This is a genomic window from Mesorhizobium sp. CNPSo 4688, assembly GCF_057784295.1.
On the sequence record NZ_JBWLUY010000002.1, the window covers coordinates 225,778 to 282,660 of the forward strand.

A 56,883-nucleotide genomic window follows, 5' to 3' on the forward strand; every position below is an offset into this window, starting at 1 on the left:
ACGTTCACTTCAAGGTCGTTGTCACGGCTATGGATGCCGATGATCATGCCCTGATAGACCTTGACGCCGGGATCGATGACCATCGGGCCGCGGTCTTCCAGGTTCCACATGGCATAAGCGACGGACTCGCCCTGCTCGTTGGAGATCAGCACGCCATTGGTGCGGCCGGGCAGCTCGCCCTTGTAGGCTTCGTAAGCGTGGAACAGCCGGTTCATCACGGCAGTGCCGCGCGTGTCGGTCAACAATTCCGACTGGTAGCCGATCAGGCCGCGTGTCGGCGCGTGGAAGACGATGCGCTGGCGGTTGCCGCCGGAGGGGCGCAGTTCGACCATCTCGGCCTTGCGCTCCGACATTTTCTGCACGACGACGCCGGCATGCTCCTCGTCGACGTCGATGACGACTTCCTCGACCGGCTCCAGCAATTCGCCGTCCTCGCCCTTCTGCATGACGACGCGGGGACGCGACACGGCGATTTCAAAACCCTCGCGGCGCATCGTCTCAATCAGCACGGCCAGCTGCAATTCGCCGCGGCCGGAGACGAAGAACGAATCTTTGTCGGGCGACTCCTCGATCTTCAGCGCCACATTGCCTTCGGCTTCGCGCAGCAGGCGGTCGCGGATGACGCGGCTGGTCACCTTGTCGCCTTCGGTGCCAGCGAGCGGGCTGTCATTGACGAGGAAGGACATGGTCACGGTCGGCGGATCGATCGGCTGCGCATGCAGCGGCTCGCTCACGCTCGGGTCGCAGAACGTGTCGGCGACGGTGCCTTTCGACAGGCCGGCAATGGCGACGATGTCACCCGCCTGCGCCTCTTCGATTGGCTGGCGCTCGAGGCCGCGGAAGGCGAGGATCTTGGAAATACGTCCGGTTTCGATCTGGGTGCCGTCATGGTGCAGCACCTTGACGGCCATGTTGGACTTTAGCGTGCCGCTCTCGATGCGGCCGGTGATGATGCGGCCGAGGAAGGGATTGGCTTCCAGAATGGTGCCAATCATGCGGAACGGGCCGGGATGAACCGTCGGCTCCGGCACATGCTTGATGACGAGGTCGAACAGCGGCGCAAGCTGCTGATCCTTGGGGCCTTCCGGATTTTCTGAGACCCAGCCATCGCGGCCCGAACCGTAGAGGATCGGGAAGTCGAGTTGCTCGTCGGTGGCGTCGAGTGCTGCAAACAGGTCGAACACCTCGTTGACCACCTCGACATGCCGGGCGTCCGGGCGGTCGATCTTGTTGATGACGACGATCGGCTTCAGGCCGACCTTGAGCGCCTTGCCGACGACGAACTTGGTCTGCGGCATCGGGCCCTCGGCGGCGTCGACCAGCACGATGGCCGAGTCCACCATCGACAGGATGCGCTCGACCTCACCGCCGAAATCGGCGTGGCCGGGGGTGTCGACGATGTTGATGCGGGTGTCCTTCCAGTCGACCGAGGTCGCCTTGGCCAGGATGGTGATGCCGCGTTCCTTTTCCAGGTCGTTGGAATCCATGGCGCGCTCGGCGACGCGCTGATTGTCGCGGAAGGAGCCGGATTGCCGGAGCAACTGGTCGACGAGGGTGGTTTTTCCATGGTCGACGTGCGCGATGATCGCGATATTACGAATTTTCATGTTGTGGTCTCGGGAGCGTTGCAGGCAGCAGGCCAAAAGGCGCCGCCTCTTTCGGTTGCGCGGCTCATACAGGGTTTTTCGCAATTGCGAAAGAGGAGGCGCATCACCAAATACTCATCAAATCTTAAGCATCTCGGTGTGAGATGGTTTTGTTAACCAAAGTGGGAACCTTTCGGGGCCCGGGCAGTTCGAAATTCATGACCGACAAACTCAACCGATTTTGGCCACTCATCGCTTCGGTCGCATTCGCTGCCCTGCTGGCGGCCAATGCTGCCCAATCGGCCGCGACGCTGAAGGAAGCCAATCCAGTCTCGCCCTCTGACCAGACGGCCGAGCAGATGTTCGCCGACGCCCCTGATGGCGTCGACCCCGTGGTCACCGGCCCGGTCAGCGCATCCTTCAGGCAAAAGCAGCAGGCCGCCGGCTGCGACAGCGCCGTTTGGCCGAAAATTCCGACGGTTTGCTACCCGGATTGACCGTCGCTTTACCCTCCCCCTTGTGGGGAGGGTCGGCGAGCGGCTTCGCAAAGCGAAGCTGGCGAGACGGGGCGGGGGTGAAGCGCCGGCGTGGGAAGACCCCCACCCCGATCCGCTTCGCGGATCGACCCTCCCCACAAGGGGGAGGGTAAAGAGTGCCTACGCCGACCGCACCGGATCCAGCGTCACCTTGTAGAGCTCGTTATCATCACGATCCATCAGCCGCACCGTAAGCTGCTCGGTCGCGCCTGAAATATCCACCAACCCAAAGAACTGCAGGCCGGCCGATGGCGGCAGGTTCTGGCCCTGTTCGGCGGTCGGCGCCTTAATGAATTTCAGCTCCGGACCGAACGTCATGTCGAGATCGTTGGGGCCGAACGTGCCGGCGTGGATCGGGCCGGAGACGAATTCCCAGAACGGGTTGAAGTCCTGGAACTGCGCCTTGTCGGGGTTGTAGTAGTGCGCGGCCGTGTAGTGCACGTCGGCCGTCAGCCACACCGTGTTGGTGATGCCGGCGTTCTTGATATAGCGCAACAGGTCGGCGATCTCGAGCTCGCGGCCCTTGGGCAGGCCATTGTCGCCATTGCTGACGGCTTCCGCGCCGACCTTCTTGGTGCCGTCATCCCAGACGACGAGGCCGAGCGGCATGTCGGCGGCTATGATCTTCCAGGTGGCCTTGGAATTGGCCAGCTCGCGCTTCAGCCATTTCGTCTGCTGTTCGCCGAGCATACGGGACTCCGGCGTCATGGTGTCCTGCATGTCCGGGCCGTTGGGGCCGCGATAGGAGCGCATGTCGAGGAAGAACACGTCGAGCAGTGGCCCATGGGATATCTTGCGATAGACGCGGCCCGGCTCCGACGGTTCATAGCGGATCGTCGTCATCTCATGGAAGGCGCGCGCCGCACGCGCCGCCAGCACATGGATGGATTTTTCGGTGTAGCGGTTGTCGGCGCTCAAATTCTTTGAATCCGACCAGTTGTTCAACACTTCGTGGTCGTCCCACTGGTAGAAGGTCGGGCAGATGGCGCTCAGGGCGAGAACGTTCTTGTCCATCATGTTGTACTTCCACTGGTCGCGGTACTCGTCCAGCGTCTCGGCCACCTTGCGCTTGCCGTCGATGAGGACGACGTTCTTCCATTTGCCGCCGCCAGGCAGGTCGACCTCATCCTTCATGGCGCCATCGGCATAGATCGTGTCGCCGGAATGCAGGAAGAAGTCGGGCGTGTGCTTGGCGATGGTGGCGTAGGTCTTCATGCCGGTCTCGTCGATGCCCCAGCCCTGGCCGGCCGTGTCGCCCGACCAGGCGAATTTGATGTCGCGCTTCGAGGCGGGTGCAGTGCGGAAGCGCCCGACGATCGGCTCGGAAACGACATTGATGTCGGCGAGGTCAGCGGCCGTCATGCGGTAGAAGATGTCCTGGTCGGCAGCCAAGTCGGTGAGCAGCCGCTTGACCGTAAAGTCGCTGGCCGGCGAGGTATCGAGCGGCGCCAGCCGGGTCGCGTTGGCGAAATTCTCGGTCGACGATATCTCGAACATGACGCGCGAGGGACGGTCGGTGCGCGTCCACACCATACCGCTCGAGGCATCGACGTCGCCGGACTGGACGCCATGGGTAAAGGCCGGGCGCTGGCTGGCGCGCGAATAATAGGGCAAAGCGAGGCCCGATGCGCCGAGGAGACCCGCAGCGCTCGCTGAGGTGACGAAAGCGCGGCGGGTCATCGAGATCTTGTTCATGGCTGTCTCCTGATGGCTTGAACGTCCGCCACCAGCGTCCAGCCTCAATGTTTCAGCTGCATCTCGGAAAGATGAAGTTTTGATAACAATGGACAGGTGATCTCTCCCCCCTCGAGGGGGAGATGTCGCCAAAGGCGACAGAGGGGGTCGCCGCGCGTAGAGCGCTGACCTCCTCCCTTCGCCGCAAGGACGCCTCGCCCGGTCGGACCGACCCCCTCTGGCCGCTTCGCGGCCATCTCCCCCTCAATGGGGGAGATTACCGCCGCGTTTAAGCCACCTGCGGCTCCGGTTCGAAGGCCGGCCGGCTCGTGTTGATCAGCAGCGACAGACACGCCGCCACAATCGCCGTCATGCCGGCGATCAGGAAGGCCAGTTCATAATTGCCCTGCAATTCCCGCATGGTGCCGCCGAAGGCAGCGGCGGCGGCCGCACCCACCTGGTGGCCGGCGACGATCCAGCCGAACACAATCGGTCCGCTGCGGTCGCCGAAGGCTTCGTTGGCGAGCCGCAGCGTCGGCGGCACGGTGGCGATCCAGTCGAGACCGTAGAGCACGGCAAAGATGATCAGGCTGGTCGCCGAGAAGCCGGAATAGGGCAGGTAAATCAGCGACAGGCCGCGAATGCCATAGTAGACACCGAGCAGCTTGCGCGGGTCGAAACGGTCGGTGAGCCAGCCCGACAGCGTCGTGCCGATCAGGTCGAAAATGCCCATCATCGACAAAAGGCCGGCCGCCTGCACCTCGCCGATGCCCATGTCGCCGCAAAAGGAGATCAGATGGGTACCGACCAGCCCGTTGGTGGTGAATCCGCAGACGAAGAAGGTGGCGAACAGATACCAGAATACCCTGGTTCCCGCCGCACGGCGCAGCGTGTTGAGCGTATGCGCCAGGAAATTGCCTTGCGAGGCCGGCGACACCGGCGGCACATCATCGGCCTCGGCGCCATAGCGCACCATGCCGATCGAAGCGGGACGCTCCGGCACCAGCAGCCAGACCAGCGGCAGCAGACAGGCGGTGGCGACAGAGACGGCGATGGCGACCGGTTGCCAGCCGCCGGATTGGGCGAGCGAGGCGAGGAGCGGCAGGAACACCAGCAGGCCGGTGGCGCTGGAGGCCGACATCAGCCCCATGACGAGGCCGCGATTGGTCTTGAACCACCGATTGACGATGGTGGCGCCGAGCACGGTGGCAACCGCGCCGGAGCCAATGCCGGAAAACACGCCCCAGGTGAGGAACAGGTGCCATGGCTCGGTCATCAGCAGGCTGAGCGCGGTCGAGCCGGACATGATCGCCAGCGAGGCAAGCAGCGTGCGGCGCAGCCCGATACGCTCCATCAATGCAGCGGCGAACGGCCCGGTCAGACCGTAGAGGAAGATGCCGATGGCAGCGGCAATCGAAACGGTATCGCGCCCCCAGCCGAAGCTTTTGTCCAGCGGCAGCATCATCACGGAGGGAGCCGAACGCAGACCGGCCGCGATCAGCAGGCAAAGGAAGATGACGCCGACCACGACGAAAGCGTAGCGCTGGCCAAAGGGACGGGATTGAGCTATCATGTTACTGACCGGTACGTTGCAGGGTGAGGAGATGTATACGTACCGATCGGTAACACGTCAATCGAGTCATATGATGCCAACGGACAAAAATATTGAACTGACCATCAACGACGGTCATGCAGCGGCGCCGCCTAAGGCTGCCAAGAAGATCCTCGACGTCGCCTACGACCTATTTTACCGGCGCGGCATCAGGGCAATCGGCGTCGACGAGATCGTCAAGCGTGCCGGCGTCACCAAGCCCAGCCTCTATCGCAGCTTCCCCTCCAAGGACGAGCTCGCCGCTTCGTATCTGCGGCAATATGACCGTGAATATTGGGAGCGTTTCGACGAAGCCGTCGCCGCCCATCCCGGCGACCCGCGCGCGCAGATCGGCGCCTTCCTGACCCGCGTCGGCAAGCGTACGCAAAGACCGGACTATCGCGGTTGCGGCATGACCAACGCGGCGGTGGAATACCCCGAACACGGCCATCCGGCGCGCGTTGTCAGCGAGGCCAACAAGCAGGAGCTGCGCCACCGCCTGCGCGCCATGGCCGCCGCGATGGGCGCGCAAGACCCTGACACGCTCGGCGACGGCCTGCTGCTTTTGATCGAAGGCGCCTACATCAGCGGCCAGCTGTTCGGCCTCGGCGGCCCGGCGGCATCGGTAGCGCACAACGCCGACCTGCTGATCGAGGCGAGCTTGAAGAAGTAACATTCTCGGGCGTTGGCGCCGCCCCTCATTGCCCTGCCGGGCATTTCTCCCCGTGAACGGGGAGAAAGAGGCCGGCCGCGCCGCCGGCGACTCTCTTGCAACGCTGGTGATTGGCGAAATCGGTGGCGGGAGCGTCCCTCGCCCCGTTTACGGGGAGAGGATGCCGGCAGGCAGATGAGGGGCAGCGCCAACTTTGCCGATGGATGGGGCGCTAGGCCTGCCGAAAATTTGGCGATAGGCTGGGACGAACTCCACGGGAGACGTCCACATGCGCACCCTGCTGCTTGTCCCCTTTGCCCTTGCCGGTCTCTGCCAGGCAGCCCATGCCGATGGCATATCCAGCGCCTACACCGATCTCGACTCCCAAAAGGATTGTGTCACCTATGCGCAGGCCGAGGAGGGCGACGGCGACTGGGCCGAACTCGCCTGCTCCGGCTATCGCGGCTATCCCGTTCTGATCGCTTATGACGATGCGCGTGAATCGCTGTTCTACGGGTTTCCGCCCGGTGGCGACATGACGACGGTCTGGGAGAGTTTTTCCGGCTTCAACTCGTCCGGCGCCAAGGTCGAGTGGCGCATCGAGAGCAAGGGCGACGTCGCCGTTCCTTTCGCCGTCATCCACCGCCGCTCGATCAGCAATCCCGAGGATGAGAACAAGCCGACCGAAGTGCTGCTGGTGGCCAAGGTCGCGCAGATGGAAGCCCGCGACGGTTGCACAATCGGCCTGGTACTGGCTACCGGCAACCCGCAAGCCAACGACCAGGCGCGAAAACTGGCCGACGAAAAGGCCAAAACCTTTGCCTGCAGCAAGGACAAGCACACGGTCATCGGCAACGTGCCGGCGTTTGGTAGGGTGGATAATTAAGGGCCGTTCGCGCTGGACGCCCCTTATGCAGTGTCGTCGGTTCGTGCTGCCCCTCATTGTCCTGCCGGACATTTCTCCCCGTATAGTGACGCGGAGAAAAACGCTGTCATCGCAGCTTTCGCCAATCACACACGTTGCAGAATAAGAAGCCGAGGGCCGGGCTACTCCCTTCTCCCCATCACTATACGGGGAGAAGGTGCCGGCAGGCGGATGAGGGGCGGCGCCGTGCTTAGCGGCCGCTCCCACCCCCAGCGTCGCCGCCTACTTCGCCGCCTTCGCCCGCGCGATGGCGTCCACGATCATCTTCTTGGCGTATTTGGAATCGTGCCAGCCTTCGATCTTGACCCATTTGCCGGGTTCGAGATCCTTGTAGTGCTCGAAGAAGTGCTGCACCTGCTGGCGGGTGATGTCGGGCAGCTGCGTGTATTCGGTTACGTTTTCATAACGCAGCGTCAGCTTCGGCGACGGCACGGCGATGATCTTCTCGTCCTGGCCGGCATTGTCTTCCATGATCAGGACGCCGATCGGCCGCACATTGATGACGCAGCCCGGCACCAGCGCGCGGGTGTTGCAGACCAGAACGTCGATCGGGTCGCCATCACCCGACAGCGTGTGCGGCACGAAGCCGTAATTGCCGGGATAGCGCATCGAAGTGTGCAGGAAGCGGTCGACGAACAGCGTGCCGGCCTCCTTGTCCATCTCGTACTTGATCGGCTCGCCGCCGATCGGCACCTCGATGATGACGTTGACGTCGTCAGGCGGATTCTTTCCGCTGGCAATGGCTTCAATGCGCATGGCTCAAATCCCTCTCTCGATTTCCAAGATCGATAGCGGGCGAAGCGCAAGGACGCAATGCGGCGATCGGTACGCAGCGCCCATGGAAGTGCACAGTTTGTGAACGGGCTGTAACCGATAGCAATTCCAGGAAAAGTGTGAGCGGTTTTCCGTCCGGAATTGCGTCAAAACAAGGAGATGGAGGGGTTCGCCGTTTCTTCGAAACGGTGAAACGCTCCGGGCGGTGCTCGTTATTCCCAGACGAAGGCGACCTTCTTCAGCGCCTTCTGCTCGAAAATCTCGACGCCCTCGGCGACATCGCGGCCACCGGCGCCGGCATAGAAGGCGAGCGCGTTCTGGTTGTCTTCCAGCGCCCACACCACCATGCCTTTCAGTCCGTGGTCGGCAAGCCGTGCCCGTGCCGCCTTGAACAGCCGGCTGCCGAGCCCGATGCCCTGATACTCCGGACGCAAATAAAGCTCGTAGATCTCGCCCTGCTGCCGAAGCTCGCGGGCGCGGTTCTTGCCGATCGTGGCATAGCCGGCAATGGTGCCGCCGATCTCGACCACCAGCACAGTGGCGGCACGGCGAATCGCGTTCGCCCACCAGTCGGCGCCGCGACGGTTGATCATCGAGGTCAGCGAGCGATGCGGGATGATGCCGGAATAGGCGCCCTCCCAGGCCTGCTGATGCACGTCGGCAATGGCGCCGGCGTCGCGCGGTTCTGCTTTCCTGATGTCGATGCTCAGCGTATTCATGATTTGTTAACCATAAACCCGCATCGGCCATTTGCAAGAGTCGAGGCCAGCCCGCCAACCGCTTTCTCACAGCCGACCACGACACTGGTGACATCGGGCCAGAGCCGGCTTGAAAACGCGCGCAGCCAAGGCGGTCAAACGGTCGTCAGGGTAGCGTTTGCAGGCTTTTCAGATCTCGACCAGATGGTCGTCCAGCTCATTGGCATCGTCCGATGTAACCGGGAAATGCTCGGCCAGCACCGCGCCGACCTGCTCGGTCGCCTTGACGAAGCCGTCGGCGAGCCGGTCGTCGCCGGCATGCTGCGTAAGGTCGCGGATAACGCCGTCCCAGACATGCTGGCCGACCTTGCTGTTGATGCCCGAGTCGGCGACCACCTCGGCATAGCGCTCGGCGATCGACACGAAGACCAGCACGCCGGTGCGGGCCGTGGTGCGGTGGACATTGCGGGCGAGGAATTGCCTGAGCGCATTGTCATGTGCCGCCTGATAACGCTGCCGGCGCGGCACCAGATGGATGCGCAAATTGGGCAGCGCCCACAACAGCACCAGCACCGACGCCAGTGCCAAAAGCTGCGCGAGGACGAAATGCGGCAGCCGGATCGACAGCCACCAGGCTTCCAGCCCGTAGGCGACGGCCAGACTGACGATCAGCATGCCGGATGTCGCCATGAAGGCGGCCGGAAAGAAATAGCCGTCACTGGCATGCGCGACGACGCAGTAGATCTCGCCGTCGGTTTTCGATTCGGCGGCACGGATCGCGGTGGCGATGCGCTCATGGTCCTGCGGGCTGATCGGTCGTGTTGCCATGTCTCTCACCAGCTCCCTGAAGACCCGCCACCGCCGGACGAACCGCCGCCACCTGAAAACCCACCGCCGCTGCTTGAGCCCGACGACCAGCTGCTGCCCGAACTTCCTGAAGACCATCCACTGCCCGACGACCAGCCCGACGACGACCTCGTTGTCCAGCTGTTTGAACCCGAAGACGATCCGCTCGGCTTCTGGCCATAGCGAAAGGTCATGCCCAGCCATTTATAGACGCCCGGCGACAGCTTGGTGCCGAAGATCGGCGGCAGGAAGGCCATCGCCAGGCCGCCGAAGAACATCGTCGCCCACAGGATCAGGAAGATCGCGACTATAGGATCGATGGGCGTGCTGTTGTCGGCCGGATTGCGCTTGCCGCGCGCTTCCAGCTCTTCGGGATTGCCTTCCAGCACCATGACCATGTCGTCGACGGCTTTGGAAATGCCGCCGGAGAAATCGCCGGCACGAAAAGCCGGCACCATATCGTTTTCGATGATCAGTTTTGTGTGCAGATCGGTCAGCGTGCCTTCCAGCCCATAACCGACCTCGATGCGCATCTTGTGGTCGTTCGGCGCCACCAGCAAAAGCACGCCATTGTTCTCGCCGGCCTGGCCGAGCTTCCAGAAGCGGAACAGCCGGTTGGCGTAGGGCTCGATCTCCTCTCCGTCGAGACTGTTGATCGTTGCCACGACGATCTGGTCGGAGCCTTTTGTCTCGAAGTCGGCCAGTTTCTGGGTCAGTGCCGCCTCGGTCGCGGGGTCGATGATACCGGCATCGTCGACGACGCGACCGGTGAGCGCGGGCAACTCCGCCGCCATGGCGGCAAACCCGAAGATCAACACCGCCAAGGCAAACAACGCACCGGCGGTGAAACGCCTGGAGGGGCTGATGATGGGCATCATCATATCGACACCGCCTCCAACGCGTCCGGATTGCCCTCAAGCGCCATGACTGTCCTCGAGCACCTTGATGATGTCGTCGACGGCCTTGGAAAGGCCACCGGAGAAATCGCCGGCGCGGAAGGCCGGCACCATATCGTTTTCAATGATCCGTGTGGCGTGCGAATTGGTCAGCGCGCCCTCCAGCCCATAGCCGACCTCGATGCGCATCTTGCGGTCGCCCCTGGCCACCAGCAAAAGCACGCCATTGTTCTTGCCCACCTGGCCGAGCTGCCAGAAGTTGAACAGCCGGTTGGCGTAAGGTTCGATCTCCTCGCCGCCGAGGCTGTTGATCGTGGCGACGACGATCTGGTCGGAGCCTTTGGTCTCGAAATCCGCCAGCTTCTGCGTCAGCGCCGCCTCGGTCGCGGCGTCGATGATGCCGGCATTGTCGACGACACGACCGGTGAGTACGGGCAACTCCGCCGCCAGCGCTGCGAAGCCGACGAGCAACACCGCCAAGCCCAGCAAGGCAGCGCCGGTCATTGCAACGAGACGGCCATGCCAGGAACTGATGATGCGTGTGGTCATCTCGTCACCAGCTCCCAGACGAGCCGCCGCCGCCGGACGACCCGCCACCGCCTGAAAAGCCACCGCCACCGCTTGAGCCCGACGACCAGCCGCCACCGCCCGAAGACCAGCCGCCGCCGGATGACCGCTTGCGTGGCTCGAATGTCATGCCCAGCCAGCGGTAGCGGCCGGGGCCGAGTTTCTTGCCGAAGATCGGCGGCAGGATGGAGGCCGCCATGCTGCCGAAGAAGATGATCGCCCAGATGCTTATGAAGACGGTGAAGAACAGATTGTCCATGTCGATGGGCGGCTGCTCGTTGCGCTTTCCGCGCGCCTCCAGTTCCTCCGGATTGCCTTCCAGCACCATGACCATGTCGTCGACGGCTTTGGAAATGCCGCCGGAGAAATCGCCGGCGCGGAAAGCCGGCACCATGTCGTTTTCGATGATCAGTTTCGTGTGCAGGTCGGTCAGCGTGCCTTCCAGCCCATAGCCGACCTCGATGCGCATCTTGCGGTCATTCGGCGCCACCAGCAGCAGCACGCCGTTGTTTTCCTTCGCCTGGCCGAGCTTCCAGAAGCGGAACAGCCGGTTTGCATAGGGTTCGATCTCTTCCCCGTCGAGGCTGGGGATCGTGGCGACGACGATCTGATCGGAGCCTTTTGTCTCGAAGTCGGCGAGTTTTTGGGTGAGTGCCGCCTCGGTCGCCGTATCGATGATGCCGGCATTGTCGACGAAGCGACCGGTCAGCGCCGGGAGATCGGCGGCGAAGGCTGCGAGGGGGAGGAAAAGGACGAGGAGCACAAACGCGAAAACGCGAATGCTGTGCCGCCCCTCATCGGCCTGCAAGATCACGACAGATGATCCCCGGCTATCACCCGCCCTGCTTTGTCCCGAAATCGACCTTCGGTGGCTGCATCTTGTCTTCATCGACAGTGAAGTTGGCGAAGGGCTCGTTGCTGCGGAACCAGAAGGTTGCCCACAGCACCGAGGGGAAGGTCCTCAGTGTCAGATTGTAGTCCTTGACCGCTAGGATGTAGTCGCGCCGGGCCACCGCGATGCGGTTCTCGGTGCCTTCGAGCTGCGCCTGCAGCGCCAGGAAATTCTGATTGGCCTTGAGGTCGGGATAGGCCTCCGACACCGCGATCAGCCGTGACAGTGCGCTGGTCAGCCCTGCCTGGGCATCCTGGAACTTCTTGAGGGCTTCGGGATCCTTCAGCGTTTCCGGCGTCACCGTGATCTGCGTTGCCTTGGCGCGCGCTTCGACCACCGCGTCGAGCGTGTCCTTTTCATGCGCCGCATAGCCCTTGACCGTCTCGACCAAATTGGGGATCAGGTCGGAGCGGCGTTGATACTGGTTCAGCACCTCGCTCCAAGCTGCCCTGGCGTTTTCCTCCGCCGTGGGAATCGTGTTGTAGCCGCAGCCGGCAAGCAGCGGCAGCACGATGGCCATCATCAGCACGGCCGGCAGGTTGCGGAAGGGGATGGCAAGGCGCTGGGCAAACATAATGTGGTCCCTCGACAGAAGTTGCATGCGAAGCATTAGCACAATCCGCGCTCAAGAAAATGTCTGCGGCTGGCGCGCACGCATGCGCTCGCGAGGCCCTGTGATTGACCGCGCGAACACGGTAAGGTCGCCGGCAAACAGGACAGGATCATGGCGCAACGCCAAGACGATGACAGCGAATCGCGCCGCATTATCGAGCGCGTGGCAAACGAGAGCGGCCCGGGCGGCACGTCGTTCATAGCGCGTGCCGCGAAAGGCGCGCGCGATCACGTCACCGCCGCCGAGGCCGACCGCTCCGATCCGATCGAGGTCTGGGGCACCCGCATTGGCCGAACGCTTGGCCTTATCTTCGCCCTCGGCTTGTTGATCTGGCTCGTGTATTTCGTCTCCCGGGGCAGCTAGAGCATGATCCTGAAAAGTGGGAACCGGTTTTCGGAAAAGATCATGCTCCAACAAAAGAAATGGATCAGGATGACGATTCAACGAAACGTTATCCTGACCTAGGAATTCCATGAACAGCGAAAAAGCCGACGCGCCGCGCGCGGTCATCGTCATTTCCAGCCATGTCGCCCGCGGCTCGGTCGGCAACCGCGCCGCCGTGTTTGCGCTGGAGACGCTGGGCTTCCCGGTGTGGGCGGTGCCGACGGTCATCCTGCCCTGGCATCCCGGCCATGGCCGGGCGACGCGCATCGTGCCGCCGCTCGACCAGTTCAAGGCGCTGATGGCCGATCTCGAACGCGCGCCCTGGCTGGGCGAGGTCGGCGCCGTGCTGTCGGGCTATCTCGGCGAGGCCGGCCAGGCCGAGGCCGTCGCTTCGCTGGTTGCTGCGGTCAAGGCCAAGACGCCGGACGCGGTCTATATATGTGACCCGGTGATGGGCGATTCCGGCGGGCTCTACGTGCCCGAGCCGACGGCCGCCGCCATGCGCGATCGGCTGATGCCGATCGCGGATATCGCCACCCCCAACCGCTTCGAGCTGGAGTGGATGGCAGGGGCGCCCTTGCCCGACCTGAAATCGGTCATTGCAGCCGCCCTTCACGCAGGACCGCGCACCATGCTGGTGACGTCGGCGCCGTCGATGATGACCGGCGGCACCGGCAATCTGCTGCTTGATGGCACCCAGGCGCTGCTGGCCGAACACCGCCTGATCGACAAGCCGCCGAATGGGCTGGGTGACCTGACCGCTGCCGTCTACCTCGCCCGCATCCTGTCGGGACAGCCGCCGATCAAGGCGCTGCAGTCGACCACGGCCGCCGTCTATGAGATCCTGGCACGCACAGCCAAGCGCGGCGGCGACGAACTGCAGCTGGAAACCGATGCCCAGAGCCTGTCGCACCCGATGGCGATGGTGCAGTTGCGCCATCTCACACATCCGGGGCGGGACCGCCGGGCGTGACCTCGGCCGTGATCGTCGGCGTCGACGGCTGCAAGGCCGGCTGGATCGCCGTCCATCGCCATCCGGGCACTGTGCCCTCGGTGACTGTCTTTCCAAGCTTCGCAGCCCTTCTCGACGCCTTGCCTACGAATGCAACGTTGGCCGTCGACATGCCGATCGGCCTGCCGGATTTTTCGCAAAGAGGCGGACGCGGGCCGGAGGCACTGGTGCGGCTGCTGCTTGGTGACAGGCAATCCAGCGTTTTCTCTATCCCGTCCCGCGCGGCCCTTTACGCCGACACCAACGACTTCACCACGGTTGAGGCCTGGTATGCAGCGCTTCGCCGCGCCAGCGAAATCGCCAAGGCGACATCGGATCCGCCACGCGGCGTCTCGATCCAGGCATTCGGCATCTTTGCCAAAATCCGCGAGATCGACGCTTTGCTGATCGCGCGCCCCCATTTACGCGGCCGCGTCTACGAATCGCATCCGGAAGTCGCCTTCTGCCGGCTGAACGGCGAAAAACCGATGACGCTGCCGAAGAAGATCAAGGGCGTCGTCAATCCGGCCGGCATGGAAGAGCGCAAGGCGCTGCTGTGCCGGAATGGCTATGAAAGAGCCTTTCTCGACCAGCCGCCACCGAAAGGGGCTGCCGCGGACGATTTCCTCGACGCGGCCGTGATGATGCTGATTGCCGCACGCATAGCCCGCGGTGAAGCAAGGTCGTTCCCCGACCAGCCGCTAGCCGACCGTTTCGGCATTCCCGTCGCGATTTGGGCTTGAAGCAAGCCGTGAGCCATGCGCGCCGCATGACGATTTGCGACGGAGCCATCCGCAATTCGGCATTGCCCACGACGGGTTTTTGCCGTTAGAGGCTTTCTCAACTGAAAACGAGCTGCCGTCTCCAACCCGGAAAGGCTCCGTCCTCCGCCCATGCCCCACCTCCCCGAACACCTTCTCAACGGCTATCGCAACTTCATGAACGGCCGCTATCTCACCGAGAGCGGACGCTATCGTGAGCTCGCCCGCGAGGGGCAGTCGCCCGAAACCATGATTGTTGCCTGCTGCGATTCCCGCGCCGCCCCCGAAGCGATATTCGACGCCGGCCCTGGCGAACTCTTCGTGTTGCGCAATGTCGGCAATCTGGTGCCGCCATACGCGCCGGATGGTGAGTTCCACTCGACCTCGGCCGCGCTCGAATTCGCCGTGCAGAGCCTCAAGGTGAAGAACATCGTGGTGATGGGCCATGGCCGCTGCGGCGGCATCCGCGCCGCGCTCGATCCCAATTCGGCGCCGCTGTCGCCCGGCGACTTCATCGGCAAATGGATGAGCCTGATCGCGCCGGCGGCCGAGACCGTGTCGTCCAGCACCTTCATGACGGCGACCGAACGGCAGACGGCGCTGGAGCGCATTTCCATCCGCTATTCGATTGCCAATCTCAGGACATTCCCTTGCGTTTCGATCCTTGAAGGCAAGGGACGGCTGGCGCTGCACGGCGCCTGGTTCGACATTTCGACAGGCGAACTTTGGGTGATGAACAAGGACACCGGCGACTTCGAGCGGCCGGATTTGACGTAGGAGGCGAGAAATGCGGGATTGGCGTGCGGTCCCTTTCGTCGTGGCAGTACTGACGCTGACGCTCGCCCCTGCCCGCGCCGATGACGGCGCCATCATCGACCGTTGGTATTCGGCGCTGCTGGTCGCCGACCGCACCGAATTGTCGGACCTGCTCGCCGACGATGTCCGCATAAAGCTCGACGATCTCGGCGTCGTGCAGTCGAAGCAGGAATTCATCGCCTCGATCGACGAATGGAAGGGTGCGGTGGCCGGCGCCGCGATCCGCCATCGCGTCGAAAAGAGCGAGGCCGGCGTCACCACGGTCATCGCCTGCTATGATTTCCCCAACAATGACATGCTGATGCAGGAGACGTTTGCCGTCACCGGCAACCGCATCACCGCCAGTTCGCAAGCGGCGATCGCGGAAAATTGCGACGGCTTCTGACGCCAGCTTGAACGGCCGCGCTGTTGCGCCGCGCCAGGCATCGCCCTACATCGGTCAGCAAGCCCCGCCAATCATCGAAAGATCCCCCATGTCGTCCACGAAAACCGTCGACCTCGCCGCCCATCCGCTGACCAAATGGCAAGGGCCGCTCGGCCTGCCGGATTTCGCCAACATCGGCGACGGCGATTTTTCCGCAGTGTTCGACGCAGCGCTGAAGGCGCACGAGGCCGAGATCGATGCCATTGCCGGCAACAAGGATGCACCGACCATCGACAACACGCTGGCAGCACTTGAGCTCGCCGGCGAGCCGCTCGACCATGTGTCGTCGATCTTCTGGTGCCGGGCCGGCGCCCACACCAACGACGCGATCCAGGCGCTGGAGCGCGAGATTTCGCCAAAAATGTCGAGGCACTTCTCGGCGATCTCGATGAACGAGAAACTGTTTGCCCGCATCGACGATCTCTACCAGCGCCGCGAAACGCTCAAACTCGACGCCGAGACGCTGCGCGTGCTGGAAAAGACCTGGAAAGGCTTTGTCCGCTCCGGCGCCAAGCTCGACGCCGACGGCAAGAAGCGGCTAGCCAACATCAGCGAGGAACTGTCCTCGCTAGGCACCACTTTTGGCCAGAACGTGCTGGCCGACGAGCGCGACTGGGCGCTGTTCCTCGACGAGGCCGATCTCGCCGGCCTGCCGGACTTCGTGAAGAGCTCGATGGCCGAAGCCGCCGAGACGCGCGGCCAGAAGGGCCGCTACGCCGTCACTCTGTCGCGCTCGATCTATGAGCCGTTCACCACCTTCTCCGAGCGCCGCGACCTGCGCGAGACCGCCTTCCGCGCCTTCACCATGCGCGGCCAGAACGGCGGCGCCAGCGACAACACGTCAGTGGTGCGCGACATGCTGAAGCTGCGCGCCGAGAAGGCAAAGCTGCTCGGCTACGGCTCCTTCGCCGCGCTGAAGCTTGACGACACCATGGCCAAGACGCCGAAGGCCGTGCACGATTTGCTCGACCCGGTGTGGGAGAAGGCGCTGGAGAAGGCGGCTGCCGACCAGAAGGAACTGGAGCGGCTGGCGACCGAAGCCGGCAGCAACGAAAAATTCGCCGCCTGGGACTGGCGCTTCTACCAGGAGAAGCTGCGAACCGAAAAGTTCGCTTTCGACGAGGCGGAACTGAAGCCCTATCTGCAGCTCGACCGCGTCATCGACGCCTGTTTCGACGTCGCGACCAAATTGTTCGGCATCACCTTCGAGGAGAAGAAGGGCATTGCCGCCTGGCATCCGGACGCGCGGACCTTCGTGGTGAAGAACGCCGACGGCAGCGAGCGCGGCCTCTTCCTCGCCGACTATTTTGCCCGCTCCTCGAAGCGCTCGGGCGCCTGGATGAGCGCGCTCAAGTCCGGCTATAAGCTTGGCGATGGCTCCAAGCCGGTCATCTACAACATCATGAACTTCGCCAAGCCGCCTGCAGGTGAAACAGCCCTGCTGTCGGTCGATGAGGCGAAAACCCTGTTTCATGAGTTCGGCCATGCGCTGCACGGCATGCTGACCGACGTCACCTGGCCGTCGGTGGCGGGCACGTCGGTCAGCCGCGATTTCGTCGAACTGCCCTCGCAGCTCTACGAGCATTGGCTGACGGTGCCGGCGGTGCTGGAAAAACATGCGCTGCACGTGAAAACCGGCAACCCGATGCCGAAAGCGCTGCTCGACAAAATGCTGGCCGCCCGCACCTTCGGCGCCGGCTTCGCCACGGTCGAGTTTACCGCTTCGGCGCTGATCGACATGGCTTATCACGCACGCTCGGATGCACCGGACCAGCCGCTTCAGTTCGAAGCCAAAACGCTGGAGAAGCTACACATGCCCGACACCATCGCCATGCGTCACCGCACCCCGCATTTCGGCCACGTCTTCTCCGGCGACGGTTATTCAGCCGGCTACTATTCCTACATGTGGTCGGAAGTGCTCGACGCCGACGCCTTCGCCGCCTTCGAGGAAACCGGCGACCCCTTCAACCCGGCCCTGGCCGAACGGCTGCGCAAGAACATCTACGCCGCCGGTGGGTCGAAGGATCCGGAGGAGCTGTACATGGCGTTTCGTGGCAAGATGCCGTCGCCGGAAGCGATGATGGTGAAGCGGGGACTGGTGTAGCGCTGCATACTCTCCCCCCTCGAGGGGGAGATTACACCGCCCAAGGATCCTTGACCCTTGGCCATACCGGCCGCGTCAGCTTCTTGTAATCCGTCACCGCCGGATTGCTCGGGTACGAGCTCGGCGCCGATAGATAGATGATCTCCGCCGCGATCGGTTCAAAGCCGGCGTAGAAATGGTTGGTCGACTTGATCAGCAAAATGTTTTTGCTCATCGGATCGACGCCGATGTTGGAGAAAATATCCGGCTCGAAGGTCTGCGTGCGATTCGTGTTAAGGATGATATCGACCTCTGTGCCTTCGATGCGCACGAGCGCCGTCGGCCCGAGCGTCACCCGGCTCGGCCCGAAGCTTTGCCATCCCTCCGGAACCGCCTTCAGCACCCGCACCTTCGCGTCGATCGGTTCACCGGCCAGCGGCCCGGCCTTGCCGCCGAAGCGCAGATCGATGACGGCGCCCTCTCCGGCAGCCTGGCAGAAGGTGACGGCGATCGGGTCCCAGATCGTTGCCACGCCAATATTGTCGACGCCGCGTGCCAGCATGGCGCGCAGAACCACGGTGCCGTCGCCGGCGACGCCGCCGCCGGGATTATCCCAGATGTCCGCGATGACCGCCGGTTTGCCGGGGTTTTCCTTGCGCACGGCCAGCGCCCGCGCAATGCCGTCCTCGGTGTTCAGCATCGTCATCGCGGTCTTCTCGCGCATGGCGTAGAGCTCACGCCCCAGCCTCTCCGCCAGCGCATCGCCCTTGGCCCTGTCATTGTCGGTGACGACGAGGATGCGCGTGCCCATTTCCGGCACGTCGGCCGCCATGAAGCCATGGATGACCGAGACCGACAGCACGCCGTCCTTGCCGTGCAGCGCCTTGATGCGGTCGACGAAGGAGCGCATTGGCTCGCGGCTGGTCGGCAGCACCTGGATCATGCGGCAGTCGAAGGTCGAGATAACAGGCTTGATCTCGCCGCCCGCCGCCGCCAGCCCGAGCTCGACGACATGCTCGCCGCGCTCGTAGAAATCGGTGTGCGGGAATTCGAGGAAGTAGGCCATGATGTTTGACGCCGCGACGCGCTTCGGCGTCAAATGGCTGTGCGGATCGAGTTCCACCGCGATCACCACATCCGGCCCGACCATGGCGCGTGCCCGTTCAAGCAGATCACCTTCGCAATCGTCATAGCCTTGCGCCACCATGGCGCCATGCAGGCCAAGAATGACGGCGTCGACCGGCAGTGCGGCCTTCAACTGGCCGAGGATTTCGTCGCGCAGCGCCTCATAGGTCTGGCGCTGTACCAACCCCCCGGGCTCCGCCCAGGTGGCGGTGCCTTCGATGACGGTCAGCCCATCCTTGGCGGCACGCCGGCGCAGCGCAACCATTGGCGACGAGCACAGTGTCGGCGTGTCCGGATGTTTTCCCGGACCGGAATAGAACGCCATTTCGAACGACGCCCGGTCGGTCGGCACCGGTGAGAAGGTGTTGGTTTCCGTCGCCAGCGAGGCGGTGAAGATGCGCATGGAAGCTCCGTAAGAAGGCTATTTGACCGCCCCGAGCGCGAGCCCCCGGACGAGATAGCGCTGCAGCCAGATGAACAGGATCGCCACCGGCAAGGTCGCCAGCAGTGTCGCCGCCATCACATGGTGCCACTCGATCGTGTAGCGGCCGGCGACCAGCGAAAACACCTGGATCGGCAGCGTGTAGCTTTCCTGGCTGCGCAGCATGGTGAGCGCGACGACGAACTCGTTCCATGCATTGATGAAGGTGAAGATGGCGGTCACCGCTATCGCCGGCAGGCAGAGCGGCAGGAACACTTTGCGCAAGGTCAGCCAGCGGCCGGCGCCTTCCATCCAGGCGGCCTCCTCGAGGTCGCGCGGGATGGTGTCGAAATAGCTCTGCAGCATCCACACCGTGAAGGCGACGTTGAAGGCCATGTAGATGACCCCGAGCGCCGTGGTCGATTCGATCAGACCCCAGGCGGCCATCAGCCGGAACAGACCAAGCACCAGCACGATCGGCGAGATCATCTGCGAGATCAGCAGGAACTGGCGGAAGGCGCCGTAGCCGGCAAAGCGAAACCGTGACATGGCGTAAGCCGCCGGTACCGAGATCAGGATGGCGCCGACAGTGGCAATGACAGAGACATAAAGCGAATTGGCCAGCGCCTGGCCGAAGCCGGTCGCCACCCACATGTCGGCAAAATTCGACCAGTGGAACTCGCTCGGCCACCAGGTCGGCGACAGCACTTCTTGCCGTGGCTTGACCGCGGTCAGAAACATCACCGCGAAGGGGAAGATCGTCACCACCAGCAGCGGCGAAAGCAGCAGCCAGGCGATGATCGTGCGCTTCAGCTTGGGCGTCATGTCCGCTGCTCCCGCATGGCGAGGCGCACATAGATCATGGTGAAGATCAGCAAGATGGCGAACATCAGCAGCGACACCGCCGACGCCTCCCCCAGCTTGCCGATGCGGAAAGCCAGTTTGTAGAGATGGGTGACCAGTATGTCCGTTGAGTTGGCCGGCCCGCCTTGCGTCATCACCCAGATGATCGGGAACGAGTTGAAGACGTAGATGGTGTTGAGCACGATGGCGATGTTGATGAACGGCTTCAGCAGCGGAAAGGTGATCTCGCGGAATTGCTGCAGCGGCGTCGCCCCCTCCAGTGCCGCCGCCTCGTAGAGATCGTCGGGGATCGACGACAGGCCGCCGAGGAAGATCGTCGTCGTGAACGGCACCGTCACCAATATGCCGATCAGCACCTGCATCGGGAATGCCGTCTCGGCGCGCGCCAGCCATTGGATGTTCTCATGGATCAGGCCAAGCCCGATCAGCGCCGAATTCAGCATGCCGCTTTCGCCGTTGAGCGCCCAGCGCCAGACCACCGCCGTCATCGTCAGCGACACCGCCCAGGGCAGCATGATGATGACGCGGGCAATGCCGCGGCCGTAGAAATCGGTGTTGAGGATCATCGCCACCGGCACCGACAACAGCAGCGCGCCGCCGACCACCAGCACGGTCCACAGGCCGGTGCGCCAGAGGGCTGCCAGGAAATCGGGATCGGCGAGGAAGGCGGCGTAATTGGCGAAATTGTTGAAGTCACGCAGCTGGCCGAAGCGGCTGACATCATGCGTCGAGATCTGGATCAGGTCCCAGACCGGCCAGAAGATGACCACAGCCGCCAGCAGCAGGCTGGGCAAGGTCAGCAGATAGGGCAGGAAGCGATTTTGCATCGTTCGTTCAGTCCCGAGCTCTTTTCCGGGCGTTGACGCCGCCCCTCACCTGCCTGCCGGCATCCTCTCCCCGTATAGTGACGGGGAGAGGGGTCGCTCTCATTGATGATTTCGCCAATCGCCAGCGTGGCAGGAAAAGCGCCGAGGCTCCGGTCGGCCCTTTCTCCCCGTCACTATACGGGGAGAAATGCCCGGCAGGGCAATGAGGGGCGGCGCTGACATCGACGAACTGTCTTTCTGCTGAAGACTGAAAGTAGTGGCGCGCCCCGATTGAGACAGGCGCGCCGGGCGCAGGGAGATACGCCCTATTTCTTCAGCACGGCGTTGGCCTTATCAGCCGCTTCCTTCAAGCCCGCCTCGGGGTCGCCGCCGAGATAGATCTTCTGCATGGCATCCGAGGTGATCTGGGCGACTTCTTCCCAGCCCGGGATGACCGGCGCGAAACGGGCGTCGGGCAGAAGTGCGGTGAAGGCGGCGAGGTCGGCATTGTTGACGTAATAATCCATCTTGGCCTCTTCCTTGTTCACCGGCAGGAAGCCTTCCCCTTGCGTGAACTTGGCGCGCTGTTCGGTGGTGAACAGGAAGTCGAGCAGCTTCCAGGCCTCATCCTTGTTCTTGGAATTCTTGAACATGATGATGGAATCGGTGACGCCATACGTGCCGCGCGCGCCGGTCGGACCGGCCGGAATGGCGGCCACGCCATATTTCAGGTTCGGCGCCTCGTCCTTGATCTGGTTGGAGAGGAAGGGTGCGGTGATCATCATGCCGACCTTGCCCTGCTTGAACAGGTTCTGGACGTCCTCGCGGTTGTTGGAGGTGACGCCCGGTTCCGTCAGGCCCTCGTCGATCATCGACTTGTATAGCTTGGCGGCTTCGAGCGCGCCCGGCGTGCTCAAGCCGGAAGTGCCGTCCTTGTTGAGGATCTCGGTGCCTTGCGACCACATCGCATAGTAGTAGTAGACGTCGGTCTCGATCTCCTTGCCCTGCAGGCCGAAACCGAACGTGCCGGAGCCCAGCGCCTTGATCTTGCGCGCATCTTCCTGCAGTTCGGTCCAGGTTTCCGGCGGGTTGGCGATGCCGGCCTTCTCGAACAATTCCTTGTTGTAGTACATCGCCCGCGCCGAAGCGGCGATCGGTAGGCCGTAGGTCTTGCCGTCCATGATCGAGGGCGACAGGAAGGTGTCGATGAAGCGGTCCTTGAAGTCAGGCTTGATGTAGCCGTCCAGCGGCTCGGCGACGTCCTGCTGGACGAAATCGATCAGCCAGCGCGTGCCGATGATGGAGAGATCCGCATTGGTGCCGGCGGTGATGTCGGTGGTCAGCTTCTGCAGCAGCACATCCCACGGCACCACTTCGAACTTGACGGTGATGCCCGGGTTGGCGGCTTCGAATTCCTTTTTCACCGCTTCGAAATACGGCCCGGTCTTGGCGCTGTATTCGGCGACGGTGACGCGCACTTCGCCGGCGTCCGCCTGCGCCGTCAGCGCCAGCATGCTCATTCCGGCCATCAGGCCTATGGTCCATTTCGCGAGCGTCATATGATCTCTCCCATTGATTGGCGCCTGTGCACTTGCGGCTTTCAGCGACCTCAGCTTTATGTGACTTTCCTACATTATCCATCATTTGGCGCTGCGCAAGCGGATTATCCTGTTGCTTAATTACATTTCTTAAAATAGCGTTTTGCGACTATCGTAGACCCAAGGAGACGCGCAGGGTGGTTTCGAAGGCCGAATTTGCAGGCAAGACTGTGCTGGTAACCGGCGCCGGCGGCGGCCTCGGCTCGGCCATCGTGGCGCTGTTGGCTGAGCGCGGCGCGCGGGTGATCGGCTGCGACCAGTTGGAAGACCAGCTTGGCAGTCCGCATCTGGCGTCGCGCTACGTCTTCGACCTGCTCGACCGGGCTTCCATCGAAGAGGCGATACCAGCGATCCTTGGGAAAGACGGCGTCCCCGACATCCTGATCAACAATGCCGGCTGGACGCGCGCCGAGACGCTTGCGGCATTGACTCCCGACAAGATCGAGCATGAACTCGACCTCAATCTGACCGGGGTGATGCTGTTCGCCGATCCGCTGATCAAGGCGATGGCGGCGCGTGGTTCGGGCAACGTGGTTTTCATCTCCTCGGTCAATGCGATTTCCCATTTCGGCAACCCCGCCTATGCCGCGGCCAAGGCCGGCATCAACGCCTATGCGAAAGCGGTCGCGGTGGAGCTAGGACGCAGCGGCCTGCGCGCCAATGTCGTCTGCCCCGGCTCGATCCGCACCGCCGCATGGGACCATCGCCTGGCCAAGAACCCTGATATTCTGGGCAAGCTGCAGCGGCTCTATCCGCTCGGCCGCATCGTCGATGCCGCGGAAGTGGCCGAGGCGGTGGCCTTCCTCGCCTCGGAACGCGCATCGGGCATAACAGGCGCGGTGGTGCCGGTGGATGCCGGGCTGACCGCCGGCTTCCTGCCCTTCATCGACGATATTTTGGGAGCCTGACCATGACCGATGTCGAGTTCCGCGACCTGTCGAAATCCTTCGGACGGCACAAGATCCTCGAGAACATCAGCCTCGACATCAAAAGCGGCGAGTTCGTCGTGCTCGTCGGCCCTTCCGGCTGCGGCAAGTCGACCTTGCTGCGCATGCTGGCCGGGCTGGAGCCGATCACCTCAGGCGATCTGCTGATCGGTGGCGTGCGCGCCAACGATTTGCCGCCGCAGCAGCGCAACATCGCCATGGTCTTCCAGTCCTATGCGCTGTTTCCGCACCTGAAGGCGGCAGACAATATCGGCTTCGGTCCAAAGATACGCGGCGAGGCGCGCCCGGCCATCGATGAGAAGGTCAAGAAGGCGTCGGGCATCCTCAATCTGTTCTCCTATCTCGACCGCTACCCCCGGGAGTTGTCGGGCGGCCAGCGCCAGCGTGTCGCCATGGGCCGCGCCATCGTGCGCGAACCCTCGGTGTTCCTGTTCGACGAGCCGCTCAGCAATCTCGACGCTCAGCTGCGTGTGCAGATGCGCACCGAGATCAAGGCACTGCACCAGCGCCTGAAATCGACCATCGTCTATGTCACCCACGACCAGATCGAAGCCATGACCATGGCCGACCGCATCGTGGTGATGGACCGCGGCAAGATCCAGCAGGTCGGCGCGCCGCTGGAACTCTATGACCGTCCCGCCAACAAATTCGTCGCCTCCTTCATCGGCTCGCCGTCGATGAGCTTTGTGTCCGGGGCGCTGAAGACCACGCCCGAAAAGACCTGGTTCGAATCGGCCGGTGGCGGACGTTTGGCGCTCGGCGGCAAGACGGTGCCGGCAGGCAGCACGGTAGAGGCCGGCATCCGGCCCGAACACTTCGTCATCGGCGATGCTGCCGACGCGATGGCGATCAAGGTCGATGTCGTCGAGCCGACCGGCTCGGAAACCCATGTCTATGGCGCCATCGGCAGTGATACGGTGCGCGCCGTGTTCCGCGACCGGGTGCAGGTGAAACCGGGCGAATTGCTGCCGGTCTCGGTCGCACCGGGCAACATCCATCTGTTCGACACGGCGACGGGCTTGCCGCTATGAAGGCGCCATGAAAACGAAAACCCAGAAATGAGAACGCCGGCCGACATCATCACGCGTCTGCAATTGATGTCGCAGGACGGCACCAAATCGGACCGCCGCCTGGCCGGCCTCGTGCTGTCCGACCTCGATTTTGCTTCCAAGGCGGCAATCTCCGAGATTGCCGCGCGTGTCGGCGTCAGCGAGCCGACGGTCACCCGCTTCTGCCGCAATCTCGGCTGCGAGGGCTTGCGCGATTTCAAATTCTATCTGGCGCAGGCGATCGCCATTGGCGGCCAGTATCTGTCGCCCGAACCGCTCAGCCGTGACGCGCGCGAGCAGCGCATCGCGACCGCCATCACCGAAGCGGCGATAGCCGCCATCCAGCGCGCCAGCGAAAACCTCGACATGAAGACGCTTGTTGGCGTCGCTGCGCGCATCGTCAATTCGGGCAATGTGCTGTGCATCGGCTCCGGCGGCATTTCCTCGATGATGGCGACCGAGATGCAGAACCGGTTGTTCCGGCTGGGCGTACCGGTGCTGGCGCAGGTCGACGGGCAATTGCAGCGCATGTATGCCGCCGTCGCCACACCCGAGACCACGCTGATCGCCTTTTCCGTCTCCGGCTATGCGCGCTCGGTCATCGATGCGGTGCAGGTCGCCCAGCAATATGGCGCCACCACAATCGCCATCACCCCGCCCGACTCCGCGCTCGCCAAGGCCGCCGACACGGTCATCCATTTCCAGTCGCTGGAAGACGGCAACATCTACAAACCGACCTCATCGCGTTATGCGCTGCTGTCGATCGTCGACATGATCGTCACCTCGGTCGCTGAGACGCGCGGACCCAGGGTTCTCGAAAATTTGCGCCGCATCAAGCAGAGCGTGAACACGCTGAAGGTCGATGATCCCAAATTGCCGCTGGGCGATTGAGAGCGACGCGGAAGCTGCCAATCTCCCCTCTCGTGGGGGTTGAGGAGCGGTCCGCATAGCGGACGCAAAACCAATTGCTTGGCTTTGCGAGCGACGAAAGCCGGCAGGACAGAGGGGAGCGCTGTCCCGCCGACAGATCAAGGGTGTACATGCTGCAACGCTGGATCTTCGATCAGCCGCTGAGCGTTTCAACGCGCAGCGCCAGCACAGCCGGATCACCCGCGACACGCAGTGTCTTCAGCCGTGAAGTACCTCCACCGACAACCGACACGGTCGATGCAGGCACACCGAGCGCCTTACCAATCAGCCGCTCCAGCGCGGCGTTGGCCGCACCATTCTCCGGCACGGCGCGCACGCGCGCCTTCAAATAGCTTCGCCCGTCCGCCGATATTTCGACGCCTTCAAGCCTGTCCGCGGAAGACTTCGGCGTCAGCCGGACGAACAGGTCGATGCCATTCTCGCGGCTACGAAAAGGCGCGCTCAAGCGATCTTCGGCCTCACAGGACCAGCGGCGCTATCGTGGTGAGGATGAGCTGCCTGAGGAAGAACAGGAGCAAAAGCAGGATGATCGGCGAGATGTCGACACCGCCAAGGTCGGGCATGAACCGACGGATCGGCCGCAGCGCCGGCTCGGTCAGCCGGTAGAGCATGTTGCCGATGCTGCTGACGAACTGATTGCGCGAGTTGACGACGTTGAAGGCATAAAGCCAGGAAAAGATCGCCGAGGCGATGATGATCCACCAGTAGATATCAAGCGCCATGACGATGGTCTGAATAAGGGCGAGCATGCCGGTCTCCAAATTGTCGCCGACATGTAGCCATTGCGCGCGGAACCGGCAAGGGCAGCCTTTGCACAGCACCTGTCGCTGCGCATCGCGGCAAGGGATTTCGGCAGGACAGTGCCTTGACAGGAAACCGCAGCCTTCGATAAATGCGCCATCCGCTGGACGGGGCTGTAGCTCAGCTGGGAGAGCGCGTCGTTCGCAATGACGAGGTCAGGAGTTCGATCCTCCTCAGCTCCACCAGCGGAATTTTTCCCGGGCCTGTCGCGTCTGCATCTCTGGAAGACAGTTCGACTCGGCGCCTGCTAAAGCCCGCCTTCGCTGCGAGATAAGGTGCCAGGGCAAGCGAATAGCTGGTCGTCAGATGATGATTTGTCGCGCTGCTTGGCGGTTTCCTCCCAGCGCGCCTTGGAAATGAACAGCAGCGTGCCCGAGCCGTGAGGCAAGAGCCGATCGCCTCAGCTCATTCTCTTTCCGTCTCCAGCCCGCTGACCAGCGTGTCGACGAAACCCAGCAGCTCGCCTTCGAGGTCGGTGGGCGCGAGGCCGACGAACCGGTCCTCAAGCGAGATGGCGACGATGCCGTGGACGGCGGAGAACAGGGTGCGCGCGCGGGCCAGCAGATCGTGCGAGTCCAGCGCGGGGAGCAGCTGGGCAAGCGGCTCGACCAGATGCTGGATCAGCACCGCATGTTCCGCCAGATGCCATTCGGGCACCGCCACGCCTGGCGCCATGCGGTGCTCGAACAGCGCCTTCCATGCCATGCGGTTGTCGCGGGCGAAGCCGAGATAGGCCTTGGCCAGCGCCTTCAGCCTCGCCCTTGGCTCTGCGGCGCCCGTCGCCTCCTGCTGCAAGGCCTCTCCCAGCCGCGCCAGCGTAATCGAATTGACGTGCAGGATGAGCTCGTCGAGGTCGGCAAAGGCGGTGTAGAGCGCTCCCAGCGCGCAGCCGGCATCGGCCGTGATGTCGCGTGCGCGCAGCCCGGCGAGCCCCGAGGCTTGAATGCGCGCTTGCGCGGCCTCGATCAGCCTGCCCCTGAGATCCTCACGTTTGGCGTCCCGTTTTGCCGTCATTAACCTTCCCTATGCGAGATTTATGAACACCGTTCATTTTTCTCTTGAACGCCGTTCACGATGTGTTACGTTGCATTCGTGAACAACGTTCATAGAGGAGAAACGAGAATGTTGAAACAGTTTTTTGCTCTCGTTCGCGGCCGCAGCTACGAAGCCGCCGAGGGGGTCGTCGACCGCAACGCGCTGGTGATCCTGCGCCAGCAGATCCGCGACTGCGCCGACGCCATCGCCGCTGCCCGCCGGGCGGTCGCCATTGCCATCGCCCAGAACGAACAGGAAGTCGCGCAGTTCAAGAAGCTGGTCGTCCGCATCGACGACCTGGAGAAGCGCACCATCGCCGCGATCGAGCAGGGACAGAATGAACTGGCCCGCGAGGCGGCCGAAACCATCGCCATGCTCGAAGCCGAACGCGATGCCTCCAGCGAGGCGCAGAAGAGCTTCAGCACCGAAATCGAACGGCTGAAGCGGATTATTCGTGTCTCTGAAATGCGCCTGCGTGAATTGCAGCGCGGCCAGCGCATCGTTGCAGCGGTCGACTCGACCCAGCGCCTGCGCGAAAGCGCTCCGGGCTCCAGCCTCTCGGCGCTCAGGGACGCCGAGGAGACGCTGCTGCGCCTGCGCACACGGCAAAAGCAGATCGACGCCACCGCGGCTGCCATGGCCGAGATGGAGCAGTCGGGCGATCCGGCCGCGGTCAGCGAAAAGCTTGCAGCCGCCGGCTGCGGTGCTCCGCTCAGAAGCAGCGCCGACGCCGTGCTCGAACGGCTGGCGAAGACCATGGCCAAGCCGGCCTGATTGTATCCGGCCTGAAACAGACCCACGCCCAACCAACCTAACCCTGAAACGAAAGGATTATACCGATGACCCCCAACACCTACGCACCCAAGGACACAGCCGCCTGGAAGACATTCACCATGGCCAGTTTCGTCGTTGCCGCCACGATGATGGCGGGCGGCATCTACTTCATGGAGGCAAGCTTCGCCGCCAAGGGGTTTTATGCCATGGCCGCCATCATGCTCGTGCACACCTCGATCACCATCACCAAGACGCTGCGCGACGCGGAAGAGGCAAGCCGTTTCATCAACCGGCTGGAAGACGCCAAGACCGAGAAACTGCTGATGGATGTCAGCCGCAGTAACGAAGTGTAACCGGGTTCCCGCTAAAACAAGGCTCAAACCGCGCAAGACCGCTGATCGATCCCAACAGGATTTCACCGGTCTTGCCCAATGGAAGTCGCCGCTATGGAAATCGCCCCGATCAACCGTCCCACAGCTCATCTGATGACGTCCCGGCGCTTTGCGCCTTTGTTCTGGACGCAGTTCCTGTCCGCCTTCAACGACAATTTCCTGAAGAACACGCTGGTGTTCCTTATTCTGTTCACGCTGGCGGCGGATCAGGCGGCGTCTCTGGTCACCCTGGCGGGCGCCGTCTTCATGGCCCCCTTCCTGTTCCTGTCCGCGCTTGGCGGTGAGATTGCCGACCGCTTCGACAAGGCGCTTATCGCCAAGCGACTGAAATTCGCCGAGATCGCCGCCGCAGGTGTCTCCGTCGTCGGCATCGCGCTGTCGTCCATTCCCGTGCTGATGGTGGCGCTCTTGATGTTCGGCATCATCTCGGCGCTGTTCGGGCCAATCAAATACGGCATCCTGCCGGATCACCTCGAGCGCAAGGAACTGCCCAAGGCCAACGCCTGGATCGAGTCCGCCACCTTTGCCGCAATCCTTGGCGGCACCATTGCCGGCGGCGTCGTTTCCGCCGATGGCATCGGCGCCACAGTGTTCGGACCGATCATGATGGCGCTCGCCGTCGGCTGCTGGCTCGTCAGCCGCTACATCCCATCCACCGGTTCGGCGGCGCCCGACCTCGTCATCGACAGGAACATCTTCCGCTCGACCTGGCGTCAGGTCGCCGAATTGCGCACCGACCTGCGCATCTGGCGCGCCGGCCTGATGACCTCGTGGTTCTGGCTGATCGGCGCCATCGTGCTGTCGATCCTGCCGACCCTGGTCAAGGATTCGCTCGGCGGCAACGAGATGGCGGTCACCGTCTATCTCGCGGTCTTCGCCGTCTCGATCGCCATCGGCTCGGCCATCGCCGCCTGGATGTCGCAGGGCCGCATCGTGCTTCTTCCGGCACCGGTCGGCACGGCGCTGCTGGCGCTGTTCGGCCTGCATCTCGCCTGGACCATCTGGAGCATGACGCCTTCGCCCCAGGCAGAAACCCTTGTCGCATTCTTCGCCGGCCCGAACACGATCCGCGTCGCCATCGACCTTGCCGGCATGGCCATTGCAGCCGCCTTCCTGGTGGTGCCGACCTTCGCCGCCGTGCAGGCCTGGTCGCCCGAGGCGCGCCGCGCCCGCGTCGTCGCTGCCGTCAGCATCGTCAATGCCGGCTTCATGACCGTCGGCGGTGTTGTTGTCGCCGTTATCCAGACGAAAGTCTCCACCGGTGGCATTCTGTTCGGCCTCGCCGCGGCCAATGCGATTGCTGCCTGGCTGATGTTGAAATTCCTGCCGACCAACCCCTTCCGCGATTTCGTCTCCATCCTGTTCCGCGCCTTCCTGCGCCTGGAGGTCGAGGGCATGGACAACCTCAAGGCAGCCGGCAAGGCGCCGATCCTGGCGCTCAACCATGTCAGCTTCCTCGACGGTCCGCTGGCGCTGACTTTGACCGACGAAGAGCCGGTCTTCGCCATCGACTACTTCATCGCCCAGGCCTGGTGGATGAAGCCGTTCATGAAACTTGCCCGCGCTTTGCCGCTCAATCCGGCCAAGCCGATGTCCACCCGCACGCTGATTAAGGTCGTGCAGGGCGGCGACCCGCTGGTCATCTTCCCGGAGGGCCGCATCACTGTCACCGGTGGCCTGATGAAGGTCTATGACGGCGCTGCCATGGTCGCCGACAAGACCGGCTCGATGGTTGTGCCGGTGCGTATCGACGGGCTGGAGAAGACCTACTTCTCGCGGCTGAGCTCGCAGCATGTGCGCCGTCGTCTGTTCCCGAAGGTCAAGGTGACCATTCTGGAACCGGTCAAGCTCGAAGTGCCGCAGGAGCTGAAGGGCCGCAAGCGCCGCGCCGCGGCGGGGTCTGCCCTCTACCAGGTGATGTCGGATCTCGTCTTCCGCACCCAGGACATCGACAAGACCGTGCTGGAAAAGATCATCCAGACAGCCAACGAACGCGGCATGAAGCAACTCGCCGTGGAAGATCCGGTCACCGGTTCGCTGAGTTACGGCAAGCTGTTGACCGCTGCCGCCGTGCTCGGCGAGAAGTTCGAGCACCTCTATGCCGATGAGCAGACGCTGGGCATCATGCTACCCAACGCCAACGGCGCCTGCGCCGCGCTGCTCGGCGTCATGTCGGCCGGCAAGGTTCCGGCGATGATGAACTTCACCGCCGGTGCGGCCAACATCCTGTCAGCCTGCAAGGCGGCCGAAGTCCGTACCGTGCTCACGTCTCGCGCCTTCGTCGAACAGGCAAAACTCGGCGCCGTGGTCGAGGAACTTGGCCGCTCGGTCGACATCGTCTGGCTCGACGATCTCAGGACGACCATCGGCCTGAAAGACAAGTTGCTCGGCCTGCTGCGCAAGTCGACGCCGCGCGTGCCCCGCAAGCCTGATGATCCCGCGGTGATCCTGTTCACCTCGGGTTCGGAAGGCACGCCGAAGGGCGTAGTGCTGACCCACCGCAACATCCTGGCCAACGCCGCCCAGGCCGCGTCGCGCATCGACTTCCATTCGGGCGACAAGGTCTTCAACGTGCTGCCGATCTTCCATTCCTTCGGCATGACGGCGGGCACGGTGCTGCCGCTGATCTCGGGCGTGCCGGTGTACTTCTACCCCTCGCCGCTGCACTACCGCATCGTGCCGGAACTGATCTACGCCTCGAACGCGACGATCATCTTCGGCACCGACACCTTCCTGTCCGGCTATGCGCGCACCGCGCACCCCTACGACTTCCGCTCGATACGCTATTGTTTTGCCGGCGCAGAACCGGTCAAGGCAGCGACGCGCATGACCTACATGGAGAAGTTCGGCGTGCGCATCCTCGAGGGCTACGGCGTCACCGAAACGGCACCGGTGATCTCGATCAACACGCCGATGTACAACCGCTCCGGAACCGTCGGCAAGATCATGCCCGGCATGGAATATCGCCTCGACCCGGTGCCTGGCGTCGACGATGGCGGACGGCTGTTCGTGCGCGGACCCAACGTCATGGCCGGCTATCTCCGGGCCGAGAAGCCCGGCGTGCTCGAACCGCTAGAGAATGGCTGGCATGATACAGGCGACGTCGTCGCCATCGACGAGGGCGGCTTCATCACCATTCGCGGCCGCGCCAAGCGCTTCGCCAAGATCGGCGGCGAGATGATCTCGCTGGCGGCTGTCGAAGCGCTGGCCGGCGAATTGTGGAAAGGCGCGCTGTCGGCGGTCGCGACCGTGCCCGACGCACGCAAGGGCGAAAAGCTGATCCTCATCACCGAGGCACCCGGCGCGGCCCGTGCGGACTTCCTGGCTTTCGCCAAGGCCACTGGCGCCATGGATTTGATGGTGCCGGCCGAGGTGCGGGTCGTCTCAAAAGTGCCGGTGCTCGGCTCCGGCAAGCTCGACTTCGCCGCCGTCACCAAGATGGTCCGAGACGAAGAGGCCTTGAAGACCAAGGCCGCCTGATCCACTCACAAGACGGGTCGGCACAAAACGCCGGCCCTTCTTGTCGTCACGTCACGGCCTCCCGCTGCGCTATCAGCATGGCCATGCGCTGCACGGCGCGCAATTCCATTTCCACGCCGGGCGACGATGCCATCGCCGGCATGTTGAGCGCGACCACGGCCAACGGGTCGAGTGTCGCCAGCAGCACATGCGTCGCCTCGTATTTCTCAAACAGCCAGGCCAGCTGCTCGCGTATATCCTGGTCGACGGGCGCATCCGGCTGCGCATCGGCGACCGAGCGCACCGGCTCCTGCTCCAGCGCCCGCGCCAGCACCTTCAGGTCGAAATCGCCGAGGTCGGCGGCCGGCAGGATCAAGGCGCCGTCGACGAGGATATGGTGCTGCAGCCCGCGCAGGAAGCGCGCCGAATCGGTGAGGTCGCCCTCGGCCATATGCTTCAGCAGCGAGTCGCGGCGCTTTTCGGCGGTCAGGCTGACGCTGTCATTGTAGATCACCGCCAGCAGCGTCGCCGAAAGCACGATCACCACACCCTGCACGCTGCCGCGCCAGCCGAGATCGTCGATGCCGCCCAGCGCCAGCCCTGCAAACACCGAGCTCAACGCGATGACGGCGAAAGCGCCGATCGTGTCGCGATGGCCGAGGCTCGCCCGCCCGAGACCAATGGTCAGCCAGCACAGGAACAGGATGGCGATCCCGCCGAGCCGCACCGGCACTTCGAACAGGCCGGGCCGATAGTCGGTGACCATGAACGGAAGGATCAGCAGCAGCGACAGCGCCATCCGCTCCACGGTGCGGTTCTCGGCCGCCGACAGGCTGTCGCGATCGCGCGTCATCACCAGCCAGCCGATGGCGACAAAACCACCGAACTGGAAGGCCAGAAGCATCGCCATCCGCCATGGCTCTGCAAGGCTTTCCGGGATCATAGCCAGCAGGAGGAACAGCAGGGCGCCACTTGCGGCGAAGAATTTAAGCGCAAACGGCGCATGCCGGCGCAGCAAGCCCTCAGTCAGCAAAAGAGCGGCCAGCGGCAGCAGGCCCGCTGCCGCGATCGTGACGAAGCGGAAGAGGGCGAGGCCGGTCGTCCAGTCCAGAATGCGGCAGGCGAGCAGCACCGCCAGCACCCGCAACCCAAACAGGAAGCGGCGCGACAGCGGATCGCCGGTGTCGCGCCCGCCGACGACCGATATCACGATCAGCAGGCCGAACAGCGCCGCCAGCGAGGTGATGGTGTCGGCGACGAGTGTGTCATCGAAACTCATGGCTCCGCTGCCATCAGCTTGAGCGTGAAACGGCGCACCGCATCTGAGGCCGCTAGCGTGTCCATGGTCTCAGCACATTCGATTGCCGGCTCGAATCCGCCCAGTGAACCACCGGCAGCACCAGCCGCTGCAGCGTGGCGGCGGCACCCGCCACGGCAAGGGCGGCAAGCGAGCCGCGCGGCACCGCGTCGGCGAGATAGGTGCGCGCGGACTGAAAACTCATCTGGCCGATCTGCAGCACGTCATCGCCGCGCCCATAGTCAAGCTCTTTGCGGCAGAACGCGTTGTAGGTTTCGACGCGATGCTTGGCCGCCTCGTCGAAGGTCTTTTTCAAATCGTCCGATCCACCAGTATAGGCATTGGTGATGACGAAGCGCTCTTCGTCGAAGCCCGCCTCGGGGCCGACGCCAAAGACATGGCGGTGGCGCGCCATGATCTGCCGCGCCAAAAGCACATGGGCCAGCGACCGCCGCGCGCCGGCATGGGGTCCCGGAAACACATTGGTGAAGGCTTCAGCGACCATGCCGACGACGGCGGGCACCTGGGTGACGTTGGAGATCCAGATCGGCCGCAGCTGGTTGCGCAGGAACATCAGGAAGCAGGTCAGGCCGTAGAGGATCCAGCTCAGCCCCCGGCTGCGCTCGTCCGGATCGACCATGACGAGGCCGAGATGCAGCACCTCATAGGGCTTGCCGGCCAGCGAGATCTCCATCAGCGCCAGCGTGTTGAAGGCGATCGGCCGCCCGTCGCTGCGCCGGTAGACGATGGTGATGATGGAATGTTCCAGCCGGCTGCGATCGCCGGAAAACACGCCATAGGTCAGGCTGCCGGCCTTCAGCGTCTTCGACGCCACCAGCCGCAGATCGCTGCTCAGCTGCTCCAGATCGGCCGCCGTCATCCAGCGTCCGGGCCGCTCCACGACGCGCGTCTCGTAGCCGTCGGACACGCGCATACGCACATCCATGAACCGACCCGGTAGCAGCTGCAGAACCGCCTTCAGCACTGTTTCCCCCTGAGGCCAAGCCAACCAGTATAATCCCTCCCGCCGCCTAAGGCGCGGTAAACCCGAATACGGCAATGCCTGGTTGTGTCCAACAAGGCAAAAAGAACAGCTGCAATCGCCGACCAGTGCGGGCTCAGCTTTCCGCAGCGACGAGATGGCCGTTGCCGACATCGTTCAGCGCCAGCTTCAGCGGCGCTTCGCCGATCTTGCGGGTCGCGCTCGGTATCTCCTGGTCGAGGCGGGCGAATCGGATTCTGCGCTGCGCCGGGTCTGGCACCGGCACGGCTTCGATCAGCCGCCTAGTGTAGGGATGGCGCGGGTTGGAAAACACTTGGTCGCGTGTGCCCATTTCGACGATCTGGCCGAGATACATGACGGCGACGCGATCGGAGATGTTCTCCACCACCGCCATGTCATGCGAGATGAAGAGATATGCGACGCCGAATTCGCGCTGCAATTCCTTCAGCAGGTCGAGCACGCGCGCTTGTACCGAGACGTCGAGCGCCGAAACGCTTTCATCGGCGATGATCAGCTTTGGCCGCAGCGCCAGCGCCCGTGCAATGCAGACGCGCTGGCGCTGGCCGCCGGAGAATTCGTGCGGATAGAGCTCCATCTGGTCGGCCGACAGGCCGACGCGCTCGAATAGCGCTGCCACGCGATCGCGGCGCTCGTCCTTCGAGGCGTTGCCGTGGATCACCAACGGCTCGGCGACGAGATCGCCGACACGCATGCGCGGATCGAGCGAGGCGAACGGGTCCTGGAAAATCATCTGCACGTCGCGGCGCACCGCCTTGCGCTCGACGCGGCCGAGGCCCGACAGATTGCGCCCGCCAATAACGATGTCACCGCTATACGACACCAGTCCGGCCAGTGCCTTGGCGGTGGTCGACTTGCCGCAGCCGGATTCGCCGACCAGCGCCAGCGTCTCGTTGGGCGAGATCGAGAAGCTGACGCCCTCAACGGCATGAACGCGGCGGGTGACCTGGCCAAAGACACCGCCGCGCAGATCGAAGCGGACATGCAGGTCGTTGACCTCGGCGACGTTGGCCGGCTTCGAAAGCTCGGCCGCATCCCTGGATTTCTGGCGCCCGACCCCGCTGCCGATGCGCGGCACGGCGGCCAGCAGTTCGCACGTGTAATCGGCCTGCGGTCGGGCAAAGATATCAACGGTCTTGCCCTCCTCGACCATGCGGCCATGCCGCATGATGATGACGCGGTCGGCCATTTCGGCGACCACGCCCATATCGTGGGTGATCAAGATGACACTGGTGCCGTGCCGACGCTGCAGGTCGCGCAACAGTTCCAGCACCTCGCCCTGCACGGTGACGTCGAGCGCCGTCGTCGGTTCGTCGGCGATCAGCACATCGGGCTCGAGCGCCAGCGCCATGGCGATCATCACCCGCTGGCGCATGCCGCCGGACAGCTCATGCGGAAACTGTTTTAGCCGGCTTTCGGCTTCAGAGATGCGCACCGCCTTGAGCGCTTCGATGGCGCGCTGGCGGGCCTCGGCCTGCGACAGGCTGGTATGCGCCTCGATGGATTCGGTCAGCTGCCGACCGATCGACAGCACCGGGTTGAGCGAGGTCATCGGCTCTTGGAAGATCATGGCGATGCGGTCACCGCGGATGCGCCGCATCTGGCGCTCGTCGAGGGTTGCCAGATCGGTGTCGCCGAGATGGATCTCGCCGGACGAAATACGCGCAGCCGGCTGCGGCAGGAGTTGCATGATCGCCAGTGCGGTCATCGACTTCCCGGAGCCAGACTCGCCGGCAATGCAGAGTGTCTCGCCACGCGCCAGCGTCAGCGACAGGTTGGAGACAACCTCCCGCTCACCGTCCTCGCCACGCACGCTGACGGAGAGGTTGGCGATGTCAAGGACGGGGTTTGTTTCGCCGGTCATCGCGAAGCCAATCCCGCGAAGGATTTATTCCGGCGCGACCCCCACCCGGACCTTCGGTCCGACCTCCCCACAAGGGGGAGGTAGGGCGCCAGCGCTCTACCCTCCCCCTTGTGGGGAGGGTCGCTGCGAAGCAGCGGGGTGGGGGTGCGGCGCCGACCTGACGTCATTCAAACACGCAGCGCGGAAAATAGAACGATACCACCCAGTTCGGCACGTCGACGACCTCGCTGATGCGAAGGTCGCCGCACACCGAAGCCAGCATATAAGCCTCGACCGGATCGATTTGGTACCGCCCAGCCAGCAGGTCGACCATCTGGGCGACCGCCTCCTTCGCACCCATGATCAGGTCCGGGCCGATGCCGGTCGTTACCTCATAACCCTTGGCGTCGAGATGGCGCGTCACCGGGCCCGACGTGGTGAAGCGCGGCGTCTTCAGCCTGGCGTCCTTGACCAGATCGAGCTTGAGCACGACGTTCATCGGGCTTTCGATCGCCGTGCCGCAGACCTCGCCGTCGCCTTGCGCGGCATGCGTATCACCAACCGAGAACAGCGCACCCGCCACTTCCACCGGCAGATAGAGTGTGGTGCCGGCGGCGAGGTCGCGGATGTCGAGATTGCCGCCGACGCGCCGCGGCGGCACCACCGAGTGAAGCCCCACCTCAGCCGGGGCGTTGCCGATGGTGCCGGCGAAAGGCTTCAGCGGCACGCGCGCATTTTTACCGAACAGCGCCGGCTCGAGCGAGGCGTCGTCGTATTTCCAGATGTTCAGCGCCGGCTCTGTAAAATCGTCGGCAAGCAGGCCGAAACCCGGAATGTTCGCCGTCCAGCCGAAGCCGGACGGTTTGAACATTTCAATCGTCACCTTCAGCGCATCGCCCGGCTCCGCACCCTCGACGAAGATCGGCCCGGTCACCGGGTTGACCCTTTCGAAGTCGAGCTTGGCGACGTCGGCGACCGTGCTGTCGGCGTTCAACTGGCCGCCGCCCGCATCGAGGCACTGGAACTCGATGGTCGAGCCGGGCACCACCCGTTCGGCCGGGGCAAAGGAATTGTCCCAGCCGAAATGGTGATGGCGCCCGTGGATGGTGTAGTCGCAGCTATTGCACATCTTTTACATACACATTGTCATAGTTGATGAAGACATGGACCGGGTCGACATAGAGGTTGTCGGCGCCGCCCATGCGCGCGGATCTAATGGTGAAGCGCTGCTCGTTGAAGACAGGCGCCCATGGTGCGTCCTCCATGATCTTGTCGTAGATCCCGCTCCACATCTTGTTGCGCTCAGCTGATTTGGCCGGATCGGTCATCGAGTCGGCTTCCGCCGCCTTGGCGTCGAGATCCTTGTTGCAGTACCACGACCAGTTCCAGCCGCCGGGCACAGCACCCGCACAGCCGAGGATAGGTCCGTAGAAATTCGACGGGTCGGGGAAGTCGGCGATCCAACCCATGCCGCCGGACCAGATCATCGGCGCGCCGGCCTTGTCGCCGCCTGCGGCAATGACATTGGCCTGTGCCAGTGCCTGGATACTGGCCTTGATGCCGATCGCCGCCAGATCCTGCTGGATCGCCTGCGCTATGCGCGGGTTGGGATCGGTGTTCATGGCGAACAGCTGCGTCTCAAAACCATCGGGATGGCCGGCTTCCGCGAGCAGTGCCTTGGCCTTGGCGACGTCATAGGGATAGCCCTTGAATTCCTTGTCGTAGCCGGGCATTGACGGCGGCAGCGGCTGGTTGGCTGGCACTGCCCGATTGTTGATAATCTGGACGATGCGCGCCTTGTTGATCGCCATGTTGACGGCCTGGCGCACCTTCACATTGTCGAAGGGCGCCATCGTTGTGTTCATGGTGATGTAGCCGGTGTGCAACTGGCCGCCTTCGATGACGTGCGACTTTTGCTCTGGATCGGCCATCACCTCCTGGAACTTGGCTGGAGGAATGCCGTCGAGAGCCAGGTCGATCTCGCCCTTCTGCAGGCGCAGCAGCGCCACGATCGGCTCTTGGCCAACCTCGAAGGTGATCTTGTCCAGATGCGGCAGGCCCTTGTGCCAATAGTCCGGATTGCGCTCGAAGACGATGCGCTGTCCAAGCGTCCATTCCGCAAGCTTGAAGGCGCCGGTGCCGACCGGGTGCTTGCCGAAATCGGCGCCGTATTTCTCGACCTCTTCCTTCGGCACGACATGGGCGAAGTTGATGGCCATGACATGCAGGAAGGTGGCGTCGGGCCGGCTCAGTTCGAATTTGACCGTATAGGGATCGACGACGGTGACGCCGGAGAGGCTTTCGGCCTTGCCGGCAACGACATCGTCATAACCCTTGATCGAACCGAAGAAGCCCGCACCCGGGCTCTGCGTCTTCGGGTTGGTGACGCGGTCGAGCGAGTATTTCACATCGTCGGCGGTCATTTCGCGGCCATTGTGGAACTTCACCCCGTGGCGCAGCTTGAAGGTGAAGGTCTTGCCGTCCGGCGAAATCTCGTAGCTTTCTGCAAGGTCCGGCTTCAGATTGGTCGTGCCCGGCTCGTAATCCATCAGCCCGTCGAACAGGCTCTTGATCATCGACCAGTTCTGCCAATCATAGCCGATCGCCGGGTCGAGCGTCGTGACGTCGTCCTTGTATGTGGCGACAATCTCGCCGCCCTGCTTGGCGTTCGGGTCGACGGCGTCTTCGGCGCGTGCGCTTGCCATGCCGAGCATCAGCGCGAGCGCTGAGGCCGCGACGGTGGATGCCAGAAATCTCTTCATCACATGTTCCCTTTCTCTGTTTTGTTATTCAGTTTGTTGAGTTTTCATCTGAGCTTGATGCGGGGGTCGATAAAGGGCGCGACGATGTCGGCGAGCAGATTGCCGAGCACGATGGCGAAGGCCGAGACCAGCGTGACGCCCATGATGATCGGAATGTCGACGCGCTGGATGGCTTGCCACGCCAGCTGGCCGATGCCGGGCCAGCCGAACACGCTTTCGACGACGACGATGCCGCCCATGAAGATGCCGATGTCGATGCCGATCATGGCGATGACAGGCAGGATGGCGTTGGGCAGCGCGTGGCGGAAAATGATGGCGCTGCGCGCCAGACCCTTGGCGCGGGCGGTGCGGACATAGTCCTGGCGCAGCACGTCGATCATCGACGAGCGCATCATGCGCGCATACCAGCCGGCGCCGAGTATGCCCATGGTCAGCGACGGCAGCACCAGATGGCGCCAGGTGCCGTAGCCGCCGATCGGAAACCAGCTCAGCCGCACCGCAAAGACGTAGAGCAGCAACAGCCCGACGACGAATTGTGGCGCCGAGACGCCGACGAAGGAAGCGACCATCAAGGTCTGGTCGGTGGCGGTGCCGCGCTTGACGGCGGCGATCAGGCCCATGCTCAGGCCGATCAGCAATTCGCACAGGATGGCGCCGACCATCAAAAGCAGGCTTGCCGGTAGCCGAGAGACAATCAGTTCGGTGACTTCTGAGCGCTGGATGTAGGAGCGGCCGAGATCGCCGCTGACGAGCTTTGTCAGATAGTGCCAGTACTGGACGACGAAGGGTTGGTCGAGGCCGAGCTGCTGGCGGATGTTTTCGACCGTCTGCGGCGTGGCGCTGCGGCCGGCGATCTGGCGCACAGGGTCGGCCGGCAAGAGGTAGAGCAGCGCAAAGGTGATCAGCGAGACGCCGAGCAGGATCAGCAGCGACTGGATCAGGCGGCGGCCGAGATAGGCGATCATGCCCGGCCTCTTTGCGTCGGATCGAGGATGTCGCGCAGCGCATCGCCGATCAGGTTGAAGGCCAGCGCCAGCGCCAGGATCGCCGCACCGGGAATGAACACCAGCCAGGGTGCGGCCTGGAAATAGGTCTGGTTTTCGAAAATGATGTTGCCCCACGACGCCGTTGGTGGCTGCACGCCAATGCCGAGGAAGGAGAGAGTCGCTTCCAACAGCACCGTGGTCGAGATGCCGAGCGTGCCCCAGACGATGATGGTCGGCAGGAGATGCGGCAGGATGTGGCGAAACAGGATGCGCGGCGCACCGGCGCCGATGGTGCGTTCAGCGTCGATGAATTCACGCTCAGCGAGTGAGGATGTTTCGGTATAGATGACGCGTGCGGTCTGCACCCAGTTGACCAGCGCGATGACCATGGCGACGATCCACAGGCTCGGCTGGAACACCGCCGCCAGGCAGATGGCGAGCAGCAGGGCTGGGAACGCCATCATCAGATCGGTGAAGCGCATCAGCGCGCTGCCGACCCAGCCGCGGAAATAGCCGGCGGTGACGCCGACCAGCGTGCCGATCAGAAGCGCCACGCCATTGGCGACAATGCCGATGATCAGCGAGGTGCGGGCGCCGTAGAGGATGCGGGTCAGCAGGTCGCGGCCGAGCAGGTCGGTGCCGAGCCAGTACTGGGCGCTCGGCGGTAAGGGCGACCCCTCGATGGTCAGGCCGTCGAACATCTGCTCGTTGGGATCGTAGCCGGTCAGCCACGGCGCCAGGATGGCGCCGGCGACGACGATGGCAACGATGACCAGCCCGAGCAGCGCCAGCCGGCGTTTGATCAGTCGGCGCCAGACGCCGGCGCGCGGCTTGACCGGCATGCGCACAGGCGTCGGGAAATCAGGCGCGATAGGACTGGTCATCGCCGCCTTCTTCACCCGTTGCTTCCTCGCCTGTTCCTTCCTCACTTGTCATCGCCACGATCCGGCGCGCTGCATCCTCGACGCTGATCTGCCAGCTCATCGCCAGCGAGCGCAGCTGCGCATAGGCGCGCTCGTCGTCGCTGCCCTTCGACAGCGCCGCCACCGCCCGCACGATGGTCTGGCGCTCGGCGACGCGCTGGCGCAGTGACGCAATTTCGCCGGCTAAATGTTTTCGCGCCTCGAAACTCTGCCTCGCGATCAGAAGCGCGCTGTACACACCGGCATTTCCGACCGGCTTCAAGAGTTGCGCATCGGCCTTGTGCGACAGTGCCCATTCGATGCGGCCGGGCGCCTCGGAGCCGATCAGCGCCACCAGCGGCATTGGCGCCTCGCCCGGCTGCCACGGGAATTGCTCGTCAAAGCCGAGATCGGCGTCGAAGAAGACGAAATCGGCCGCCAGCGCCCCAGGCGGCAATTCCGGCCAGCAGTCGACAGTGATCAGGCCGATGGCCGACAATTGTCTTGTGATGGCCTGCACCGTCGGGTGCGGGCGATGCAGGATGAAGGCCCTGGCGCCGCCGAGATTGGGGATGCGCGCCCTGGTCACGACACCACCCTCAGGCGCGGACGGCCGAATGTCTTGGCCGGGTCGTAGCGCGACAGATAGGGGTCCGGCGCAACCTCGTCCTCGCGGCTGACGACCTCGAAGAAGCCGTCCGCGATCCGCCCGATGATCACCGGCAGCGTCGCATGCTGTGAATGGGCGTCGATGGCGATCGGCCCGAGCCGGGTCGAGAAGCGTCGCTCGGCGAAAGCCTTCGAAAACTCCGCCGGGCCGGCGTCGGCGTCGCGCGACATCACGTCGGCCATCACTTGCACCGAGGCATAGGCGGAGGCCTCGAAGGACGAGGCGAAGGCCGCCGGCCGCGGCGCGAAATACGGCCCGACCGACAGATGCCCTTTGCCCGTTTCGCCGATCGCCGGCAGTTCGCCCTCGGTGAGATTGCAGGAAATGACCGGGCAGTTTTCCGACCGGAAGGCGGCATCGTCATCACCCAGATCGCGATAGGCGGCCAGGAAGGCATAGGACGAGGTGCCGATCAGATTGTTGAGGATGAAGCTCGGCCGCGTTGCCCGGATTTCGGCGATCAGGCGCGACACATCGGTCTCGCCGATGCGCAGATAGCGCTCGCCCAGCACCTTGCCGCCGGCATCGGCGATGAGGTCGCGCGCCACGCGGTTCATCTCCCAGCCCCAGATGTAGTTGGACCCCAGCAGGAAACCGTTGGCGCCGAATCGCGGCACGACATGCGCCATCAGCGGCACCAGATGCTGGTTGGGGCAAGCGTGCATGTAGACGACATGCTCGTTGGCCTCGAAGCCTTCATAGGGGCAGGCATACCAGAGCATGCCGCCCGCCTTCTCCAGCACGGGGATCGTCTCCTTGCGGCTCCACGAGGTGACACAGCCGACGACATGGCGGGCGCTGCTGGTCTTGAAGATGTCTTCGCAGAGCGTCGCATAGCGATCCGCATTGCTTTGCGGATCGCGCTCGATAGGCACCAGTTCGATGCCGTAGCTGCGGTCGGCATTGATGTCGGCAATGGCGCGCATGGCGCCCATCCGGCAGGCATCGGAGACCAGCTGATAGCTGCCCAAGCGCGAATAGAGGATGCCGATCTCGATACGCCGTTTCAAACGAAACCCCAGAAATGACAATGCCCCGCAGCCAGCACCGCAGGGGCGAGGCATACGAGGCATATTTGCCGCCCGGCGATCAGAGCCGGTATTTTGCGCTAGCGTATTCGGTCCGGCGGGTCAGTCAAGCGGGAAAGTGGCCAAGCCCATACGGGTGGCCCGCCCGAGCGATAGGATCGGTCCTGTCCGACTGATTCTAGTTCCGCAGGGTGAACGCGAAAGGCGCCACGACAGACGTACCGGCCTTCTCGGGCGGTGGCGCCGGCACCGTGGCGCCCTGCAGAACGCTGAGCGCTGCACGATCGAGATCTGCGTCTCCCGAAGATCGCGTCAGTCGGGCGGAGGTCACCTTGCCCGAGGCGCTGACGACGAAGGTCACATTCGCTGTGCCTTCGGCCCGCCTCGGCCTTGCCGCGCTCGGATAACGCTTGTGCCGATTGATCCATCCAATCAACTGCGAGTTCCACTTGGCCGGGCTGACGGATGACCCACTCGACTGCGACGCCTTCGGCGCGGATGCTTTGGCAGCCGCCTTCGCATCGACGCTGGCGGTCACGACCGCTTTCGCCGGCGCGGCCTTTTCCTTCTTTTCTTTCTTCGGGCGCGGCTTGGGCTTTTCGACCGCCTTCTTCGCCTTCTCGACCGGCTTGTCCTTCACCGGCTTGGCCTGCGGCAGCGGAATGACCACGTCCGGCGCCACGGTCGGGACGATGTCGGGCACGACCTCATCGAGCGGCGGCTGGTCGGGTTGTTCGGCCGCCGCTGTCTCGACCGGTGCGGTCTCGTCGGGTTGAACCGCTTCCGTCTCATCGGCAACCGGCTCCGGCTTGTCGGCGTCCGGTTCCACGACGGGTCTTGCGTCGGCGACGGTCTCCTCGACCTGGTTCGTCGGCTCCGGCGTCACCACATCGGCCATCGTGTCCTCAGGCACTGCCGGTGCGACCATCATCGGCGACAGTTCGATCGCCACCGCCGGCGGCGGGCCGCCATCCATCTCGTTGGCCAGGCTGAAATTCTGCACGGCATAGGCGATCGCGACATGCGCGCCGACAATGAGAATAGCCGCAGCCGTCCACAAACCGATCTCGCGCGCGCCTGTACGCGGCGGATCGGCCATGGGAACGGCGGCGGTCAGATGCGTCATGGGACGGCGCCTGGTTGCGGCGCCGCCGGATCCGCCGGCACCTCCAGCCCGACCAGCGCGATCTTCAGGTAGCCGGCGCCGCGCAGCAGATTCATCACCTCCATCAGCTCGCCATAACCGACCGCCTTGTCGGCGCGCAGGAAGATGCGGGTCTGCTTGTCGCCCTTTGTCTTGCCGTCGAGCACGGCGGCAAAAGCCGCGCGCGGCATACTGTCATTGCCGATCGCCAGCGTCAGATCGTCCTTCAGCGTCAGGAACAGCGGCGTTTCCGGCCGCGGTACCGGCGTCGCGGTGGAGCCCGGCAGGTCGACATTGACGTCAACCGTCGCCAGCGGCGCCGCGACCATGAAGATGATCAGCAGCACCAGGATGACGTCGATGAACGGCGTGACGTTGATCTCGTGGTTTTCCTCGAGATCGCCGTCGATGTTTTCGCGGATTCTAGCCGCCATGGCCCGTCACTCCGCCGCCAGCGCGGGCGCTTGCGGCACCGTGCGGAAATCGAGGTCGCGGCTGACCAGCCGTTCGACGCCGGCCGAGGCATCGGCGAGGATCTGCCGGTAGCCGGAAATGGATCGCGCAAAGACGTTGTAGATGACCACCGCCGGAATGGCCGCGACCAGCCCCATCGCGGTGGCGAGCAGCGCCTCGGCGATGCCGGGCGCGACGACGGCGAGGTTGGTGGTCTGCGCCTGCGATATGCCGATAAAGGCATTCATGATGCCCCAGACGGTGCCGAACAGGCCAACAAACGGCGCCGTCGAGCCGATCGTCGCCAGCACGCCGGTGCCGCGCGACATGCGCCGCGCCGCAGCCGCCTCGATGCGCGACAGCCGTGACGTCACGCGTTCCTTCAGCCCGTCGCCGGTCACGTGGTCGAGCGCGCTGGCCGAAAGCGCGGCTTCTTGCTCGGCTGCCTGAACCAGCAGCGCGCCGGGGCCGCCGCTGTTGCCCAGCGCACGACTGGCCTGCCGCAAGGTGGCGGCATTGCCGATGGCGCGCGCGGCGCGCCGGGCGCTGAGCTTGCCGAACAGGATTTCCAGCGACTTGGCCAGCCAGACCGTCCAGGTGACGAGGGAGGCGAAGGCAAGCCCGATCATCACCGCCTTGACGATGATGTCGGCGGCCATGAACATGCCCCAGGGCGACAGGTCGTGCGGCAGGGTCAGCGAAATCGCCGAGGGATCAGGCTGCGCGGTTGCGCCGGGCTGGCTGGCCGGCACTGGCGCAGCCGGCGCGACTTGTCCGGCGGCTGGTAACGTCTGCGCGGCAAGCACAGCCGGTGCCGCCTTTTCCACCACCGCTGGCGGCTCGACTGGCGCCGGCTGGGCGGTTGCTGGTTCCGTCGTAACCCTGGGCTGTGTTGCCGGTTGCGTGCTCGGCTGCTCTTGCGCAGCAGCGCTGCCGGCAGACAGCATGACCGCGGCCAGCGCCGCCAACAAACCATTTCTGGACACGCTTCGCCCTCGCTTCGTCATTGCCCGTAACCGATGGGCGGGCCGGTGACGGGATCGCAAACACCCCCATCTCGACGCCGAAAATACCAGCCACGGATTCTGGCTTTCTCTCAAACGGCACAGCCGCTGGAAACCAATTCAGGCGGCCGCGCCCCCGCTTGACTATAAAACATGAGTTTACTAGTCAACAAACAAGATGGCTTTTTGGCCAACAGTCTTTGGCGCGAAACCGCGCATCGTCTTTGTGTCGGTCCTACCTTGCCGCGTCGCACTGAGGGATGGACGGCGGCGGCGTTGCTGGGCCACGATGCCGGGCAGCAATTGAGGCAAGCAGCCGATGATCAAGGCGACACCGTTCGATTTCCCCTATGACGGCCAGCTGGTGCCGCAATATACCGCGCTGCTGGTCATCGACCTGCAGGAGGACTTTCTCTCGACATCGGGCTATTTCGCCAGGAAAGGGTATGACCCTGCGCCGCTGCGCGCCATCCTGCCGACGGTCAACCGATTGATCGCGGCCGCACGGTCGGCCGGCCTCACCATCATCCACACCAGGCAAGGCTATCGCGGCGACATGGCCGACATGACGCCTTACGAGAAATGGCGCCGCAAGCGGGCGGCCTTGAAGGCACCGACGTGCTGCTGCGCTCCGGCCCTGGTTTCCAGATCGTCGCCGACATCGAGGTCGCGCCCGACGACATCATCGTCGACAAGACCTGCAACGGCGCCTTCACCTATACCGATTTCGAACTGGTGTTGCGCGCACGAGGCATCACGCATCTGATGTTTTCGGGCTGCACGACCGATGTCTGCGTCCACACCACGCTGCGCGAGGCCTGCGACCGCAATTTCCAGTGCCTGACCATCGCCGACGCCTGCGCCAGCGGCGACCAATACGCGCATGAGGCGGCGCTGCACATGGTGACGGTGGAGGACGGCGTTTTCGGCGCGCTGGCGGAGTCTGGGGCCGTGCTGGCGGCGCTGGCGAGTTTGGGTGGCAAGGCAGGCTAGAAGCCTGCCTTGTTGCAGTTACCGCGCTGCGTGAATGTCCGACCCGCCCCGCGACGCAAACGCACCGGGCTGCGGCACCTCGGCCTCACGGCGCGCCAGCGAGTTGCGTAAGAGCGCGATCGTCTCGCGGCCGACGCTGGCGATCTCGCGCGGCCTGTCGACGCCGACGATCATGAACTCGCTGATCCCGAGCGCAGCATAGGGCAGCAGCGACAAAGCGATCTGCGCCGGTGGCCCGGAAAGCTCGACTGCCTTGTGGGCGCCGGTGGAGACGCTGCCTTCGGCACGAATGCGGACTGGAAGCGCAAAACGCAGCTTGCCGGCGCGGCCATGTTCGGCGGCGGCGCTGCGCGCCCGCTCCATCAGCTGGCGGATCTCGTCCAGCGAACCAGCCGCCAGCTCAAAGACGTCGGCATGTCGTCCGGCGACCTTGAGCGCAGTGCCGGACTGACCGCCCATGCGGATAGTGATATCGGCGCCATGCGGCCCCTTGCGCGGCACATAGCCGCCCTTGATGCTGTAGAAGGCGCCTTCATGGTCGAAGGGCCGGTCGTTGGACCACAGCCGCTTCAGCAGCACCAGATATTCATCGATGCGCTGCCAGACCACGGTGTGGCCGACCGGACGGGTCTCGGCATCGTCGTCGTCGAGCGGTTCGCTCAGCATCCGAAGCGACAGCCGGCCGCCGCTCCTGGTGTCGAGCGCCGCCAGTTGCCGCGCCGCGACCGCGGGGGCGATCACGCCGGCCCAATGCGTCAGCACCACTTCCAGCGACGAGGTGCGGTCGAGCGCCTGGGCGGCAATGTCCATATTGGTCAACAGCCCGGCCTGGTCGTCGACGACGATCCTCTGGAAGCCGGAATCCTCGATCAGCGACAGCTTTGTCGCCGTCTCGACGAAATCATAGAAGAAAGGTACGGCCGAACCGGCGTCGGCGGCATGCGTTTTACCGGGAACATGCGTGAACTCGATCGGCATTGCCATCTCCTCCATCACGTTGGATGCATGTCGCCCACATGCATAAAGCAAAGCGGTCCACGCCAAAGCGCAGCCGCATTCGGTTCATCAACTCCGGTTACCTGAAAGCGGTAGGTCGCCACCCTCTCGGCCTGAACGGATCAGGGGATCAGGCCGAGCACGACTGCCCCGGTGAACGCGAACGCGAGGGCAAAGACAAGATAGGCGAAAGCGCCTGCATAGGCCGGGCGAAAAGCCTGGGCATTGGCCAGCCTCTGGCTGCTGCGATCCGTCTCGGCGTTCTGGATATAGGACATATCGACCTCCGTCTCGCTGGTTAATCTATAAAATCAGTAGACTTTGTCGATTGCTATTTTTTGGCAATACGCAGAACAATTTTCTCAATCTCCAGCGTGAATTGGTCTGAGATTGCTGGGAGGCCGCAATTCGCGGCAAGCGACCAGCCCGCTTGGCCGGCCTTCACATCGGGGATAGCATCGCCATTCCCGCGTAAAAGCAGACGATTTCAACCGGGTATGGGGAGCAGAAGATATGGGTTCAAGATTGGCCGGCAAGGTCGCCATCATCTCGGGCGGCGCGACGGGCATGGGCGGAGCGGCGTCGGAATTGTTCGCGGCCGAAGGCGCCAAGGTCGCAATCATCGACCGCAACGGCGATGCGGCTGCCGCCACCGCAGCGACGATACGCGCGCGGGGACATGTGGCCGAGCATTTCGTCGCCGATGTCTCTGATGAAGCGCAAGTCGAGGCGGCGGTGAAGGCGGCGACGGCCAAGCTTGGCCCGGCCACCGTGCTGTTCAACCATGCCGGCACCATCGTGATAAAGCCGTTCCTGGAAACGACGCTGCAGGAGTGGGACTGGCTGCATGCCGTCAATGTCCGCTCGATGTTCCTGATGACCCGCGCCGTGCTGCCCGGCATGATCGCCGCCGGCGGCGGCTCGATCGTCTGCACCTCGTCGATCTCGGCGGTGGCGGCGACACCGATGGAGGTGCTCTACGACACCACAAAAGGCGCTTGCCACATGTTCGCGCGGGCGATTGCGGTCGAGTTCCGCGACCGCAACATCCGTTGCAACGCCGTCTGCCCCGGCTTCATCCGCACCCCGCACGGCCTGCGCGAGGTTGCCGATCTCGGCAAGCTCGGCGTCGATGTTTCAGACGCAGCGCTTGCCGCGCAGCAGGGTCGCATCGGTGAGCCCGAAGAGGTTGCAAAGGCCGCGCTGTATCTGGCCAGCGACGAGTCCAGCTTCGTCAACGGTACGCATCTGTTTGTGGATAATGGTTTTACGGCGATGTGAGACTTTCCAGGTTCTGGTTCCTCGCCCCGGGGACAGCTTGGCGCCCTTCCTCTCCCCCGTCGATCGGGGGAGAGGTGTCGAGCGCAGCTCGACGGAGTGGGGGTCGACTGTTCACCAAATCCGCCTGCCAGAGGTGGCGCACTCGCTTCGTCGTTCCTATTTTTCGGCGGCCGTGGGCTTCATGAGCGCCTTCCCCCACTCCGTCGCCGCTTCGCGGCGCCACCTCTCCCCCCCTCCGGAGGGAGAGGAAGGGCGCCAGTCCTGCCGGCCTACCGCTCTTCCCGTCGAAACGGCTTCAGCAGCGCTGACGGCGCCACCGCGTTGCGCGACATCACGGCCATCGCCACGATCGTGAAGATGAACGGCAGCATCAGGAACGCCTCATAAGGGATATGCCCGAGCCCACTCGCCTGCATGCGCAGTTGCAAGGCATCGACGAAGGCGAACAGCAGTGCCGCACCGGCCGAGCGCCACGGGTCCCAGCGACCGAACACGACCAGCGCGATCGCCACCCAGCCGCGGCCCGATACCACCCCGAAGGTGAAGGCGTTGAACTGCGCCATCGACAGGAAAGCGCCGGCCAGCCCCATCAGCGCACCGCCGAGGATGACGGCCTGGAAGCGCGTGGCAATGACGCTGACCCCGGCCGAGTCGGCCGCGCGCGGGTTTTCCCCGACCATGCGCACAGACAGGCCCCAGGGTGTGCGGTAGAGAACGAAGGCGGCGAGCGGGATGGCGATGATCGCCATGTAGACCAGCGCAAACTGGTTGAACACCGCCGGGCCGAGAACGGGAATGTCGGAGAGGATCGGAATCGGCAGGGTCTGAAAACCCCTGATGCTCGGCGGTACCGATTGCTGGCCGAAGATCAGCCGGTAGAGGAAATAGGCAAGACCCGACGAGAACAAGGTCACGCCGATGCCGCAGACATGCTGGCTGAGGCCCAACGCCACCGTGAACAGCGCATGCAGCGCGCCCATCAGCATGCCGGTCAGCACCGCGGCCAATATGCCAAACCACAGGCTGCCGCTCAGGCTGGCGGCGGTGAAGCCGGTCATCGCTGACAAGAGCATGATGCCTTCGATGCCGAGATTGAGCACACCGGCGCGCTCGGAAAACATTTCGCCGAGCGTCGCGAAAGCCAGCGGCGTGGCGATACGGATGATGGCAGCGAGGAAGCCGACCTGAAAAATCTGTTCGAACACCGCGCTCATGCGGATGCCCCCACGCGGCGGATGCGGTAGGCCGTGAAGAGCAGCGCCACCAGCATGGCAAGCAGCGCCGTGCCCTGAATGACGTCGCTGAGGAAGGCCGGCACGCCGGTGGCGCGCGACATCGCCTCGGCCCCGGTCATCACGGCGGCCAGGAAGATCGCCGCCGGCACGACGCCGAGCGGGTTGAGCCTGGCCAGCATGGCAACGACAATGCCGGAATAGCCATAGCCCGGCGAGATATCGCTCATCACCTGGAAATGCACGCCGCCGACCTCGCCGACGCCGGCGAGCCCGGCCAGCGCGCCCGACAGCAGCGCCGTCGAGATCAGCACGCGCTCGACATGGATGCCGCCATAGCGGGCGGCCTCCGGGCTTTCGCCTGTGACCCGGATGCGGAAGCCGAGCGTGGTGCGCACGATCAGGAACCAGATCAGGGGCGCTGCAATCAGCGCCGCGACGACGCCGAGATGCAGCCTTGTGCCTTCGAGCAGCACGGGAAAATTCGCCGAATCCTCGATCGGCGGCGAGATCGGATAGCCGCTGAAACTATCCTTCCACGGCCCTTCGATCAGCGCCATCAGCGCGTAGTAGATGACCGAATTGAGCAGCAGCGAACTGACGACGTCATCGACCTTGAATTTTACGCGCAACGTCGCTGGCACCAGCGCGACAGCTGCACCGGCGGCCCCACCCGCCAGCGCCATCAACAGGATGGCGAGCGCCCCCGGCATCGGGATGGCGCCGACAAAGCAGCTGGCCACGGCGCCGGCCAGCAATTGGCCTTCCGCGCCGATGTTCCAGAATTTGGCCCGGAACGCGACGGCGACCGCCAGCCCGGTGAAGATCATCGGGGCGGCGCGCACCAGCGTTTCGGTGATGGCATAGCTGTCGCCGAACGAGGCCGACAGCATCACGCCATAGGCTTCGAGCACACCCGCACCAGCCAATGCGATGAGCCCGCTGCACAGAATGAGCGTGGCTGCGATCGCGATGAGCGGCAGCGCCAGGTTGAACCAGGTGGGCGTGGACGTCCGGACCTCGAGACGGAACATCAGCTGTGGCCCTCCGCCCCGGTCATCAGCAGCCCCAGCCGCGCGATCGTCGCCTCGGCGCTGTCGAGCGTCCCGGCAATGCGGCCCTCATACATCACCGCGATGCGATCGCAGAGCACCAGCAGCTCCTCGAGATCCTCCCCGATGACGACGATGCCGCAGCCCTTGGCGCGCATGTCGAGGAATTTTTCGTGGATGAAGCGGGCCGCACCGATGTCGAGGCCGCGAGTCGGCTGGGAGACGATCAGAACCTTCGGGTCGAAGGCAAGCTCGCGCGCCAGCAGCGCCTTTTGCAGATTGCCGCCCGACAGCGCGCCGGCGCGCGTCATTGGCCCGGGACACCTGATATCATAGGCCTTGATCTGCTCTTCGGCGAAGGCGCGGATCGCGTCGGGCTTGAGCAGCCCTTTAGTGCTGAAGGCGGCCGTGCCGATGCGCGGCAGCACCATGGAATCGGCGAGCGGCAGATTGGTTACCAGCCCGGTCGTCATGCGGTCTTCCGGGATGCGGCCAAGGCCGAGCGCCTGTACCTCGCGCGGCGAGAACCGCGTCACCGGTTTGCCGGCTATCGTCATCGCGCCGGCGTCGGGCGCGCGCGTGCCGGAGATCACTTCGGCCAGCGCGCGCTGGCCGTTGCCGGAAACGCCGGCAATGCCGAGGATTTCGCCGGCGCGGACCGACAGCGACACATCGCGCAGCGCCATGCCGGGATGCCGTGAGGTGGAAATGCCGTCGAGCGTCAGCACGGCCGCACCCGGCGTCGACGGACCTCTCGCTGGCGGCACGATCTCGTGACCGCACATCAGCTGCGCCATTTCCGCCGACGTTGTGTTGCCCGGATCGTCGACACGGCCGGCGACGCGGCCATGCCGCAGCACGGTGCAGCGATGGGTAAGCGCCCGCACCTCGTTCAGCTTGTGCGAGATGAAGATGATGCCCAGGCCCTGGGCCGCCATCGAGCGCAACGCCGAAAACAGTCCGTCGACCTCGCTCGGCGCCAGCACCGCCGTCGGTTCGTCGAGGATCAGGAGCCTCGCGCCGCGAAACAGCGCCTTGACGATTTCGAGCCGCTGCTGTTCGCCGACCGACAGCGCCGAGACCGGCAGATCGGGGTCCAGCGTCAGCCCATGCTGTCTGCTGATGTCGGACAACCGGGCAAGCCCGCCGGCGCGATCGATGCGGCCGGATTTGCCTGATATACCTATGAGCAGGTTTTCCAGAACCGTCAGCCGCGGCGCCAGATGAAAATGCTGGTGCACCATGCCGATCCCGGCGGCCAGCGCATCGGCCGAACTGGTGATCCGAACAGGCTCGCCCTGGATGAGTATTTCGCCGGCATCCGGCGCATAGGCACCGAACAGCACATTCATCAGCGTCGTCTTGCCGGCGCCGTTCTCACCCAGCAGCCCGAGGATTTCACCCGGCGCCACGCTGAGGTCGACACCCTCGTTCGCCTTGACGGCGCCGAAGCTCTTGGTGATGCCGCGCATTTCGATGAGAGGGGCGGACAAGTATGCTCCTGCGCTGATACCCCTCCCCCTCGAGGGGGGTGAGGAGCGGTGGCTGAAGGCCACGAAAAGCCAATTGCTTGGCTTTTCGAGCTTCGAACGCCCTGAGCCGGCGAAGGGCCGGGCTGATAATTAGCGAGCCTTGCCGGGTCCCCGCTGCTTTGCAGCGTCCCGGCGTTCGCTAGCCTTTCATCGTGCCACCGGCACGATGAATTCGCCTGCGGCGAACCGGCTGCTCACCCCCTCAAGGGGGAGGGGGAGCCGGCGCTCAATCCGAGACCGGCGTATTCTCATCCACATCCACCCGGAAGTTCCCTTCCAGGATCTCGGCCTTCTTCTTCTCGACCAAATCCTTCACATCCGCCGGCAAGGTCTTGTCGAACTTGTGATAGGGCGCCAGGAAGGATCCACCCTTGGCCATGCGCGAGAAATCGCCATAGTCCTGCGCGGTGAAGACACCGGCCTTGACCAGTTTGATCGCCTGCTCGACCGTCGGGTACATGTCCCAGACCGGGCCGGTGATGACCGTATCGGGGCCGAGGCTCGACTGGTCTGACATGTTGGAAATGGCGTAGATCTTCTTCTCCACCGCCGCCTCGATGACGCCGAAGCGCTCGGCATAGATAACGTCGACGCCGGCGTCGATCTGGGCGACGGCCGCTTCCTTGGCCTTCGGCGGGTCGAAGAAGGAACCGATGAAGGCGACCTTCTTCTTGATGTTCGGGTTGACCTCCTTGGCGCCGGCAAAGAAGGCGTTGACCAGCCGGTTCACCTCCGGAATGCCCATCGCCGCGACGGCGCCGATCGTGCCTGACTTGGACATCTTGCCGGCGATGATGCCGGAGAGATAGGCCGGCTCATGGATCCAGTTGTCGAAGACGCCGAAATTGGGTTCGGCCGGGCCGGCGCCGGAGCCGAACAGCCAGGCGGTCTTCGGGAACTGTTTTGCCGTGCGGCGCGATTCGCGTTCGGCGGCGAAGGCATCGCCCAGCACCAGCTGATAGCCGCCTTGCGCATATTCGCGCATGACGCGGCTGAAATCGGCGGTCTGCACCTTCTCCGACCATTTGTATTCGATACCGAGTTCCTTCTCGGCCTTCTGCAAGGCGACGTGGATCTGGTTGTCCCACGGCTCCTCGATCGGCGTGGCGAAGATCGCCGCCACCTTCAGCTTCTTGTCCTTGGCGAAAGCAGCATTCGGCAGCATGACCGCAGCCAGGCCAAGCGCGCCGAGTTCCAGCACGTCGCGCCGCGACAGGCCGGTCGATTGCAATTTGTTTTTCCGGTTTTCCATCAAGTGCCCCTCTGTTTGACAACCGTGTCGAGCCGGCTGTTCTGAAATCAGACGCGGAACTATGGAACGGGTGCGGACTTTTGTCCACATGGTCAAATTTGGCGCGATTTATCGCGAGGCCTTCTCGCCACCGGCCACAGTGATGACACCGACGATGATCAGCCCGGTCAGCAACAGACGAACGCCGGCGCTGACGCCGAATGTGTTGAGCATGGTCAACAGCAGCACCAGGAACAGCGCCGCGCCCCAGACGCCGGGCACATTGGCCTTGCCGCCGGCAACCGAGGTGCCGCCGATGACGACGACCGCGATGGAGGCCAGCAGATACTCGTTGCCGATGTCGACATTGGCGCCGCGGAAATAGCCGGCAAGCAGCGCGCCGTCGATGCCGCCGAGCGCGCCCGAAAGCGTGTAGGTGAGGAAGCGGGTGCGGCCGACATTGACGCCGGCCAGCCACGCGGCACGGATGTTCTGGCCGATCGCCAGCACCGAGCGACCATAGATCATGCGCTGCAAGGCGATGGCAGCAGCAATGGTGAACAGCACGGTCAGGATCGCCAGCACCGGAATGCCAAGGACTTGCCAGTTGGCGAAGTCGGCAAAGCCCGGCGGCGGCTTGATCTGCAAGCCGCGCCCATAGCTGATATCGATCGACTGGATGATGAAGCTCGCCGACAGCGTCGCGATGATCGGCGGAATCCGCAGCGCCCAGATCAGCAGATAATTCACGGCGCCGATGGCAGCGCCGCAGGCGAGCGCGGCAATCAAGCCCACAACGATCATGGAATCGCTGCCATCCATCACCTTCATGGCGACGGCGCTGGCGAGCCCGATATTGGCCGGCAGCGACAGGTCGACATTGCCAGGCCCAAGCGTGATGACGAACATTTGGCCGACGCCGACGATGACGGTGAAGACGGCCAGCGACAGTGCTGCCGTGACCATGCCACCGCCGCCGTAGCCGCCGGTGAAGGAGATGGTCGCCAGCCAGACCAGCAACGCGCCGAGGAAGGACCAGATCCAGGGTTTGGCGGCAAGCGATTTCACAAATGTCATCGCTACCTCTCCCTGCGGCTGATCAGGACGCGGGCCGCCAGCACGATGATCAGGATGGCGCCATTGGCGGCGACCTGCCAGTCCGGCGGAATGTGCATGAAGGTGAGCAGCGGCGATGCCGCCAGCGCCAGCGTCAGCGCGCCGAGCACGGCGCCAATCGGCGACACCCGGCCGCCGACGAATTCGCCGCCACCAAGAATGACGCCGGCAATTGCCAGCAGCGTGTAGCCATTGCCGATATTGGCGTCGGCCGAAGTGGTGATGCCGATCAGCGCCATGCCGGACAGAACGCCGAACAGGCCGGTCAGCGCAAACAGCACGATCTTGGTTCGGAGCAGCGACCAGCCGGCGCGCCTGAGCGCCGCCGGATTGCCGCCGGAGCCGCGCAGGATGACGCCATAGGAGGTGCGCATCAGGCCGAAATGCACGACCGCTGCAATCACCAGCGCGGCGATGATCGGAAATGGAATGAAGGGCGGCTTGAACGACATAAGCGCCAGCAGCCAGTCCGGCGCCTTGCCGCCCGGCTTGGGCAGAACCAGGATGGCCAGCCCTTGCCACACAAAGCTCATGCCCAGCGTCACCACGATCGACGGCAGGTTGCGCAGATGGATCAGCGCCCCGAGCAGCGCATAAACGCCGATGGCGCCGAGCAGGACAACCACCCCGAGCAGCGGCGCATCCTTCAGCCAGGTCGCGGTTACGCAGCCGACAAAACCGACAAAGGTGCCGATCGACAAATCGAGCTCATTGCCGGCGATGACGAACATCTGCGCGATCGTCGCCAGCGCGATCGGGATCGCCAGGTTGAGCATCAGGCTGAAGCCGAAATAGCTGATGGCGCGCGGGTTGAGCCAGGCGATGGCGATGAGCACCAGCGCCAGCGACAGCGCCGGCAACAGGCTGCGCAGCAGTCGGGCGCGTGCGGCGCTGCTACGTGGCGAAGAACTTGGGGTCGTGCCGGGAGCGATAGCCGTCATCTCAGGCCGCGTCGCCGAATGAGGACTGGATGATCTTTTCCTCCGTCAGTTCGTCGCGCGTCAGATTGGCGACGATGCGGCCATTCTTGAAGACATGGATGTGGTCGCAATTGTCGAGCTCTTCGGTCTCGGTGGTGTACCACAGGAAGGTCCGGCCCTTGGCCGCTTCCTCGCGCACGAGATCGTAGACTTCGAGCTTGGTGCCGATGTCCACGCCGCGCATCGGATCGTCCATCAGCACGATCTCGGCATCCGAGCCCAGTGCGCGGGCAAACAGCGCCTTCTGCTGGTTGCCGCCCGACAGCGAAAAGATGTTGTTGGCCATGTCGGGCGTACGGATACCGATCTTCTGCTTCCAGAATTCGGCAAGCTCGGCCTCCCGCTGCGGCGAGATCAGCAACCCGTTGCGCAGCCGCGCCAGCGAGCGGATGCCGATATTTTCCGCGATCGACCATTGCGGAAAAATGCCGTCCGACTGACGGTCGCCGGCCACCAGCGCCACCGGCGCGGTCACCTCGATGCCGGCCTTGGCGCGGGCCGCGGCGGCAAAGATCGCCAGCAACAGATCCGTCTGGCCATGGCCGGCAAGCCCGGCAAGCCCGATGATTTCGCCGGCGCGGGCAACAAGCGCCCTGCCGTCCTGCTGCCGTTCGGGCCGCGCCCGCACCCTGACAGGGCCGGCCGCTGGTCTGGCGGCGGCGATCTCTGCAGCTATTTTCTCGCGCGCTTCCGCGCCGCCCATGGTCGCCACCAGCCGGTCGCGGTCGAAGGCCTTTGCCGCGTCCGTGGCAACGACCTTGCCGTCACGCATCACCACGATGCGATCGGCATTCTGCAGCACCTCGCCCAAGACATGCGAGATCAGGATGCAGCTGCCGCCGGCGGCGACGAAGCGGCGCACGAAGGCAAGCAATTGGCCCGCCGTATGCGCGTCAAGCGAGGAGGTCGGCTCGTCCAGGATGACCAGGTCGAGCGGATCGCGCGTCACTGTGAAGGCGCGCGCCACCTCGACCATCTGCCGTCGGCCGATCGACAGGTCGCCGGCAATGTCGTCGGCGGAAATGCCGTGGTCCGGAAAGATTTCATCCAGCTTGGCGGCGATCAGCGCGGCAGCCTTGCGTCGCCAGCCGAACCCGGTCAGCGCCGGATGATTGATGCGCGTATTCTCGGCGATGCTGAGGTTCGGGCACAGCGACAATTCCTGGAACACGCAGCGTATGCCGAGTTTTAGCGCGCGCGCCACCGAGTACTCGGTTTCGGCATTGCCGCGCACCGCGATCTCACCGCCATCCGGCTGCAGCGTGCCGGCCACCATATGCATCAGCGTCGACTTGCCGGCGCCGTTATGGCCGACCAGCCCGACGCATTCACCGGTGCCGACATGGAAGTCGACGCCGTTAAGGGCGCGAACGGCGCCGAAATGCTTTTCGGCGCCGTGCAGACGGACGATGTCGGTGTTTGCCTTGAGCATGCTCAACGATACCCGGCT

53 protein-coding genes, 1 tRNA gene and 2 pseudogenes (1 of these 56 only partly in view) are annotated in these 56,883 nt (G+C 63.9%); 17 read left to right on the forward strand and 39 right to left on the reverse strand.

Translation table 11 applies throughout. From position 1 onward, the window contains the following. On the reverse strand, window positions 1-1,607 hold the 5' portion of the coding sequence (gene typA / locus AC04SH_RS04110; protein ID WP_488574031.1) for a translational GTPase TypA. The gene continues 223 nt to the left of window position 1, outside the view; only the first 1,607 of its 1,830 coding nucleotides appear in the window; the start codon lies at window positions 1,605-1,607; its stop codon lies beyond the left edge, outside the window. Window positions 1,608-1,804: 197 nt separating this feature from the next. On the opposite strand from typA, the gene AC04SH_RS04115 reads away from it, so the two are divergent. Next, entirely contained in the window at window positions 1,805-2,083 is a 279-nt protein-coding gene (locus AC04SH_RS04115) for a hypothetical protein (RefSeq protein ID WP_488574032.1), read from the forward strand. 159 nt (window positions 2,084-2,242) lie between these two features. Here AC04SH_RS04115 and AC04SH_RS04120 read toward each other — a convergent pair whose 3' ends face one another. Continuing rightward, window positions 2,243-3,817: an alkaline phosphatase D family protein gene (locus AC04SH_RS04120; RefSeq protein ID WP_488574033.1), complete on the reverse strand. Its 1,575-nt coding sequence runs from the start codon at window positions 3,815-3,817 to the stop codon at window positions 2,243-2,245. A gap of 268 nt (window positions 3,818-4,085) precedes the next feature. After that, window positions 4,086-5,369: an MFS transporter gene (locus AC04SH_RS04125; RefSeq protein ID WP_488574034.1), complete on the reverse strand. Its 1,284-nt coding sequence runs from the start codon at window positions 5,367-5,369 to the stop codon at window positions 4,086-4,088. 73 nt (window positions 5,370-5,442) lie between these two features. Between AC04SH_RS04125 and AC04SH_RS04130 the strand changes: the two genes are divergently transcribed. Continuing rightward, on the forward strand, window positions 5,443-6,060 hold the full coding sequence (locus AC04SH_RS04130) for a TetR/AcrR family transcriptional regulator (RefSeq protein ID WP_488574035.1): 618 nt from the start codon (window positions 5,443-5,445) through the stop codon (window positions 6,058-6,060). Between the two features lie 268 nt (window positions 6,061-6,328). After that, window positions 6,329-6,925, forward strand: a complete 597-nt coding sequence (locus AC04SH_RS04135) for a hypothetical protein (RefSeq protein ID WP_488574036.1) — start codon at window positions 6,329-6,331, stop codon at window positions 6,923-6,925. A gap of 261 nt (window positions 6,926-7,186) precedes the next feature. On the opposite strand, the gene ppa is transcribed toward AC04SH_RS04135, so the two are convergent. The 8 genes and pseudogenes from ppa to AC04SH_RS04175 all read right to left on the reverse strand — a co-directional run bounded on the left by ppa (window position 7,187) and on the right by AC04SH_RS04175 (window position 12,760). Further along, a complete protein-coding gene (ppa, locus tag AC04SH_RS04140) occupies window positions 7,187-7,720 on the reverse strand; it encodes an inorganic diphosphatase (protein ID WP_477310419.1) in 534 nt (177 codons plus the stop codon). Between the two features lie 230 nt (window positions 7,721-7,950). Then, window positions 7,951-8,457 carry a GNAT family N-acetyltransferase gene (locus AC04SH_RS04145; protein WP_112561301.1) on the reverse strand — a complete coding sequence of 169 codons (507 nt, stop codon included), beginning with the start codon at window positions 8,455-8,457 and terminating at the stop codon, window positions 7,951-7,953. A 168-nt stretch (window positions 8,458-8,625) separates the two neighbouring features. Continuing rightward, window positions 8,626-9,264, reverse strand: a complete 639-nt coding sequence (locus tag AC04SH_RS04150; protein WP_488574037.1) for a TPM domain-containing protein — start codon at window positions 9,262-9,264, stop codon at window positions 8,626-8,628. 5 nt (window positions 9,265-9,269) lie between these two features. Beyond that, entirely contained in the window at window positions 9,270-10,163 is an 894-nt protein-coding gene (locus AC04SH_RS04155; protein ID WP_488574038.1) for a TPM domain-containing protein, read from the reverse strand. Between the two features lie 51 nt (window positions 10,164-10,214). After that, window positions 10,215-10,682 (reverse strand): annotated as a pseudogene (locus AC04SH_RS04160) (TPM domain-containing protein); the annotation flags it as partial. Window positions 10,683-10,731: 49 nt separating this feature from the next. Beyond that, window positions 10,732-11,559, reverse strand: coding sequence for a TPM domain-containing protein (locus AC04SH_RS04165; protein ID WP_488574039.1), 828 nt, complete (start codon window positions 11,557-11,559; stop codon window positions 10,732-10,734). 19 nt (window positions 11,560-11,578) lie between these two features. After that, complete coding sequence (locus AC04SH_RS04170; RefSeq protein WP_488574247.1) at window positions 11,579-12,211, reverse strand: LemA family protein; 633 nt, start codon at window positions 12,209-12,211, stop codon at window positions 11,579-11,581. Window positions 12,212-12,262: 51 nt separating this feature from the next. Next, the gene (locus AC04SH_RS04175; protein ID WP_488574040.1) at window positions 12,263-12,760 is read right to left on the reverse strand and encodes a hypothetical protein; all 498 of its coding nucleotides are present in this window, start codon (window positions 12,758-12,760) and stop codon (window positions 12,263-12,265) included. Between AC04SH_RS04175 and pdxY the strand changes: the two genes are divergently transcribed. The 5 genes from pdxY (at window position 12,723) to AC04SH_RS04200 (ending at window position 17,730) form a co-directional block, all read left to right on the forward strand. Beyond that, window positions 12,723-13,607: a pyridoxal kinase PdxY gene (gene pdxY, locus AC04SH_RS04180; protein WP_488574041.1), complete on the forward strand. Its 885-nt coding sequence runs from the start codon at window positions 12,723-12,725 to the stop codon at window positions 13,605-13,607. The genes AC04SH_RS04175 and pdxY overlap by 38 nt on opposite strands. After that, window positions 13,604-14,368 carry a DUF429 domain-containing protein gene (locus AC04SH_RS04185; RefSeq protein ID WP_488574042.1) on the forward strand — a complete coding sequence of 255 codons (765 nt, stop codon included), beginning with the start codon at window positions 13,604-13,606 and terminating at the stop codon, window positions 14,366-14,368. Before pdxY ends, AC04SH_RS04185 begins: the two co-directional genes overlap by 4 nt. A 150-nt stretch (window positions 14,369-14,518) precedes the next feature. After that, window positions 14,519-15,163, forward strand: a complete 645-nt coding sequence (locus AC04SH_RS04190; protein WP_112561294.1) for a carbonic anhydrase — start codon at window positions 14,519-14,521, stop codon at window positions 15,161-15,163. 10 nt (window positions 15,164-15,173) lie between these two features. After that, window positions 15,174-15,587: a nuclear transport factor 2 family protein gene (locus tag AC04SH_RS04195; protein WP_488574043.1), complete on the forward strand. Its 414-nt coding sequence runs from the start codon at window positions 15,174-15,176 to the stop codon at window positions 15,585-15,587. Window positions 15,588-15,675: 88 nt separating this feature from the next. Continuing rightward, the gene (locus AC04SH_RS04200; RefSeq protein WP_488574044.1) at window positions 15,676-17,730 is read left to right on the forward strand and encodes a M3 family metallopeptidase; all 2,055 of its coding nucleotides are present in this window, start codon (window positions 15,676-15,678) and stop codon (window positions 17,728-17,730) included. A gap of 31 nt (window positions 17,731-17,761) precedes the next feature. Here AC04SH_RS04200 and AC04SH_RS04205 read toward each other — a convergent pair whose 3' ends face one another. The 4 genes from AC04SH_RS04205 to AC04SH_RS04220 all read right to left on the reverse strand — a co-directional run bounded on the left by AC04SH_RS04205 (window position 17,762) and on the right by AC04SH_RS04220 (window position 22,484). Continuing rightward, window positions 17,762-19,237 (reverse strand): M81 family metallopeptidase, encoded by a 1,476-nt coding sequence (locus tag AC04SH_RS04205; RefSeq protein WP_488574045.1) that lies wholly within the window; start codon window positions 19,235-19,237, stop codon window positions 17,762-17,764. 18 nt (window positions 19,238-19,255) lie between these two features. Then, entirely contained in the window at window positions 19,256-20,080 is an 825-nt protein-coding gene (locus AC04SH_RS04210) for a carbohydrate ABC transporter permease (protein WP_023668609.1), read from the reverse strand. Beyond that, window positions 20,077-20,946, reverse strand: a complete 870-nt coding sequence (locus tag AC04SH_RS04215; protein WP_142869068.1) for a carbohydrate ABC transporter permease — start codon at window positions 20,944-20,946, stop codon at window positions 20,077-20,079. The genes AC04SH_RS04210 and AC04SH_RS04215 overlap by 4 nt, the downstream gene beginning before the upstream one ends. 305 nt (window positions 20,947-21,251) lie before the next feature. After that, the gene (locus AC04SH_RS04220; RefSeq protein WP_488574046.1) at window positions 21,252-22,484 is read right to left on the reverse strand and encodes an ABC transporter substrate-binding protein; all 1,233 of its coding nucleotides are present in this window, start codon (window positions 22,482-22,484) and stop codon (window positions 21,252-21,254) included. 176 nt (window positions 22,485-22,660) lie between these two features. Here AC04SH_RS04220 and AC04SH_RS04225 point away from each other — a divergent pair, with 176 nt between their 5' ends. From AC04SH_RS04225 to AC04SH_RS04235, 3 genes are read left to right on the forward strand one after another with little or no spacing between them, the layout of a single operon-like run. Continuing rightward, window positions 22,661-23,431 carry an SDR family oxidoreductase gene (locus AC04SH_RS04225; RefSeq protein WP_488574047.1) on the forward strand — a complete coding sequence of 257 codons (771 nt, stop codon included), beginning with the start codon at window positions 22,661-22,663 and terminating at the stop codon, window positions 23,429-23,431. A gap of 2 nt (window positions 23,432-23,433) precedes the next feature. After that, window positions 23,434-24,501 (forward strand): ABC transporter ATP-binding protein, encoded by a 1,068-nt coding sequence (locus AC04SH_RS04230; protein ID WP_488574048.1) that lies wholly within the window; start codon window positions 23,434-23,436, stop codon window positions 24,499-24,501. 27 nt (window positions 24,502-24,528) lie between these two features. Beyond that, window positions 24,529-25,410, forward strand: coding sequence for a MurR/RpiR family transcriptional regulator (locus tag AC04SH_RS04235; RefSeq protein WP_488574049.1), 882 nt, complete (start codon window positions 24,529-24,531; stop codon window positions 25,408-25,410). A gap of 172 nt (window positions 25,411-25,582) precedes the next feature. Here AC04SH_RS04235 and AC04SH_RS04240 read toward each other — a convergent pair whose 3' ends face one another. Both AC04SH_RS04240 and AC04SH_RS04245 read right to left on the reverse strand, forming a co-directional pair. Then, window positions 25,583-25,894, reverse strand: a complete 312-nt coding sequence (locus AC04SH_RS04240) for a DUF167 family protein (protein WP_488574050.1) — start codon at window positions 25,892-25,894, stop codon at window positions 25,583-25,585. 13 nt (window positions 25,895-25,907) lie between these two features. Beyond that, window positions 25,908-26,198, reverse strand: a complete 291-nt coding sequence (locus tag AC04SH_RS04245; protein ID WP_477235365.1) for a YggT family protein — start codon at window positions 26,196-26,198, stop codon at window positions 25,908-25,910. Between the two features lie 161 nt (window positions 26,199-26,359). Between AC04SH_RS04245 and AC04SH_RS04250 the strand changes: the two genes are divergently transcribed. Continuing rightward, window positions 26,360-26,435, forward strand: a tRNA-Ala gene (locus AC04SH_RS04250). Between the two features lie 220 nt (window positions 26,436-26,655). Here AC04SH_RS04250 and AC04SH_RS04255 read toward each other — a convergent pair. Further along, window positions 26,656-27,264, reverse strand: coding sequence for a TetR/AcrR family transcriptional regulator (locus tag AC04SH_RS04255; protein WP_488574051.1), 609 nt, complete (start codon window positions 27,262-27,264; stop codon window positions 26,656-26,658). Between the two features lie 108 nt (window positions 27,265-27,372). Here AC04SH_RS04255 and AC04SH_RS04260 point away from each other — a divergent pair, with 108 nt between their 5' ends. The 3 genes from AC04SH_RS04260 (at window position 27,373) to AC04SH_RS04270 (ending at window position 31,931) form a co-directional block, all read left to right on the forward strand. Beyond that, window positions 27,373-28,059, forward strand: coding sequence for a PspA/IM30 family protein (locus tag AC04SH_RS04260; RefSeq protein WP_488574052.1), 687 nt, complete (start codon window positions 27,373-27,375; stop codon window positions 28,057-28,059). A gap of 65 nt (window positions 28,060-28,124) precedes the next feature. Further along, on the forward strand, window positions 28,125-28,412 hold the full coding sequence (locus tag AC04SH_RS04265) for a YiaA/YiaB family inner membrane protein (RefSeq protein WP_488574053.1): 288 nt from the start codon (window positions 28,125-28,127) through the stop codon (window positions 28,410-28,412). Window positions 28,413-28,505: 93 nt separating this feature from the next. Then, the gene (locus AC04SH_RS04270; RefSeq protein ID WP_488574054.1) at window positions 28,506-31,931 is read left to right on the forward strand and encodes an acyl-[ACP]--phospholipid O-acyltransferase; all 3,426 of its coding nucleotides are present in this window, start codon (window positions 28,506-28,508) and stop codon (window positions 31,929-31,931) included. A gap of 46 nt (window positions 31,932-31,977) precedes the next feature. Here the strand turns inward: AC04SH_RS04270 and AC04SH_RS04275 are convergent, their stop codons facing one another. From AC04SH_RS04275 to exbB, 12 genes are all read right to left on the reverse strand, one after another. After that, a complete protein-coding gene (locus tag AC04SH_RS04275; protein WP_488574055.1) occupies window positions 31,978-33,189 on the reverse strand; it encodes a hypothetical protein in 1,212 nt (403 codons plus the stop codon). Between the two features lie 52 nt (window positions 33,190-33,241). After that, window positions 33,242-34,192 carry a GNAT family protein gene (locus tag AC04SH_RS04280; protein WP_488574056.1) on the reverse strand — a complete coding sequence of 317 codons (951 nt, stop codon included), beginning with the start codon at window positions 34,190-34,192 and terminating at the stop codon, window positions 33,242-33,244. Window positions 34,193-34,325: 133 nt separating this feature from the next. Next, complete coding sequence (locus AC04SH_RS04285) at window positions 34,326-36,092, reverse strand: ABC transporter ATP-binding protein (protein WP_488574057.1); 1,767 nt, start codon at window positions 36,090-36,092, stop codon at window positions 34,326-34,328. Window positions 36,093-36,255: 163 nt separating this feature from the next. Then, window positions 36,256-37,200 (reverse strand): acetamidase/formamidase family protein, encoded by a 945-nt coding sequence (locus AC04SH_RS04290; RefSeq protein WP_488574058.1) that lies wholly within the window; start codon window positions 37,198-37,200, stop codon window positions 36,256-36,258. After that, entirely contained in the window at window positions 37,190-38,833 is a 1,644-nt protein-coding gene (locus AC04SH_RS04295; protein WP_436262277.1) for an ABC transporter substrate-binding protein, read from the reverse strand. The genes AC04SH_RS04290 and AC04SH_RS04295 overlap by 11 nt, the downstream gene beginning before the upstream one ends. Before the next feature lie 44 nt (window positions 38,834-38,877). Beyond that, a complete protein-coding gene (locus tag AC04SH_RS04300; RefSeq protein WP_488574059.1) occupies window positions 38,878-39,798 on the reverse strand; it encodes an ABC transporter permease in 921 nt (306 codons plus the stop codon). Beyond that, on the reverse strand, window positions 39,795-40,661 hold the full coding sequence (locus tag AC04SH_RS04305) for an ABC transporter permease (protein ID WP_488574248.1): 867 nt from the start codon (window positions 40,659-40,661) through the stop codon (window positions 39,795-39,797). The genes AC04SH_RS04300 and AC04SH_RS04305 overlap by 4 nt, the downstream gene beginning before the upstream one ends. Window positions 40,662-40,680: 19 nt before the next feature. Continuing rightward, complete coding sequence (locus tag AC04SH_RS04310; protein ID WP_488574060.1) at window positions 40,681-41,310, reverse strand: ANTAR domain-containing response regulator; 630 nt, start codon at window positions 41,308-41,310, stop codon at window positions 40,681-40,683. After that, window positions 41,307-42,401 carry a transporter substrate-binding protein gene (locus tag AC04SH_RS04315; RefSeq protein WP_488574061.1) on the reverse strand — a complete coding sequence of 365 codons (1,095 nt, stop codon included), beginning with the start codon at window positions 42,399-42,401 and terminating at the stop codon, window positions 41,307-41,309. The genes AC04SH_RS04310 and AC04SH_RS04315 overlap by 4 nt, the downstream gene beginning before the upstream one ends. A 196-nt stretch (window positions 42,402-42,597) precedes the next feature. Next, entirely contained in the window at window positions 42,598-43,545 is a 948-nt protein-coding gene (locus tag AC04SH_RS04320) for an energy transducer TonB family protein (RefSeq protein WP_488574062.1), read from the reverse strand. Further along, window positions 43,542-43,997, reverse strand: coding sequence for a TonB system transport protein ExbD (gene exbD / locus AC04SH_RS04325; RefSeq protein WP_488574063.1), 456 nt, complete (start codon window positions 43,995-43,997; stop codon window positions 43,542-43,544). Before exbD ends, AC04SH_RS04320 begins: the two co-directional genes overlap by 4 nt. A gap of 6 nt (window positions 43,998-44,003) precedes the next feature. Next, window positions 44,004-45,002, reverse strand: a complete 999-nt coding sequence (exbB, locus tag AC04SH_RS04330; protein ID WP_488574064.1) for a tonB-system energizer ExbB — start codon at window positions 45,000-45,002, stop codon at window positions 44,004-44,006. A gap of 337 nt (window positions 45,003-45,339) precedes the next feature. Here exbB and AC04SH_RS04335 point away from each other — a divergent pair. Continuing rightward, a pseudogene (locus AC04SH_RS04335) lies at window positions 45,340-46,013 on the forward strand (cysteine hydrolase family protein). An 18-nt stretch (window positions 46,014-46,031) separates the two neighbouring features. On the opposite strand, the gene AC04SH_RS04340 reads toward AC04SH_RS04335, so the two are convergent. Both AC04SH_RS04340 and AC04SH_RS04345 read right to left on the reverse strand, forming a co-directional pair. Further along, entirely contained in the window at window positions 46,032-46,991 is a 960-nt protein-coding gene (locus tag AC04SH_RS04340; RefSeq protein WP_488574065.1) for an LLM class flavin-dependent oxidoreductase, read from the reverse strand. Window positions 46,992-47,131: 140 nt separating this feature from the next. Beyond that, window positions 47,132-47,287: a hypothetical protein gene (locus AC04SH_RS04345; protein ID WP_112561314.1), complete on the reverse strand. Its 156-nt coding sequence runs from the start codon at window positions 47,285-47,287 to the stop codon at window positions 47,132-47,134. Between the two features lie 235 nt (window positions 47,288-47,522). On the opposite strand from AC04SH_RS04345, the gene AC04SH_RS04350 reads away from it, so the two are divergent. Then, window positions 47,523-48,290, forward strand: a complete 768-nt coding sequence (locus AC04SH_RS04350) for an SDR family NAD(P)-dependent oxidoreductase (RefSeq protein WP_477235401.1) — start codon at window positions 47,523-47,525, stop codon at window positions 48,288-48,290. 269 nt (window positions 48,291-48,559) lie between these two features. Here the strand turns inward: AC04SH_RS04350 and AC04SH_RS04355 are convergent, their stop codons facing one another. The 7 genes from AC04SH_RS04355 to AC04SH_RS04385 all read right to left on the reverse strand — a co-directional run bounded on the left by AC04SH_RS04355 (window position 48,560) and on the right by AC04SH_RS04385 (window position 56,865). Beyond that, window positions 48,560-49,504, reverse strand: a complete 945-nt coding sequence (locus tag AC04SH_RS04355) for an ABC transporter permease (protein WP_477235403.1) — start codon at window positions 49,502-49,504, stop codon at window positions 48,560-48,562. Continuing rightward, entirely contained in the window at window positions 49,501-50,556 is a 1,056-nt protein-coding gene (locus tag AC04SH_RS04360) for an ABC transporter permease (protein ID WP_488574066.1), read from the reverse strand. The genes AC04SH_RS04355 and AC04SH_RS04360 overlap by 4 nt, the downstream gene beginning before the upstream one ends. Next, the gene (locus AC04SH_RS04365) at window positions 50,556-52,067 is read right to left on the reverse strand and encodes an ABC transporter ATP-binding protein (RefSeq protein WP_488574067.1); all 1,512 of its coding nucleotides are present in this window, start codon (window positions 52,065-52,067) and stop codon (window positions 50,556-50,558) included. Before AC04SH_RS04365 ends, AC04SH_RS04360 begins: the two co-directional genes overlap by 1 nt. Before the next feature lie 265 nt (window positions 52,068-52,332). Then, window positions 52,333-53,358 (reverse strand): BMP family protein, encoded by a 1,026-nt coding sequence (locus AC04SH_RS04370; protein WP_488574068.1) that lies wholly within the window; start codon window positions 53,356-53,358, stop codon window positions 52,333-52,335. 108 nt (window positions 53,359-53,466) lie between these two features. Beyond that, on the reverse strand, window positions 53,467-54,414 hold the full coding sequence (locus tag AC04SH_RS04375; protein ID WP_488574069.1) for an ABC transporter permease: 948 nt from the start codon (window positions 54,412-54,414) through the stop codon (window positions 53,467-53,469). A 2-nt stretch (window positions 54,415-54,416) separates the two neighbouring features. After that, window positions 54,417-55,394 (reverse strand): ABC transporter permease, encoded by a 978-nt coding sequence (locus tag AC04SH_RS04380; RefSeq protein WP_488574070.1) that lies wholly within the window; start codon window positions 55,392-55,394, stop codon window positions 54,417-54,419. Window position 55,395: 1 nt separating this feature from the next. Beyond that, the gene (locus AC04SH_RS04385; protein WP_488574071.1) at window positions 55,396-56,865 is read right to left on the reverse strand and encodes an ATP-binding cassette domain-containing protein; all 1,470 of its coding nucleotides are present in this window, start codon (window positions 56,863-56,865) and stop codon (window positions 55,396-55,398) included. Between the last annotated feature and the right edge of the window lie 18 nt (window positions 56,866-56,883).

Coding starts and splice junctions, on each gene's coding strand:
- AC04SH_RS04360 (WP_488574066.1), bottom strand. CDS start 50,556: ATGTTCCGTCTCGAGGTCCGGACGTCCACGCCCACCTGGTTCAACCTG.
- AC04SH_RS04375 (WP_488574069.1), bottom strand. CDS start 54,414: ATGACATTTGTGAAATCGCTTGCCGCCAAACCCTGGATCTGGTCCTTC.
- AC04SH_RS04355 (WP_477235403.1), bottom strand. CDS start 49,504: ATGAGCGCGGTGTTCGAACAGATTTTTCAGGTCGGCTTCCTCGCTGCC.
- AC04SH_RS04255 (WP_488574051.1), bottom strand. CDS start 27,264: ATGACGGCAAAACGGGACGCCAAACGTGAGGATCTCAGGGGCAGGCTG.
- AC04SH_RS04230 (WP_488574048.1), top strand. CDS start 23,434: ATGACCGATGTCGAGTTCCGCGACCTGTCGAAATCCTTCGGACGGCAC.
- AC04SH_RS04170 (WP_488574247.1), bottom strand. CDS start 12,211: ATGTTTGCCCAGCGCCTTGCCATCCCCTTCCGCAACCTGCCGGCCGTG.
- AC04SH_RS04175 (WP_488574040.1), bottom strand. CDS start 12,760: ATGACCGCGCGCGGCGCGTCGGCTTTTTCGCTGTTCATGGAATTCCTA.
- AC04SH_RS04340 (WP_488574065.1), bottom strand. CDS start 46,991: ATGCCGATCGAGTTCACGCATGTTCCCGGTAAAACGCATGCCGCCGAC.
- AC04SH_RS04200 (WP_488574044.1), top strand. CDS start 15,676: ATGTCGTCCACGAAAACCGTCGACCTCGCCGCCCATCCGCTGACCAAA.
- AC04SH_RS04295 (WP_436262277.1), bottom strand. CDS start 38,833: ATGAAGAGATTTCTGGCATCCACCGTCGCGGCCTCAGCGCTCGCGCTG.
- exbD (WP_488574063.1), bottom strand. CDS start 43,997: ATGGCGGCTAGAATCCGCGAAAACATCGACGGCGATCTCGAGGAAAAC.
- AC04SH_RS04350 (WP_477235401.1), top strand. CDS start 47,523: ATGGGTTCAAGATTGGCCGGCAAGGTCGCCATCATCTCGGGCGGCGCG.
- AC04SH_RS04275 (WP_488574055.1), bottom strand. CDS start 33,189: ATGAGTTTCGATGACACACTCGTCGCCGACACCATCACCTCGCTGGCG.
- pdxY (WP_488574041.1), top strand. CDS start 12,723: ATGAACAGCGAAAAAGCCGACGCGCCGCGCGCGGTCATCGTCATTTCC.
- AC04SH_RS04320 (WP_488574062.1), bottom strand. CDS start 43,545: ATGACGCATCTGACCGCCGCCGTTCCCATGGCCGATCCGCCGCGTACA.
- AC04SH_RS04260 (WP_488574052.1), top strand. CDS start 27,373: ATGTTGAAACAGTTTTTTGCTCTCGTTCGCGGCCGCAGCTACGAAGCC.
- AC04SH_RS04235 (WP_488574049.1), top strand. CDS start 24,529: ATGAGAACGCCGGCCGACATCATCACGCGTCTGCAATTGATGTCGCAG.
- AC04SH_RS04125 (WP_488574034.1), bottom strand. CDS start 5,369: ATGATAGCTCAATCCCGTCCCTTTGGCCAGCGCTACGCTTTCGTCGTG.
- AC04SH_RS04385 (WP_488574071.1), bottom strand. CDS start 56,865: ATGCTCAAGGCAAACACCGACATCGTCCGTCTGCACGGCGCCGAAAAG.
- AC04SH_RS04190 (WP_112561294.1), top strand. CDS start 14,519: ATGCCCCACCTCCCCGAACACCTTCTCAACGGCTATCGCAACTTCATG.
- AC04SH_RS04270 (WP_488574054.1), top strand. CDS start 28,506: ATGGAAATCGCCCCGATCAACCGTCCCACAGCTCATCTGATGACGTCC.
- AC04SH_RS04155 (WP_488574038.1), bottom strand. CDS start 10,163: ATGATGATGCCCATCATCAGCCCCTCCAGGCGTTTCACCGCCGGTGCG.
- AC04SH_RS04130 (WP_488574035.1), top strand. CDS start 5,443: ATGCCAACGGACAAAAATATTGAACTGACCATCAACGACGGTCATGCA.
- AC04SH_RS04300 (WP_488574059.1), bottom strand. CDS start 39,798: ATGATCGCCTATCTCGGCCGCCGCCTGATCCAGTCGCTGCTGATCCTG.
- AC04SH_RS04145 (WP_112561301.1), bottom strand. CDS start 8,457: ATGAATACGCTGAGCATCGACATCAGGAAAGCAGAACCGCGCGACGCC.
- AC04SH_RS04150 (WP_488574037.1), bottom strand. CDS start 9,264: ATGGCAACACGACCGATCAGCCCGCAGGACCATGAGCGCATCGCCACC.
- AC04SH_RS04215 (WP_142869068.1), bottom strand. CDS start 20,946: ATGCAAAATCGCTTCCTGCCCTATCTGCTGACCTTGCCCAGCCTGCTG.
- AC04SH_RS04370 (WP_488574068.1), bottom strand. CDS start 53,358: ATGGAAAACCGGAAAAACAAATTGCAATCGACCGGCCTGTCGCGGCGC.
- AC04SH_RS04205 (WP_488574045.1), bottom strand. CDS start 19,237: ATGCGCATCTTCACCGCCTCGCTGGCGACGGAAACCAACACCTTCTCA.
- AC04SH_RS04195 (WP_488574043.1), top strand. CDS start 15,174: ATGCGGGATTGGCGTGCGGTCCCTTTCGTCGTGGCAGTACTGACGCTG.
- AC04SH_RS04345 (WP_112561314.1), bottom strand. CDS start 47,287: ATGTCCTATATCCAGAACGCCGAGACGGATCGCAGCAGCCAGAGGCTG.
- ppa (WP_477310419.1), bottom strand. CDS start 7,720: ATGCGCATTGAAGCCATTGCCAGCGGAAAGAATCCGCCTGACGACGTC.
- AC04SH_RS04265 (WP_488574053.1), top strand. CDS start 28,125: ATGACCCCCAACACCTACGCACCCAAGGACACAGCCGCCTGGAAGACA.
- AC04SH_RS04245 (WP_477235365.1), bottom strand. CDS start 26,198: ATGCTCGCCCTTATTCAGACCATCGTCATGGCGCTTGATATCTACTGG.
- AC04SH_RS04305 (WP_488574248.1), bottom strand. CDS start 40,661: ATGCCGGTCAAGCCGCGCGCCGGCGTCTGGCGCCGACTGATCAAACGC.
- AC04SH_RS04135 (WP_488574036.1), top strand. CDS start 6,329: ATGCGCACCCTGCTGCTTGTCCCCTTTGCCCTTGCCGGTCTCTGCCAG.
- AC04SH_RS04120 (WP_488574033.1), bottom strand. CDS start 3,817: ATGAACAAGATCTCGATGACCCGCCGCGCTTTCGTCACCTCAGCGAGC.
- AC04SH_RS04285 (WP_488574057.1), bottom strand. CDS start 36,092: ATGACCGGCGAAACAAACCCCGTCCTTGACATCGCCAACCTCTCCGTC.
- AC04SH_RS04380 (WP_488574070.1), bottom strand. CDS start 55,394: ATGACGGCTATCGCTCCCGGCACGACCCCAAGTTCTTCGCCACGTAGC.
- AC04SH_RS04115 (WP_488574032.1), top strand. CDS start 1,805: ATGACCGACAAACTCAACCGATTTTGGCCACTCATCGCTTCGGTCGCA.
- AC04SH_RS04290 (WP_488574058.1), bottom strand. CDS start 37,200: ATGTGCAATAGCTGCGACTACACCATCCACGGGCGCCATCACCATTTC.
- AC04SH_RS04220 (WP_488574046.1), bottom strand. CDS start 22,484: ATGACGCTCGCGAAATGGACCATAGGCCTGATGGCCGGAATGAGCATG.
- AC04SH_RS04210 (WP_023668609.1), bottom strand. CDS start 20,080: ATGACGCCCAAGCTGAAGCGCACGATCATCGCCTGGCTGCTGCTTTCG.